The sequence below is a fragment of the Dulcicalothrix desertica PCC 7102 genome, from assembly GCF_003991905.1.
In the GTDB taxonomy this organism is placed as follows: Bacteria; Cyanobacteriota; Cyanobacteriia; order Cyanobacteriales; family Nostocaceae; genus Dulcicalothrix; species Dulcicalothrix desertica.
This window is the reverse complement of sequence record NZ_RSCL01000030.1, coordinates 1-57,671: the sequence shown is the minus strand read 5'-3', so window position 1 is coordinate 57,671 and position 57,671 is coordinate 1. Positions and strand designations below refer to the sequence as shown.

The following is a 57,671-nucleotide window of genomic DNA, read 5'->3' as shown; positions in this document are numbered from 1 at the left end:
GAAAATAACGTCAAATTAATGATTGCTTATCGCTTACATTTTGACAAAGCAAATTTACAGGCTATAGAAACGATTAAATCAGGCAAAATTGGTGAACCCCGCATATTTAATTCAGTATTTTCCCAGCAAGTTGCTGAAGATAACGTTCGGATGGAAGATATTTCCATAGGTGGTGGCACCGTATATGATATGGGTGTTTACTGTATTAACGCAGTACGTTATTTGTTTCAGGACGAACCGACCGAAATTATTGCCGTCAGTGCTAACAACGGAGAAAAGCGGTTTGAAAAAATAGAGGAAATGACAAGTGTAATAATGCGCTTCCCTGGAGAGCGACTCGCAACATTTACATCGAGTTTCGGCGCCGCATCAGTATCAAGTTACCAAGTAGTAGGAACAAAAGGTGATTTACGGATGGACTCTGCTTACTCTTATCAAGGAGAACTCAAGCAGCAAATTACTATTAATCAAGAAACACAAGAAGAATCATTCTCAGCGGGCGATCAATTTGCAGCGGAAATTATTTACTTCTCTGATTGTGTATTAAATAATAAAGAACCCGAACCATCAGGAGAAGAAGGACTTGCCGATGTTCGCATCATTCGCGCTATCTATGAATCTGCCCAAACAGGTAAACCAGTAAAACTAGGTACATTTAAACGACAGCTTAGACCAGGCGCCGAGCAAATTATCGAGCGTCCAGCAAACGAGCAACAACCAGAATTAGTTCACGCCGCTGACCCTTCGGGTAAATCGTAGAGACGTGATTAATCACGTCTCTACCCGCGTCTCTACAATAGTGGTCAGGCAGGATGCCTGACCCACATATTACATCATCAAGTTAACTAGTACCCAGTAGCCAACAAGCACGGAAACTACACCTACCCACAATTTAGCTTTATCCATAAGTCAATATCAAAGGTGAATTTTACAGATTGAGTACAAAGAATTCAGACGAGATAATTTGAAATGAATCAGTTTGTTAAATCTTTCTGTAATTTTGATTACTATTTTCAACTGTCAAACTGCACTTAAGGTAATATTCACTGTTTGTGACTCGAAAACGTTGATTAAGTATCGGATGTGTCATACGGAACGGAGCGAAGTATCTTTAACGCTGCCCGAAAAACTACTTCGAGCAAAACGCCTCATGTCCTGCGTACTGTTGACATTTTATACATAAATTCGATAAAAACATTTTCATAATCATCCAATAAACTATCAGTAATTACAACGCAAAAGCAAGCAGTGTGAGATTTTTACTGATTCATGACAACATACAGCTTTCTTTAAAAACTTAATAAACGAGTATAGTATTACTCTCATAGAGTAAATGCTAATTATACGTTTACCAGCTTGTTTATATAGCTGTACTAAATGCTTACTATTATTGTAGCAATTATAGTAGTACTAAAACTCTTACGCATGGTAGTTGTCAGTTTTAAAAAGCTTTATCTAAAACTGAACAATACTTAAAGTGCCTGGTTTAAGCAGTCTTTATAGTAGCTATCTAAAGGTATATTCCGATAAAAATATTTCTTGTGGTAGTATAACTTCAATACTTCGGGTAGATAAGGTTTTGATTTTCAAACCCTTAAAGTTCTTATCAGAATCTCGAATGCACTTTTAAATTTCAGCTAAATTTCAGCTAAATTCAGCTAAATCGGCTAAACGTTTATTAACACAATTAAGACTATCACAGGCGCCTTCAACAAGCGCAAGTGTGTCTAAATCACATTTAAGGAGAAAAAAATGCGGATTGCTCAAGTTGCTCCATTATGGGAAAGAGTACCACCACCAGGTTACGGTGGCACTGAGTTAGTGGTGGGGTTGCTGACAGATGAATTGGTTCGACGCGGACATGAAGTAACGCTTTTCGCTTCGGGAGACTCGCTAACTTTAGCAAAGCTCGAATCAGTTCATCCCCGCGCTTTGCGGTTGGACTCAAACGTTAAAGAGTACGGCATTTATGAAATGCTGCAACTTAATTGGGTCTACGAAAGGGCTTCGGAGTTCGATGTTATTCATTCTCATGTCGGCTTTAGCTCCTTACCTTTCGTTAATTTAGTTTCAACGCCCACAGTTCACACACTGCACGGTATTTTTACGCCTGACAATGAAAAGATGTTCAAGCACGCCAAGCGTCAGCCGTATATCAGCATTTCAGATTCACAACGTGAACCAAGATTAGATTTGAATTGTGTTGCAACAGTTTATAACGGTATAGATGTTGCTAGCCATAAATTTTTCCCTCAACCATCTGAACAACCTTATTTAGCCTTTGTTGGTCGTATATCTCCAGAAAAAGGCCCACACCACGCTATAGAAATTGCCAAGCGTTCTGGATGGACTTTAAAAATGGCTGGTAAAGTTGATGTGGTAGACGTTGAATACTTTGAACGCGAAATTAAGCCCCGTATAGATGGTGAGCAAATTCAGTATTTAGGTGAAGCTAACCACATTCAAAAGAATGAACTTATGGGACGTGCGGCAGCAACCCTGTTCCCAATAACTTGGCGTGAACCTTTTGGTTTAGTAATGGTTGAGTCAATGGCTGCTGGTACACCAGTTATTGCAATGAAGATGGGTTCCACACCTGAAGTTATCGCGCATGGTAAGACTGGTTTTGTCTGTGAAAGCGTTGATGAATGTGTCGAAGCTATTGACAAAGCTGTTGCTCTTGACCGCAACATTTGCCGTGACTATGTTTGGCAAAACTTTAGCGCTCAAAAAATGGCTGATGGTTATGAAGCTGTGTACCGTCAAGTTATTGCCGAGCGTTTAGGAAAGACAAATGGACACTTTAAAGGTTCAGTTGTTGCTGCTTCGAGCATGAATTAAGAAGAAGGTGGATAAGTTCAATCCACCTTTTTTGTTAGTTTCGTTATCAAGCTTATGCCTCTGCATACCCTTGCAGATTCTCTGGTTCAAAGGAGCGTAGAGTCCGGGTTGCCGTATTAATTAATTCTTGTGTCCCTCGAACTATCACAAGATATTTGCCTGCATCTAGGCGGTTCCGATAGGGTAAAGCGTCCCCACTACCCACTGTTAAGCCAACTCCACCACCTACGAAGTACGCACCCAAGGCGCCGGATAATGCTCCTAATACTCCTCCAAAAATATGATTACCAAGATGACCAATGGGAAGTATTTCAATACCCGTTAAAACATTAAAGGCATAACCAGCAACATAGCCAAAGGGAATTAGCCATAACGACAAACGTTTGAAACCTTTTTTAGCTTGCTGTTCAGGATTAATTAACCCAAACTCATCAGCACTTTTGTAGCCTTTTCCTAAAATATCAATTTGATTTGTAGGCAAACCTTCTTTTTCAAGTGCAGTATATGCAGCTTCCGCTTGTATTCTGTCTGGTAATACTGCAACAAGATAGTTCATATAATTATTACCTCTAACTACACTAAAATAAGTTTTATCTAAAAATTTAAACTCGTGCGCCTAAGCAAACCTCATTCTTGAGAAAGATTTGTATTATTAGTACAATGGCGCCATAAATATACACAATTAGATGTAGAGACTAAACATGTAACGTCTCTACAATGTGCAAATTTTATGAATCATGCGCTGATTGCGATATTATAATCATGTAAATTTCCCAACACATTAGCCGCTGGTATTTATGGAGAAAGACCAGGTATTATTAAATGACTGGCACGTTATCGCGCACGCTCAAGAATTAAAACCTGGCGCCGTTCTGCCAAAACGCTTACTAGGAGAAGATATTGTTGTTTGGCATGATGGTACGTCTATTCACGCATGGCAAGATTATTGTCCACATCGAGGAGCTAAACTTTCATTAGGATGGGTTAATAATAATACTTTAATTTGCCCGTATCATGGTTTGGTATTTAATACAGAAGGTAAGTGTATAAAGGTTCCAGGGACTCCAGAAACAACGGCGCCTATCAGACTTTGCATTAAAACATACCAAGTAAAAGAACGTTATAGTTTAGTTTGGGTTTGTCTTGGAACTCCTCAACATGATATTCCTGATTTACCAGAGTGGGATGACGCAGATTATTCTAAATTTGTTTGTAATCCTCAATGGTTTAAAACAAGTTCGCTGCGTGTAATTGAAAATTTCTTTGACCCCGCACATATACCGTTCGTACATTCAGGGACTTTTTCTAATTCAAATTTACCAGAAGTTGAGCTAGGAGAAGCTATAGAACATTCTGATAAACTTATCTTTAAGTTTGGGTTATGGGAATTAGATATTGAAACAGGAAAATCAGAACTTAGCAAAACTTTTTCTAACTACGAGTTTTATATATTCCGTCCCTTGTTGGCATATTACAAGCGTGGGAATCCTGAAGTTAACATGACGAGTTTATTTGCCGTTACACCTGTTTCGGAGCAAGAGTGTATTGCATGGTCAGTAACAGCATTCAAAGGCGTGCATAATGTGACAAATGAACAATGGTGCTCTACAGAGGCAAAAATTATGTCTGAAGACCGCACGATTATTGAGTCACAAAGACCATCTCACCTTCCTCTTGATTTACAAGCAGAGGTAAATCTTCCAACTGACCGTTACTCGATGCTTTACCGTAAGTGGTTAAAAAAACAAGGCGTGACTTTTGGCTGTATTTAAAGTTACCTTTAAGATTTAATCTCGAATCTATTTATTAACTTATTTTAAGCTAATTAACTATCCGTTACATCCGTTATATCCGTTGCCAGTTTTACGCTACAATCAACTACGAATATTTAACTACCAAACGTTAGGTAAGTTTACATTGACTGAGGCGCCACTCTCTAAGCAATCAACTATTTGTAACGGACGTTCGCGCGTGATTGATGCGGCAGAGCGATTGTTTCGTGCGCGCGGGTATAGTAATGTAACAATGCGAGATATTGCTTCATATGCGGGAATTCGGCAAGCTTCACTGTACTATCATTTTGAGAGTAAGGAGCATTTATATGTAGCTGTTACTGAGCTTGAGTTTGAGCATCATCATAAAGGTTTACAAAATGCAATAGAACAACAAGATAATTTACGCGTACAGCTAAATTGTGCGGCAAACTGGTTTCTCTCTCAACCACCTGTGCATCTCTTGAGTATGTTGCACACCGATATGCCATGTTTAAGTGAAGAAAATCTTAAGAAGTTATCGGCGAGTTCTCGTAGATGTATATTTATCCCTGTACAGCAAATGTTTGAAGTAGCACAGCAAAAAGGAGAAATTCGTTGTTGTCGTGCAAATGTACTGGCTGGGTTTTTCTTATCGGTAATGGAAAGTATTCCAATGGTGATACCTGGTTCAGGAGTTGAAGCAAAACAAGTCATAGTTAATGAAATGATAGATGTTTTGTTAGATGGACTGACTCCGAAATAATTTTTTTCGCCTTTACCTACCGATTGATAGGTAGATTATATTTGTTGAAATAAGTACAATACACCGGGCGTTGCATAATAATTAATCTATGACTACACTTTCAAATTTGCCAGAAACTCCTATTTCTCGTCGAAATTTATTAAAATTATTTGGTGTTGGTACTGTTGCCTCTGTGATGGGATATTCACGCTTTGTTAAACCCAAACCAACGGTATTTCAAAAAGATAATCTTTTGTTACCATTGACTTTAACTCAACCTAAGACTGCTGTGGTAGTTGGTGGAGGTTTAGCTGGTTTAGCTTGTGCTTACGAATTGAGTCAAAGGGGATTTGCGGTAACTTTACTAGAAAAATCTCCGCAGTTTGGAGGTAAAATTGCTAGTTGGCAGGTTAATGTCGGCGCCGATAAGTTTAGAATGGAACATGGTTTTCATGGGTTTTTTCCGCAGTATTATAATTTAAATAGTTTAGTTAAAGATTTAAACGCTACAGAAAACTTTCAATCGTTAAATTTTTATTCGCTTGTTTACCGCGAACACTATAAACCAGAGGTATTTCGTCCTAGCAGTTCAGCTTTTCCGTGGAATATTGTTGATTTGGCAATTGCTTCACCAAATCGCTTGCAGTGGGGAATAAATTTAACAAAAATTAAACATTTACAGGTGTTTCAAGCAATAGGTGGATTTGAGCGTGAAAAGAATTATCAACGTTTTGATAGTATTTCGGTTGCTGATTGGGTAGCAAAAGATTTTCCTCAAGGTTTGTATGACTTATACTTTTTACCTTTTGCCAAGTCAAGTTTGAATGCACCTGATTTAATGAGTGTGGGAGAATTAATGCAGTTCTTCCACTTTTATTTTTTTGGCAACCCCGAAGGTTTAGCTTTTAATGGTACTAAAGATGATATGGGTACTAGTTTAGTGCAACCAATTGTTGATGCAATAAAAAGTAAAGGTGGTCAAGTTGTTACGAATGCAATTGTTAGTCAAATTCAAGCCGAAAATAACAGCGTCAACTCACTCACGTATCAAGTGGGTAGCGGCGCCAGTGATGTACCATTTACTGTAAAGCGTAATCCTATTGTTGCCGATAATAGCACTCTTGAATATTTTGGCGCCGCAGACGAAGTGTTCGCAGTGGCAGAAAATAGTCAAGAAGCTATCTCGCTAACTTGTACTCACCAAGGGTGTACCGTAAAAATGGCAGACGATGGTAAATTTCACTGTCCTTGTCATGGTGCAGTATTTGCAGCAGATGGCAAGGTCTTGAAAGGACCAGCAGAAAGAGATTTAGCCAAGTTTGATATTATTGGGCGCCCAAAGATTGGTTACAGTGACGAGTTACAATTAGTTGCAATTAAACCAGAATCTGTGAAACCAGAGACGGTCGTAGCAGATTACTATATATTTGCCACTGATGTACCTGGGGTGCAACAGCTATTCAAGCGTTTAGATGGAGACGTTAATCAAAAAGCACGTGAGCAAATCGAAAAGTTGAGCATCGCAGACCCCTTTGCAGTATGTCGCTTTTGGTTCGACCGTGACTTTGCTTGGGAACAAAGCAATTTTACATCACTATCTGGTTACGCACTCACAGACAGCATTACTTTATATCACCGTATCCAGCAGCAATTTATCGACTGGTCGCAACGTACAGGTGGTAGTGTCGTTGAGTTACATGCTTATTGCTATAAAGAGAAAGAGTTTCCGACTCAATCCGCACTGCTCGCAACTTTTGAGCAGGAACTGTATGATATTGTTCCTGAACTCAAGCAAGCTAATATCCTGCACCGTGAACTAGTCAACCAAAAAAACTTTTCTGGATATCCACCTAATAGTTACGCAGAACGTCCCGAAACTCGCAGTAATATTAATAACTTAATTTATGCAGGCGATTGGGTTAAAATGCCTTTTCCGTGCGGGTTAATGGAGCGTGCTGTCAGTAGTGGCTTGTTAGCAGCAAACGAAATTTTACACTCAGAAGGGCTACAAAGACGTGAAATACTATCGGTAAATCCAGAGGGTTTATTAGAAATTTAATAGTTTTATCGCTTAATTTTAAGAAAGATTGGAATATTATGTTGACATCAAAACCGTTCTATTAAATCGACTAAAGTCGATATTACAATAATGGCACTTCAAATTAGTGACATTTTATATATTCTCTTGATTCCATTAGCTCTCTGGTTGATTTTCAACTTGGCAGTGGGGAGAACACAAGCTGGTCGGTCACTGCTAACAATTCCCAATCGTGGGAGATATATCGGTCAAGTATTAGCTTTCCTTGCTGGAATACTGTTTGTAGTGTCAGCAGCAATATCGATTCGCTCATTCATTACAGATAACAGCACTTCTGAAGGAATAGCTGGTGTCTCTCGACTCATTTTTGGTATTTACATGTTGTTAAATGGGTTTACATATCAACCCTCACTCATGGAAAATGGCATTTGGCTGGGGGATGGGGTGTTTATTAGGTGGGAAAAAATTCTATTCTATGAATGGAATGTAAATCCTTCGGAACCAGATGTTGATGTATTAGCTATAAGAAGTTCGAGTCGTTTGGCTAAAAGGGTCTCTAATTTGATAGTCAAGTCTTTACAGCGACAACCTGTTGATGATTTGTTACGGCAGTATGTTCCTACTATTAATGGTTAAATGGCATGACTACATCACTTCCTAAACTGCCTTTACCATCTCCGCTTGTCGGCGCCGAAGTTGGTTCGTTTACAGAGTATACTGTTACGCAACGAATGCCTGCTATTGCTCGTCGCGTTATAGCTGAAAATTCTTTTACTAGTACAGTTAATGATAGTTTAGAACAACTTGCTAGTGCTTTACCAACTGGGTATATACAATCTTTGGTAGATGACACAGGCACCGATTTTACCAGATGGAATGAATACCTTCAATCTTTTCTTGGGCAACGTTGGGTTGATATTCCCTGGTTTTTTGCTGAAACTTATTTTTATCGTTTGATTTTAAATATCACTGGTTATTTTGCTCCTGGTGAGTCGCAAGGTGTTGACCCGTTCGCACTCCAAAAACGTCAAGGTTTAGAAACTGGTTTTGATGCTATTACTACACTATGTCATCAAGTTAATAGCTGGTTAGATAATTCTGAATCAGAAGAAGCATTATTAGGTTTATTATATTTTGCTTTATGGGGTAATCGCGTTGATTTAAGTTTGTGGTCTGCATTTGAAACCGACCGCACTCAATTTGATATTCAGACTCAGCAAGCACATATATTAGTCAACGATGCAGCTTCGGTAGTTGATTTAATTAACAAGAACCAGCAAGGACGTTTTGATGTAGTTGTTGATAATGCTGGGTTTGAGTTGGTTTGCGATTTATGTTTGGTTGATTTTTTACTCGGTAGCGGTTTAGCCAAACAAATTAAGTTACATCTCAAACCACATCCCACTTTTGTCTCAGATGCCATGATTCTAGATGTACATCAAACAATTGAATTTTTTGCTAAATCAAATAATTGGGATGTAACATTTTTAGCAAACCGTCTACAAGAATACTTGGAATTAGGAAAACTAGTTTTAAGCAGCGATTACTTTTGGACATCTCCATTAGCCTTTTGGGAAATGCCCGATGTAATTAGAAATGATTTAGCTGCTAGTAACTTGACAATTATTAAAGGTGACGCAAATTACCGTCGATTACTCGGTGATAGACACTGGGACTACACCACCAACATCAACGATATTATCTCTTATTTCCCGGCGCCATTACTTGCACTACGCACTCTAAAATCTGAAGTTGCCGCAGGAATAAAATCAGAAATCATCGAAAAAGTGGCGCCAAGCGATACAAATTGGCTAACCAACGGTCAATGGGGTGTAATTCAACTAGTCCAAAATTAACATCATAAATAAAAATAACTCTTGCAAGTCTTGTAAATATTGTGGGATGGGCATCCTTGCCCGTCCCTTTTATTTTCACAAGGCGGGCAAGGATGCCCGCTCCACAAGAGTGTGTAGCTAATGAGTATCATTCTTTACGTAAAAAACGAAAGATTTGATGCCTCAACAAAACTTCATATGTAAAAAATAGACAATAACTCTTACGACAAAGTTGTTAAAATTTGTTAAGAATAGTGACAGGAATGTCAAAATTAGGAAAACCTTTTTATGGTAGATGCAGTCGATAACCAGCCACCATTAGACCAAACGCTATTTATAGCAGGGGAAACTCCGGCGCCAAAATGTTCTCACGTTGTAATAGTTGGAGGTGGTTTTGGGGGGTTGTACGCAGCGAAAGCGTTAAGTCGTGTGAATAATGTTCAAGTTACACTGATTGATAAGCGGAATTTTCACCTTTTTCAACCACTGTTGTATCAGGTTGCCACTGGTACGGTATCACCTGCGGATATTTCCTCACCGCTACGTGCAGTATTGAATAAGAGTAAAAATACTAAGGTGTTACTCGGAGAAGTTACGAGTATTGACCCACAGGGACAAAAAGTCTTTATGGGTGATGATGTAATAAGTTATGATTCGTTGATTTTAGCGACGGGTGCAAAACATTCTTATTTTGGTAAAGATGAATGGGAAGAACACGCACCTGGTTTAAAGACGGTTGAAGATGCAATTCAAATGCGGCGCCGTATATTTAGTGCATTTGAAGCAGCAGAGAAAGAAACAGACGCACAAGCTAGACGTGCTTTACTAACGTTTGTGGTTGTTGGTGGTGGTCCGACTGGGGTGGAATTAGCAGGCGCCATCGCAGAAATTGCTTACCATACAATGAAAGAAGACTTCCGCAATATTGATACATCGGAAGCACAAATAATTCTTTTAGAAGGTTTAGACAGAGTTTTACCACCTTTTGCACCAGAGTTATCACAAAAAGCTGCTGCTTCATTAAAGCAGTTAGGTGTAACTGTACGCACAAGTACTATGGTGACAAATATAGAAAATAATATAGTCACAATTAAAAGTGGTGATAACGTTGAGCAAATTCCTGCACAAACAGTATTATGGGCAGCAGGTGTAAAAGCGTCACCATTGGGTAAAACCCTTGCGGAAGCTACATCAGTTGAATGCGACCGTGCAGGACGTGTTGTTGTAGAATCAGACTTTAGTGTTAAAGGTTATCCAAATATATTTGTAATTGGTGACTTAGCTAATTACTCACATCAAAATGGTAAACCCTTACCAGGAGTGGCGCCAGTTGCCATGCAAGCAGGTGAGTATGTAGCATCAGTTATTAAAACACGACTCAAAGGAAAAACTCCGGCGCCGTTTAAGTATAAAGACCACGGTAGTTTAGCAGTGATTGGACGCAATCGCGCGGTTGTCGATTTAGGCTTTACGAAACTTACAGGTTTTGTTGCTTGGGCATTCTGGCTATTTGTGCATGTTTATTTCTTGATTGAATTTAATAACAAGTTAGTCGTCATGGTGCAGTGGGGATGGAATTACATCACCCGCAACCGAGGTGCAAGACTAATTACAGGTAGCGAAATGGTGGCAACACCTGTTAAACAAAGTTCAGACGATTACTCAATAGTTAATAGTCCTTCGCCTGTCAACGTGTAGTAAAAATAACATTTGTTATTAAATAAACCCTCGTAGAGACGTTACATGTAACGTCTCTACATACGTTAATTGTTTTTTTAAAATCTAAAGGTAGTACGCACGGTTCCAACGTAGATGGAATCGTTGTTGCTGTTATGTTCTGGGTTTGTAATCATTAATACACCAAAGGTGACTCCAAGATTTTTAGACGCTTGCAATCTATAAAAAGCTTCTAAATGTAGCGAGGTATCAGAGTCTTGATATTTACTGTTGCCAACTGTAAAATCATTACTTGTTACTTTCGGTGGTTGACCAATTGTAAAGCCAGCCAAGCTACCTTCAGAACCGAAATCAGGCAACGCGAGAGTAAATGCCCAGTTGAAGATATTAGCTGTAGGGCTATTTTCTAAGTCGGTTGCTGTCGCTTGTGTGTATCCAACCCAACCTCCAACGGTAATATTAGGGTTGAGTTTTATAGTTGATTGAAATCCAAAAGAGTTTGCAACGATGGCTTCACTTTCATCATCAAATGGGTCATTTGCACGCTCGCTTCCAGTCCCGGTATTAACGTTATTGTAAGAGTATATATAAGTTAAACCAAATTCGATATCTTGTGCTGGTTCTAATGTTAATTGCGCGATGGCGCCATAATCTGCTTTATTAAATCCAACGTCTGGGTCATCTACATCACTGGCAATAAAACCCACTTCAAACTCAAAAGCATCACTAATTTCATAACTTAACCCTAAACCAGCACCTCCTCCTTGACGATAAATAGGGTTTCGTTGACCAAAACGAGAAATGGCGCCTCTCGAACTTCCACTAATATAAGTGTTGAGAGGGTCGGTAAAGTCTGCCAGATCACCACCAACAACAGGTATGAGAACTCTTAAATCTTTGCTAATTAGAAAAGAATAATCTAAACCACTAACACGAACTTGGTGATTGTCGCTTCCTTGAAAAGCCAAACGAGCCATATCAGTTCCAGTAACTCTATCAAGTCTAGGAAGATTACTACTTTGCAAGCGAACTCTTAGGTTATCTTTACCTGTAAAACTGGTGTTAAAGTTGAGACGAACACGCGAACCTAAAGTAATATTATTATCGTTATCATTTTTTTTATCCTCAACACCAATGACGGCAAATAATACCTCTCCAGTCAATTTAGTTGTAGTGGAAAATTGATTGAGTTCTCCTGGTGAGCGTTGTTCTAAAAGCTCTACTCTTCTTTCTAAATTATCGAGTTCTGTTGCAAATTCGGTTTGTAAGCGTTGCAAAAGTTTTAAGTTTTCTTGCGTTATGTTTTGAGAATTCAGTGCAATTTGCTTATTTATAGAGTCAATTGCAGCACTTATTAGCGCAGCAAATTCGTAGCGAGTTAATGAACGATTTCCATCAAACTTTTTGTCAGCAGATAGTCCATAGCGGTCTAATAATGATTGTAGAGCAGTATAAACCCAGTCTGTAGGATGTATATCTGATAACTCAGAAACCGAAGTAATTTCGTTCTCGCAACTTAGCTCACATTTTGCATCATTTTCAACAGAAGTAACGAGATTGAATTTTTGGGCAAAAGAGGTTTTACCTTGTTTAGTATCCGAAAAACTCAATTCATAAGAGGGATGTAACGTAGGAGCTTTAGGTTCTAATTTTTCTATATCAGGTTGAAGTTGCATTTGACTCAATGACTGCTCAGGTATATTTTTAGCAAAATGCACCTTAATAGCATAAACTTGACTAAAAGGAAAAAGAGAATTAAGTAAAATTACTAAACTTACCTTTAAACCCCGAAAAGATTTTACCATCCTACTCACTTATACGAACAAGTAGTATTTTTAAGTCTAAGGGTAATATTAGTCAAGCTTTTCCTGATAATTTACAGTAAAATTTTAGTGATTAATAATTGATGTAATTAATATAACAGATATTTGGATTGTTTTTGAATATGCCTTAGGGACTTCCAAAAATTTAATTCTCCATCTTGTGGGGTGGGCATCCTTGCCCGCCTTCTTTAAATAAACGGGCAGGATGCCCATTCCACAAGAAGATATTGGAGATTTTTTTATTTGGAAGTCCCTTATAAGAAAATCTCTGTGCAAAGACGCGATTAATCACGTCTTTATCTGTGCCACTGTGGTAAAATTAGTAACTTCTTTCCACCACAGAGACGCAGAGAACACAGAGATAGCAGATTGAAGAGTTAAACTTTGGATAATTCTTTTGTCGGCGCCTGTTGATTTACAATTTGAGGAAGTTGAATTTTGCGTTGGGGTAGTCTAGCTGCGTAGCGGTCGGTGAGATAGCGGTTGATTTTTCTGTCAAGCTTTTTGAGGAACCTTTTTAAGGGTTTATTTTCTTGCCCGAAGCTGACTTTACGTACAAAGGGTTTGATAATTGTTGAGATGCGTCTAACACCTAATTTTTTGTACTTGGTTTTAAAATAACCATCCTCGCATAAATTCCATTTTTCACGGATGCGTTCTAAACTTGCCAAAGTCCAAGCATCGCTCCAACGCAACATATAGAAATGTAAATCTGTCCATTCTAGAGGTGGTCCTGGTACGTAGGTAACTAAACTAGCTGGCTCAAAATAGACTTTACCTCCTGAAGCAGCGACATTCATGCAAAAATCAAGGTGTTCTTTGGTATTGAGCATCGCTTCATCAAGATAGCCAATGCGCTCAAATATATCAGTGCGAACTAGGGTACAGTGAAACTCTGATAATTCTGTTTCGGTGCGCTGAAGTTGGGGAAGTAATTCTACTGCATTATGACCTTGTTTGTACATTTTTTCCCGTAGATGGCGCCGACCTTTAACGTCAATAACTACATGACTTTCTCCACCAGCAAAGTGTACTCTTTGGTGGATAGGTTTGTTTTCGCACATTAGAGGTCCAACAACAGTAGCTTCAGTTTCTTCTGCACAGTCTACTAAAGCTTTTAACCAACCTGGAGAAACCACAACATCGTTATCAACGAAGACTAAGTATTTAGTATCAACATGACTTAAACCGATGTTACGTGCATGGTTGGGAGAAAGGTAGTAATCTGTACGAATGAGTTTGAAGTTTTTTTCTTGTGCTTTTGTTTCGAGATAGCGACGAACTTTAGCAGGTGAGTTTCCATCAACGTAAATTAATTTGAATGGAAAATCTGTATGTTCGTAAATACTTTCTAATGATTCTTGTGTACAGCTAAAACGTTCGCGAGGTACGACAACTAGTGTAACAATTGGTTCTGTCATTTTATTATATACTCCATTATAATTGTTTTACAATTGTGGAACAGGCATCCTGCCTGTTTATTTATTTATTAGCTAAAACCAAAGGTCTTACAGTCAAATTTCCAGTCAACTCACCATTCAACATTTGTTGGTAAATTTCAACTAATTCATCATTTAGCTTGGTCATGTCATAATTTGCTTCAACACGCGCGCGACCTGCTCTACCCATTTTTGCCCAATCTTCTGAATGTTCGATAAGATAAATTAATTTTTCTGCAATAGCGTCTGCGTCATGCTCTGGTACTAAAAATCCAGAAATTCCATCTTCTACTAATTCGGGAATACCACCATGTAATGTACTAATTACAGGTAAACCCATTGCCATTGCTTCTTTGAGAGTATTAACTGGTGCGTCTTGATTTCCGTCTTTACCAGTTACACTAGGAGCAACAAATATATGACATTTATCGAGTATTTCAACAATTTCTTTTTGCTGTTTCCATCCTAGCAGCTTAACGATATGGCTAACATTGAGTTCTGCACTTAAGGCTTCAAACTTTTCTCTGAGTGTACCATCACCAATTACATTATATTCTAAACATGGGTAAGTTGTCGCTACTTTCGCAATAGCTCTAATTACATATTCAATACCCTTTTTTTCTACAAGGCGCCCTGTAGTAGCAATTCTAATAACTCCATCATTAGGAAAGTGACGCTCTTTAAAGAAAAACTTACTGGTATCAATTCCTGAACCATGAACATGAATCATATTGGCATCGCAACCTAGCGCAACTGCTTTATTTTTGAAAAAGTCACAGTTAGCTAAGAAAAAATCTGTTTCTTGGAATAATTCCTTATAAACTTTATCACCCCATTTCGGTAGGAACTTACTAATGTCTGAACCGCGAAATGTTGAAATTAATTTGCCTTCAATTAAACCAAGTTGCCGAAACCACACACCAAACACACCCAAGGTACTAAATTGACAGTGGATAATGTCGTATGATTTCTTTTCCAAAAAAGGTATTGCTCGGTAGAGCATTTTTAATGATTTCGCTTGACTAACATATCGAGAAGTATTGAGTAATTGCAGACAAACTGAAGGATTTTTATGAAAGTTGACTAGCAGTAGACCTAAGCCTTTAATCCAACGCCATAGTTCATTTTCAGGTCGAGTTGGTGCGTAAATTGTACGCTCTAGCAGATTATATTGCTCTACTAATGGATGTACTTTTGATGTGTCTTCAGGTGGTCCATCGAGTGAGTAGATATCAACTTCGTGTCCACGCTCTATTGTACCTGCAATTTGGTTTAAAATAAATGGTTCTGATAGCACAGGAAAGTGTGCAACAAAGAATGCTACTTTCATAATTATTTTAGTTTAAACACGAATGAACTCTTGTGTATTTTGTGCCTGCACTTGCTCAGGTAAGTTAGAAGTTAGCATTTGCTGATAAATTGCGACTAATTCATCATTGAGCTTATTCATGTCGTATTTTTCTTCAACGCGCGCGCGTCCTGAAGCACCCATGTTTTCCCAGCGTTCGGGATGTTCTATTAAATAAACTAATTTTTTGGCAATAGCCGAAGCATCACGTTCTGGTACTAAAAATCCAGAGATATCATCTTGAACTAATTCGGGAATACCACCATGTATGGTGCTAATTACTGGTAAACCCATTGCCATTGCTTCTTTGAGAGTATTAACTGGTGCATCTTGATTTCCATCAGCAGCAGTAACACTGGGAGCAATAAAAATATGAGAATTATCAAGAATTTCGACAATTTCTTTTTGCTGTTTCCATCCTAATAATTTGACGATATGTCCAACATTCAATTCATTAATTAGCTGTTCAAATTGTTGTTTTAATTCACCATCTCCAATTATATTATATTCAATATTTGGGTGTGATGCTGCGATTTTTGCAATAGCACGAATAGCATACTCGATACCTTTCTTTTCTACCAGGCGCCCTGTAGTGGCAATTTTAATTTTACCATTAACAGGTTTAGGACGAGGCTTGAAGGAGAATTTAGTGCAATCTAGTCCTGAACCGTGAACTACAAGTCTTTTTGCGTCACAACCTAAATTAATCGCACGGTTGCCAAAAAATTCACAGTTGGCAAGAAAAAATTCGCCTTCTTTAAAAAGTTGGTCATAAACATTGGCGCCGTTTTCTTGAACATATTTACTAATATCGATACCACGGAACGTAGTAATTAACTTACCTTTAATTATACCAGCATCGCGGTAAGCAAGAGCAATAGGCGCCAAAGTTCCAAATTGACAATGAATAATGTCATACGAACCATCTTGAAGTAGTGATACAGTTCGATACAAAGTTTTTAAATTTGCGACTTCATCACCATATTTACTAGAATCCAAAAGCTGCAAAGTTTTGAAAGAACCTTTATGGATATTTTTTAAAAACAAACCCACACCCTTTAAGAAACGTACATACCAGTTTTCAGGAACAATAGGAGGAAAATAAGTACGCTCAAGTAATTTATATTCTTCAACAACAGGATGAACTTTACCAGTATAGTTTTTTGGTAAACCATTCACAGGATGAATATGAACATCATGCCCACGTTGAATTAAACCTATAATCTGATTAAGAATAAAAGCTTCTGACAATACTGGAAAACGCCAAACTATAAATGCTATTTTCATCTTATTCTCCTCAATAATTACTCATTAATCAAAAACTGAAATAACTCTTTTCTTGTCTTGTCTTGTCTTGTCTTGTGGAGCGGGCATCCCTGCCCGCCCTATAAACATCACCCAAATTCATCCCCTGTACAATCGGTGGATGATGCTCCCCAGGATATTGAATACTACAAAGAGTTCCTTTTTCCACTTGCAACCGCTCTACTTGATTTAAATCCATACCAAGAGCTTGACCAATTAAGTTTTTGATAATTTCTTCTTTTGCGACAATTAAACCAGTCACTAAATTATTTGAATTTGCAGTAATTTGATTAATAATTCCTGTTTGCCAAACTTCTGGCAACTCATCTTCAAACACTTCTGAATATACTGTTTCTGAATGATGTTGAATGACTTTTTGTACTATGGTGTGCGAATCATCAACTATACTACTTAAACAAAACCGGATTTTAACTGAGTTAAGTTGTTCTGCTAAACTATTGATTTGTTCAGCACTGGCACCCGAAGGTATAAGCAGAAGACGTAAACCTTTACCACCTTCTTGAGGTTTAGGAAGATATTCCCCAACATGGGAAGCCAAATTCATTATCTCCAGGCGCCCTGATTCTAAAGTACCATCAGGAAAATTCAATACGCTAATACCGCAGTTTGATTGTTGAATACAGTGGTAGCGGTCGGGAGTAATGCCAAGGGCTGTACTAATTAAAGCACGATTTGTACCACCATGAACTACTAGTAAAATAGTCTCACCAACGTGACGTAGTAGTACTTGGCGCCAAAATTTATGTACTCGGTCGTAAAGGTCTAATGCAGGGTGTATATAAGTATTTTGATTAGGAATCTCCATACGAAATTCATGGGGAAACTGTTTCCAAGTGCGATATTCTTGAGGAAAGTTTTCTTTCACATATTCAAACGCTTTTCCTTGCCAAGCGGGTAAATCTGTTTCTCGTAATAATTCGCTTGCACAAATGCTTTCAGGATTCAATGAAGGCGCCATTACCCCTAAAATTTCTTTAGCAGTTTGTTGTGCGCGCTGCAAAGAACTGGTGTAAATTGCATCAAATTTTAACCCTTGGAGGAAATTTCCAGTTTTATGAGCATCGCTGTATCCAAGTTCAGTTAATACAGATTCGTCACTACAACCTTGATATAATCCCAGAGAATTATAAGTGCTTTGCCCGTGACGCACTAAAATAACACGGGTTGCTTTGCATTCCTTAAGCTTCAAGTGCATAAGTATCCCCTTTAGTAATAATAGTTTGCATACGGTATAGAGTTGCGTAACGACTACCCAAACGCATAAGCTCTCTATGAGTACCTTGCTCTAAAACACGTTCACCCTCTATATACAGAATAATATCTGCATTTTCTACCGCTCTCAGGTCATGAGAAATAACAAATGTCGTTCGACCTTCGGTAAGTTTTGCGAGTGCTGCGTTAACAGTACGCTCACTAGCATTATCTAAACCTGTGGTTGGTTCATCTAAAATAATAATTGGCGCCTGACGAATTGCAGCACGAGCAATTGCGACACGTTGCCTTTGTCCCCCCGAAAGTGTACCACCCCGTTCGCTTAAAATTGTGTCGTAACCTTGGGGTAGTTTCATTATAAAGTCGTGGGCATTAGCTAGACGCGCTGCTTTTTCTACTTCTTTTTCGGTGGCGCCAAGTCTACCATGAGCTATATTTTCTTTAACACTTGCAGCAAATAATACGCTGTCTTGTAAAACCACGCTAATTTGTTGTCGTAGAGAATCTATTGTATATTCTCTAATATCTTGACCATCAATTAAAATTCGACCCGCTTCGGGGTCATATAAACGTAGAATAAGACTAAGTAAAGTTGATTTGCCGCTTCCAGATGGTCCGACTACTGCGACTTGTTGCCCTGGTTGAACAACAAAGCTGACATCTTGTAATATTTCTGTACCTGTATCGTAGCCGAAAGAAACGTTTTCAAATCGTACTGTACCAAAGAAGGGATGTGCTTTTTTGGCACTAGGGTTATCGCGTACATTCGGCTCATAGTCCAAAAGTTCTACTACCCGTTCTCCAGAAGCTGTTGCTTTCGCTATTTGTCCGACTTGGTTGGAGAGTTTCCGCATCGGTTCAAAGGCATTTCTGAGGTAGGTCATAAATACCAGCAGTTCCCCAGGACTAAGTTCTTTATGCAAAACTACATGGGAACCGCGCCATAATACTATAGCTATAATAATTGCCATCAAAATCTGGACAATTCTTTCTAGCGCTGCTGATAATCTTAAAGATTCGATAGCTTCGTCTAGACTTTTTTGGTTTTGCTGTGAAAAAATGCCGTGTAGCATTTCTTGGAGAGATAGAACTTGCACTACCTTAATGGCGCCTATTGTCTCACCAGTTGTAGCAGCTAAAACACCTTCGGAGTCACGATGTTGTTTTGCAAATTTGCGAATGCGACTAATCATGTTTTTTGTCAACAAGGTTAGTATCGGAAAAATGGTCATTGCTACTAACGCTAATTCCCAGTTAAGAAAAAACATGATTACTAGCATCCCCAGCAGAGATAGAACGTTAGTAATTAAAGGTAAAGCTGTTTTAACAGTGACAGTCCGCATTTTTTCAATATCAGATGTGACGCGGGTAATTAAGTCACCACTTTTAGACTTTTGGTGGAAAGAGAGGGAGAGACTTTGTAAGTGGTTGAATAGATTACCACGTACCTCTGATAACACTCTAATTACAGCTAAGGACATTCCGTAAGTACTTAGGTATGCAGCCATGCTACCCACTCCAGTTATAACTACAATTGATATTGCTGATAAAGTGAGCAATGCAATTGGACTAAGACCGAAGTGATTTGCAGTGTTTGCGGTGTTGTTATGAGCAGGTATAAGAATATAGTCAAAGACATATTTTAAGGGCCAAGGCTCCAATAAACGTAAACCAGTTTCAAGTAATAGTGCGAAGAAAGAGCCAATAATTAAAAGTCTTTCTTTACGGATATATGGGGAAAATTTCCGCAAAATCCTTGTGATTCCTGGTATAACTCCTTTTAAATCTTTTTCTTTGGAGCGCTTACTCATTAACTATCTCTCCCTTGTGTTTATTTGCTAATTGATCCCCCCTAACCCCCCCTTAATAAGGGGGGGAACTGGAGTTAAGATTTACATTGAGTAAGAGGTATATTATTACTCTCAAAGCCCCCCTTATTAAGGGGGGTTGGGGGGATTTTATCAAGATACTCTTTCAAAAAATTATTCGTATTTTCGGCGCCACTCATATCAAAAACTGGTTTATCCTCGGTGTTAGCAGCTTTTTTACTGAGACATTCAAGAATTTTCTCGGCTAGATAAAATGGTTTTAAATTGTCAGGATGAATAAAATCAACGAGACCCATTTGTTCTAGCTTAATAGTCCGCACTAATTGTTCTTTATCTTGATTTTCGTGACCAATTGGAACAACTATCGCGCGCACTCCTGTACTAAGAAGGTTCATAGTAGTATTATACCCACTTAAGCTAATAGATATATCAGCTGTTTTCATGTAGGCAAGTAGCTCTGAAGTATATCTTTCTATATGAATATTATCTATATTAGAAGCAGCTTGTTTTAATTTTTCTACTTTCTCTTCTGGCATGAAAGGTCCAGTAAATATTTTGACTACATGAGGCATTCCTTTGTCAAAAATCGAACTAGCTTCCACAACAGTCTCTAGAAGCTCATGTCCAATTCTACCACCGCCGACGCTAACTAATATTTTTGTTTTTTTGGAATTACTGGCGCCCCAAAGTTTGTTAATATCAATATCGTTATCGTTGAAAGTAGGCGCCTGTGTAACAAACCCAGTATGTACAATGTCGCTTTTTATATCCTGATGTCTAGAGAAGCTTTCTGTAAATGTTTGGAAATTTGAGTCAGAGTGGAACAGTAATAAATCAAAGAAACGGTTCATTAAATAACAAATTATTTCCTCTTCTTCTACATCACTTTCTTTGCCAATCACATCACGTAAACTACTAGCTATTTTAGTATTAGGACTTGTAGATTTTATATGCTCAACAAAAGGAAGTAATTCAAACAAAAGCTTGTGTCTACCAAAAGGAAAAAATTCAGTAATTAAACAATCTGGTTGAATTCTATCAAATTCAGAAATGAGAAGATTTTTTCTAAACTCTTTAACTTCCTCAACACTTAAAGAACTATCACCAACTGTAAATTGACCATTTTCTAACCACAGCGCAGGTAATCTAATAATTTCCACTTCGGGTGGCATTTCAAATCCTTCAATAACAGGGCCACCATTGATAAAATAAACTTTAAAATCTTTAACTAAACTGCGTACAATTTCTGTGCTTCTAACTAAATGCCCCATACCACTTAGGTATTGGCAGTAAAACATAATTTTTTTCATGAATAATTTTTCCTTAGTTATTAATTAATGGCTAACAACTAGAGATGGTGCAGAATATTCTTGGTATATTTTTGTGAGTTGACGGTTGTAAACTGATTGAGACATTAACATTAAAATTTGGTCACTAACGCGCGGTAAACCGTTCATATCTAACTGATAATCTGAACTTTTCTCAGTTTGTAACTGACTTAAAATAGTATCAAGTAAAATTTGAGAGTCAATATTATCTGGGTGAACTACTTTAAATAAACCCAGATTTGCCATTTTTTCGGCTCTAATTGATTGTTCTTGAGATGGCTTACTGCGCGGTATAATTACAGCAGGTTTACGAGCAGATAAAATTTCACAAACTGTATTGTAACCTGCCATTGATACAATTGCGTCTGCTGCTTGCATGTAGCTCATTAAATCATCTGTAAATTCCCCTATTTGCACTCTTGGATTATTTTCTGCTGCCTGAAATACGAGTTGCTTTTGGTCAGCAGGCATTTCCGGTCCACAAATTATTAAACTTTTAATGCTATTTTGTTCTGGTAGCAGTGCTAAAGCTGATAGATATGAGTCAACTAATTGATAACCGTCTTCACCACCACCTGGAGTTACCAAAATCAAACTTTCTTCTTTAGATACATCTAATTGCTTTCTAATGAAGCTTGGATGTACGAAACCTGGTTGACGACCGATGTAACCACAATAGCGAGTTTTTTGAGTAATAATTGGTGAAAATTGATATTCTTTAGCTACATCAAAAACATCTGGTGTTCCAACAACAAGTATTTGATGGTAGAACCTTTCTATCGTTTCTTGATAGTGGTGTTTTTGCCACTCGCTTATAGTTTTTTCAGGAGAATCAAGAATATCTCGTAATAGTAGAACAAGTTTGGTATCTGGAAGTTTCTCTTCAAAATATTTTAGAGTACTAGTTAATTCGTTCTTTAACCCGTAAGGCTTTTTGTCTACTAAAAATAAATGTGGTCTAAAGTTAATTGCTGCTGATAAGATTAACTCGGAACGGAGTTTAACTGTTTCCTCAACACCCATACCTAAATACTTAACAGCAACTTCACCTGTTTCACCTCTGTTTAGACAAGGAAGTTTAATGTAATCTAAACCTTTGGGTAAGCGAAAACCTTGAAGCATGGGTGAACCCGACAGCAACAAAATCGAAAGTTCTGGAATTTCACTTAGCAGGTGTTCACAAATTGCTAACATTCGACGGATATTGCCAAGTCCGTATGCGTCGTGGGAGTAGACCAGCAGTCGCATAATTTTTTCCTTTGTTTTGATTTTGTATTTATTCTGTGTTTTACTTATATACAGTTTGTCTGATGCGGATGAGTTCTTTATGAAGTTTTTATGAGAAACTTCTCACGAAAGTAGTAAAAATGCCAAAATAAAAAACAAAACATGTAGTGAGAATAATTCTATTTATCTAAGGGCACTTCTTTAGTAGAATCTTGGGGCAAGACAATCGTAAAAGTAGACCCTGTTCCTAATATACTTTTGAGATATATTTTACCGCCATGAGCTTGAGCGATAGCCCTAACGATAGATAGCCCTAGACCAGCACCTTCCGAACGTCTGCGACTGTTTGATGCGCGCGCAAATCTTTCAAATATTCGTTTTTGGTCGTCAGTTGCAATTCCTTCTCCTGTATCCTGTACCCAAAAACGTACTTTGCCTTTAGATACACCCGAACCAATCGAAATAGTATCACTTTCCTTAGTATGCTGTGTAGCGTTTTGTGCCAAATTCATAACAGCTTGTGTTAATCTTTGGCGGTCTACAACCATTGTACCAGTAGCGGATGTATCAAATTGCCAATTCCTAACTGCTAAAGCTTTGGCTTTAGTAAAAAGTTCCTCAGTTAAAGTGGCAATATTCACCACCTCTAACTTCAAAAAATCAGGACGTTCCGTCTTTGCTAGTAAAATCAAATCATCAACGAATCGAGATATGCGGTCAAGCTCATCTATAACTATCGCTAAAGTCTCCCTTTGTTCTTCTGGGTCATCTCCCATAAGTTCCAAGTGTCCACGAATAATAGTAATGGGAGTACGGAGTTCGTGACCTGCATCATTCAAAAAATCGCGCTGAGTACTAAACGCGACTTCTAACCTATCCATCATCGCGTTGAATGTAGTCGTGAGTTGGGCAATCTCACCACTCCCTTGCACGGTAATGCGTTTAGTTAACTCGGATTCGTTAATTTCTTGGGCTGTTTTTACTAATAGACGTAATGGAGATAATATTTTACCCGATATCAACCATGTTAAAAGTAATACAAATAGCAGTACGAATATTGTAACCTCGACTACAATTTGTATAGCATCTAAAGCTTCTTGGCGTTCACCCGCAGTCGTATGTGCGACTACAAATACACCCATGATTTCGTTGTTGATTCTAATGGGTTCGGCTATATAGAGAACGCTGTCGATATTTTCATCATCAAAGTCCTCTTCCTCTTGAGACGGTTTTGTTAACTTTTCCCAACGTTGCATTAACGGAGAATCAAAATCCATAACATCAGGTAATCCTCGCGGATTTGACTTGTAAAAATCACCATTAAGAATGGCGATGTAAAAAACATCATCATCCGGTAGTTCATCCGTCAAATGAATCTCCACGACCCTAGTTAGTCTTTAATATTTTTTGGCGCCTCCCAATTAATAACATCATTTCTACGGCTCAATCGCTCTCTATCATCGTCATCTGCGCTTTTCAAACCAAGTACGACGATACTTTTAAACTCCTCCATTTCTTCAACTAACTCACCCTGCACGCGTGCCTGAACTTGTGCAAACAAGCGCTGACGAATCAGTGGTAGCGTGACTGAAACAAAAAAACCGAGTAATATTAAGTACCATATCAAAATCCGAGTACGCGCTTCGCCGAAAAATATGAACCACCGATTGAGATTCATGAATGGAATATTTACAGTAAATTTATCAAATATTAGTATCTTTTTATTCACAACTAAACAGGATGTTATTAATTTGCCTCAGTTGTTACAGTATATTTACGTATTTTTTTTGTCAATAGATTTATTATTACAATAATACAAATACATATGTAGGGACACGGCATTGCCGCATCCCTAACAAAAATTAATTATTTCTGTATAGACGATAGAAACGCGGTAGAGACGCGATTAATCGCGTCTCTACAGACAGAAGAGTTTGAAATGCACTTTAGTAAGTAGCCACTAATTCGGCGCCAACAGATGGTGTTGATGTAATATCTTTGTGTGTAGGACGACCAATACCTATATATTGGAAACCTGAAGCAGTTAAAACTTCTGGGTCTAGGAAATTGCGTCCATCAATGATGATTTTGCTTATCATTTTCTCACCGAGTTTGGCGTAATCTAATTTACGGAATGATTGCCACTCGGTAATAAGTACTAATGCATCACAGCCATCAGCAAGTTGAACTGCGTCGCTTTCAACTTTTACGTCAGAAAGACCATGTGCCATCCCAGTTTGAGCAATTATTGGGTCGTATGCTTTAACTTTGGCGCCTAATCGATTCAACTGTTCGATTAAAATCAAAGCGGGTGCATCACGCATATCATCGGTGTCTGGTTTGAAAGTTAAACCTAATAACCCGATGGTTTTACCTTTGAGTATTTTCAAAACTTGTTGTAATTTTTCTAACGCAATCAACTTTTGACGTTCGTTGACAGCTACCGCTTTTCTCAATAACTGAGCATCATAACCATAGTCAACAGCGGTATGAATTAATGCAGAAACATCTTTGGGAAAGCACGAACCACCCCAACCAATACCAGCTTGGAGGAATTTTTTACCAATACGTGAGTCTAAACCAATACCTTGAGCGACTTGAGTAACATCGGCACCTACTCGGTCGCAAATATTCGCAACTTCGTTAATAAAGCTAATTTTCGTCGCTAAAAATGCATTCGCTGCGTATTTAATCATTTCTGCGGATGAAATATCTGTTTCGACCACAGGAACAGGAAGCAAAAATGGATCTTCTGCAAACCTACGTGCAATGATTGGGGCATAAAGTTTTCGCATCATCGCAATTGCTTTTGTACTGTTGCTACCCAAAACAATTCGGTCGGGGTTAAAGGTATCAAAGACAGCAGACCCTTCACGTAAAAACTCTGGGTTGCTAACTACGTCAAATCCAGCAATTGTTTGTTGACGTTCGGCAACTCCATCTAACACAATTCTTTTTACCCAGTCACCTGAACCAATTGGTACTGTTGATTTATTGACAATTACTTTGTAACCACCGTTGAGATGCGAACCAATACCGCGCGCTACTGCTTCAACATATCGTGTATCGCTTTCACCTGTGGGTAATGCAGGAGTGCCAACTGCAATAAATAAAATTTCACCATGCGCGACACCGGCGCCTAAGTCTGTAGTAAATTCTAAGTTTCCGGCTTGCATCGCCGCTTGCATAATTTCTGCCAATCCAGGCTCAAATATAGGAGATTGACCAGATTGCATGAGGGCAACTTTATCAGCGTTGTTGTCAATACAAATAACATGATGCCCAATATGTGCCAAACATGCCCCTGTAACTAAACCAACGTATCCTGTGCCTATAACGCAAACACGCATCACGGTAATCCTCCCAATTATTTTGCACGTCAGAGACACTTACTAGGTGTCTTCTTGCTTATGCACATAATCGCTGTTACGGATGAGTTCTTTATGAAATTTTTATGAGAACCTTCTCATGAAGATTATTTAAAATAACAAGCAACTAAGTAACATGTATAAAATATCACTAATTTAGTCCTCGTATAAATCAGGAGCAGGATTACCTTTTTCATCAAAATATAATTCTTCTTCAATTTCACCGTCGGTAATATCTACTTCGTAAAATATTCCTTTAGGAGTAATTTCAATTTCGTATTTTGTAATCACAAAGTTAGGACGTTGTTTTTTGATTTTTTGTAACACAGCTTCAGGAAATTCTTTCTCTGATACATAATATTCGGTTTCTAGCCATTCACCATTAGCTGAAAATTCTGCTTCGTATTTAATATTATTTTGAATAAAAACTGCTTCATAGCCATAATAATGTTTTTGCCAAGTCCGAGATATGTCAGGAGAATACTTGGTGTTGAAGGCTTTTTCTACAACTGTTGGTACTAGAATTTGCTTTCGCGAATTTTCGAGGTTGCTACAAGCATTAAAAAGTACAAATAGCAGCGCACTAATTGCCCAAACAAAAATTACTTTTTCTAACATGGCTACTTAAAGGCGCTAATTCGTTCTATTAAGGGGTGCTTTTAAGGGTAGCACTATAGTGAACGTGGCGCCTGTACCAAGTTGGCTTTCAAGGATGATTTTTCCGCCGTGAGCTTCTGCAATAGCTTGAACTATCGATAACCCTAAACCAGCACCTTCAGAACGACGACGACTATTAGCAGCGCGCGCGAAACGTTCAAATATTCTTTGTTGGTCAGAAAGTGAAATACCTTCTCCACTATCGCGCACCCAAAATTTGATTTCACCTTTACTAATAGCTGACCCAATAGCAATGGTATCTGTATTTTTGGTATGTTGCGTCGCATTTTGTGCCAAATTCATTATGGCTTGAGTCAAACGCTGACGGTCAGCAACAATTCGACATGAACAAACACTTTCTAGTAACCAGTTACGTTCAGCCAAAGCTTTGGCTTTAATAAATAACCCTTCTGTTAAAGTTTGGACACAAACTGTTTCTAACTGTAAAAAATCTGGTCGCTCTGCCTTTGCTAGCAAAACCAAATCATTCACAAATCGACTCATTCTGTCGAGTTCATCCATTACTATCACTAAAGTTTCTTCGATTTCCTCTGGGTTGTCATTATCCATCAACTCTAAATGACCACTAATGATAGTAATAGGAGTTCGCAATTCATGCCCAGCATCGTTAATAAAATTTATTTGACTGATAAAAGCAGCTTGCAACCTATCCATCATTTCGTTAAAAGTTGTTGCAAGTTCCGCTAGTTCTCCTTCTCCCTTGACAGCAATACGCTGATTTAAATCGGATTCTCCAATTTTACGGGCAGTTTTGGAAAGCGCGCGCAAAGGAGCAAGAATTTTTCCAGAGGCAAACCAAGCTAGCACTAACGCAACAAATAGAGTGAATGAACTGACTGTAATTACCACCGATACAGCTTCCAGTACTTCCGCACGTTCTCCAGCAGTAGTGTGAGCAACTACAAATACACCCATGATTATGCCATTAATTTTTACTGGCTTCGCTGAGTAAATTATGTCACCAACATCACTATATTCCGTTTGTATTTCTCCTCTTTGTGGTTGAGTTAGTAGTGCCCAACGTCGGATTATTCTTGAATCTCTATCAAGTATTGCAGGTCTAGCTCTAGGGCTAGATTTATAAAATTTTCCATCTGTTAGCACAATCAAAAATGTATCGTCTTGGGGAAGTTGATTTCCTAAATATGCATCAAAAAATTCTTTTAACTCTGTTTTATAAGATGGAAATTTAGCAAGACGTTGGTCTGATTCTCGAAGTAACTGAGCAGCCTCTTTAATCTCTTCTGAGATTATATCATTATTAGTAGCTGTGCTTTGTTCAGAGATTAATTCCTTAAATATCGCTATTTTTTCTTCAAGATCTTCATGCACACGCACATTTACGCGCGCGTACAAAGCTTGACGAAATGCTGGTATAGAAGCTGCAAATATAAAGCTAATTATTACAACATACCATAGAAGAATACGAGTACGTGCTGCCCAAAAAAAGCCTTTGCCATTTTCTAAGCGATTGATGACCTCTAATTTTTGTACGCTCAAATTTTTAGACATCAAACCTCAAACTCTAAAATTAATAATTTTTAATTTAGCTTTATAATTTATTTTTTTAAATAAGACTTCACTTTTTCTATTAAATCACCAAACCTAAATGGTTTAGTTACATATTCATTGGCGCCTAAACTCAGCGCAATATCACGATTACATTCATCATTAATTGCAGTTACAATAATGATTGGTAACTTTTCTCCTTTACTACGAAGTTCTTTTAATACAGCCCAACCATCTTTAACTGGTAGACCTAAATCAAGCAATAGCAACTCAAAATCTTCATCTACAGCCATTTTTAATGCCTCTTCTCCATCGGGAGCAACTGCGGTTACAAATCCATTTTTCTTAAACCCTTTTTGCATCAAAGCAGCCAAACGTTCTTCATCTTCAGCGATTAATATACGGTTCATAGTTATAAATTATGATTTTAATTCAAAAATCGTACTCGATCTCCTCCATATTACCAATAGGTGTAAACAAAATTCATTTATGCAATTTTTATCCAAAATTACAAATTTTTTTTACCTGATTTATTTTTGCGGCTTTATACAGGATTCAGAATGTAAACAATTATCATTGAAACAATAATATCTGTACAACGAAAAATATAAGCCTAAACACCAATATCCTACAGGTGAATGAATATGTCATGAAAACCTGATGAGAAAATTCTCATGTTCGTAAACGATAACCCATTCCTCGCACAGTTTCAATTAAGTTGCCGCCAAGTTTTTTTCGTAAATAGCCGACATAGACATCGACAATATTAGAACCTGGGTCATAGTCGTAACCCCACACCCTATCTAACAATTGCTCGCGACTTAATACTTGTCCGGGATGACGGAAGAAGGTTTCAGCTAGGGTAAATTCGCGTGCGGGTAGTTCAATTGTTTCTTCGCCCACTTTTAGTTTACGTGTGCGTAAGTCTAAAACGATGTTTCCGAGCTTAATGACTGTACTTTCTGTAGCTTGTTTGCTAGAGTTACTACGTAGCCTTGCCTTAACACGAGCTAGCAATTCTTCAAATCGAAAAGGTTTGGTCATGTAATCATCGGCGCCTGCTTCAAAACCTGCAACTTTATCCTGAATGTCATCACGGGCAGTTAAAATAATCACTGGGACATTTTCACCTTGTCCGCGTAAATCTTCTAAAATCTCCAAGCCATCTTTGCCTGGAAGTCCTAAATCTAGAATCAATAAGTCAAAAATACTACTATTAGCCATATCAGCAGCAGATTTGGCATCAACTGCCACAGATGTGGTAAAACCATGAGAACGCAAACCTTTTTCAATAAAAGCGGCAATGCGGGGTTCATCTTCAGCGATGAGAATTCGATTCATTGATGCATTCCTCTTCGTAATGGTTTCAAAAACAAAGCAATCACAACAGTAAAGGTAATTTCTATTTTACTTTTTAGAAATATTTTATACTAAAAATATTTTTCCACTTTAGAGATTGAATTAAAACTCTTGGAAATTGCTAGATCAAGAAGAATCCTATCATCTTTCTACGTATACTATGTAGCATTTGTGCCAGATGGGTAACTGTCCACGTTAGTATATAGCGCTCTTAACGCATAATTACATATTCCGTGCTATTATTAAACCAGAGAGAATTATTTTCGGCTACGTGACTAAGCTATAGAGATGCTAGGACAGATTGCCATAGAAGCCTTCCCGGATATAAAATCTCTAAACCTATAAGGTTCGAGAGGTGCGATATGCCAGTTGGTGTAGTAAATTTATTGCATAAGGTTGGCTCAAACAGTTGCCATTGCTTAGGTAAGAAGGTTTTATAATTCGTGCTGTTCGAGAAATTTTGCTTTAATCCCTATAGTTGTTTCGTAAGGAAGTAAGCTCGTTTTGTCGCTTTAGAAAGCAAAATCGAAAGTTTTAAAATATCAGAATAAAAGCAATCAAAAATTCAATAATCAAATAATTTGAGAGATTTTTATGTCAGTTTATGTGAGCAATTTATCTTCTGAAGTTAAAGAATTAGAGCTTAAGCAAATATTCTCACAATACGGCTCTGTAAGGAGAGTGCGATTACCGATCGATAAAAAAACAGGTGAGAAGAGAGGATTTGCTTTTATCGATATGGAAACAGATGCTGAGGAGGCAGTTGCAATTAAGGCACTCTTAGGCGCCGAGTGGATGGGTCGTACTCTCAAAGTGAATAAAGCTATTACTAAGGTACAAGTAAGTCCACTGTGGTGCAATTTGTAATGCTTTAATGCAGTTCGCGCATCATTATTTAAACTAAATGTTCTTGTATGAATTATTTTTGTGGTTTATTTCTTAATAATTCTTACGCCCGTGTCTTTGTGGTTCATTCATTGTAGAGACGTGATTAATCACGTCTCTACGTGTGAATAATGTGAAAATTATGTCACTGCACAGCCTATAAGCCTATGCTACAAGATTAATACAAAGGCACTGGCATAGGTTGCGAGGGATTTTGAGGTTTATCTATTGAAACTATTACTGGTTCTGAGATTTTGTAGCGAAATGTTAAACAATGTTGCGAATAAGTCAAATATTGTAGCTTCGTAGAGAAATCGAGCGAAAGTACATGATAGGATGCTTTCGATGATATAAAAAAGTATGGGAGAAGACCTTTGGCACTACGGGTTGCTGTTGTTGGCTCAGGTCCAGCTGGTTCATCTGCTGCCGAAATCTTGGCAAAAGCTGGTATCGAAACTTATTTGTTTGAGCGGAAACTAGATAATGCGAAGCCCTGCGGAGGCGCCATCCCCTTATGCATGGTTAGCGAGTTTGATTTACCTAGTAACATCATTGACCGTCAAGTACGGAAAATGAAAATGATTTCGCCCTCTAACCGCGAGGTCGATATCAATCTTATAAAAGAAGATGAGTATATAGGTATGTGCCGTCGCGAGGTGCTAGATGGCTACCTTCGTGACCGTGCAGCGAAACTTGGCGCCAATTTAATTAATGCGACAGTTCATAAATTAGATATTCCCACAAATAATACAGACCCTTATACCATTCATTATGTAGACCATACTGAAGGCGGGGCACAGGGTATCGCCAAAACCCTGAAAGTCGATATGATAATTGGGGCAGATGGCGCCAACTCTCGCATCGCTAAAGAAATCGATGCAGGAGATTATAACTATGCCATAGCTTTCCAAGAGCGCATTCGCATTCCAGATAGCAAAATGGCGTATTACGAAGATTTAGCGGAAATGTACGTTGGTGACGATGTTTCCACTGACTTCTATGCTTGGGTATTCCCCAAATACGACCACGTTGCTGTTGGTACTGGCACGATGCACATTAATAAAGCCAGCATTAAACAACTTCAAGCTGGTATTCGTGCGCGCGCTGCAAGAAAGCTCGAAGGCGGTAAAATTATTAAAGTCGAAGCACACCCAATTCCCGAACATCCCCGTCCACGTCGAGTTGTCGGTCGGGTTGCATTAGTTGGTGATGCTGCCGGTTATGTTACCAAGTCATCGGGTGAAGGTATTTACTTTGCCGCAAAATCTGGACGGATGTGCGCTGAAACTATTGTTGAATTATCCAATAACGGCGCCACTATTCCAACTGAAGCTGACTTAAAAGTCTACATCAAACGCTGGGATAGAAAGTACGGATTAACTTACAAAGTACTCGACATTCTACAAAACGTTTTCTACCGTTCCGATGCAACTCGCGAAGCTTTTGTAGAAATGTGTGCTGACCTTGATGTACAAAGACTGACATTTGACAGCTACTTGTACAAAACAGTAGTACCGGCAAACCCCATTACTCAGCTGAAGATAACCGCTAAGACCATCGGTAGCTTACTTCGGGGTAATGCTCTCGCACCATAGTCATCAATAGCGATTTTTATTGCAGCTAATACCACAAAACATTTCGCAGTGGCGCCAAGCACGTTTATATAACGCGGTGGCATCACTGCGAATAATTTTATTTATATTTGTTCAACTCAGTATTTTTGGTTATAGCTCGTTTATTAATTTATTAATATTTGTATAATCATTTTCGCAATTCGTTATAAAGTAATTAAGTAAGTATTAATACAGCATGTTTTCATACAAACACATCGAAATAATTCTAAGATACTTATAGTATTTGTTATATATTTAGACGTATATGGACGAATAAACGATTCGATTTGTTTCATTGATAAGGATTGACGAAGTTCCCATAAAGATTTCATGAAAAGGGCACTTTCGTATTGGCAATGCATCAGTATATTTACTACTTTAAATTAGTTATTCAAAAGAGAAAAACTCTTAGATTGCAATTAATGCGTTCCTAACAATGAAACTAAGTTCGCTTATTAATAACGCTTTGTCTGTGGTTGCAATTTCTACCATTGCCGCATTTGGTATCTGTAGTCAAGCAAAAGCTGTTGTATTTTCTGGTAATTCTAGCGGTTTATGGGGAAAACCCAACCCAGGCACTAATTCTGACGCACACTATACAGGTGTTGGTACTAGCGAGTTCACTTGGGGGTTGGCACTCAAGAATGATTCCAGGTTTGGTACTAAAGCCAACAGTCTAACTTTTCAAGGTACGAAGTTTAACAGTAATTTTAATTCTTTATTTAAAATAGGCGACTTAACTTATTTCAATGGTACGGTGCCTTTAGATACAAGTGTTGAGAAAGTTCCTTTAAAATTACAAGTTGCGTTCGAGAGTGCAATTGTACTTAAAGAGAGCTTTAACTTTGACTTTAATTTAATGAATGTACTTAATGACCCTAATAAGCCTATAGATAGTATCGATAATGCGGATTATGTGTTTATTAGACCATCATTTGCTAGCCGCAGTTTCAAATATGACGGCGCCAGTTATACTTTAGATTTGACTGGATTTAGTCAAAATGGGGGTTTGACGAGTGTACCTGAATTCCGTGTAGTTGAAGGCGCCACGACAACAGCAGAAATTTACGGCAGGATAACTTACGTTCCACCTGCCGAAAAAGTACCCGAACCGGGAATAATTATTGCTTTGTCATCACTAGGAGTTTACATGCTCGCTCGTAAAAACCGTACTTGAGCGTCATCTTCATTATCAGTAGATTTACGCTTGTATTTTATTCTACTCCTGTTGCGGATACGTTCTCACCTGCTGGAGCAGTGCTAGGCATTTCTAAACAATAACCCGCACCGTAAACCGTTTTGATGTAACGGGGATGACGGGGGTCTGGCTCAAGTTTAGTTCGTAAGTGACGGATATGGACACGAATCGTTTCGATATCATCATCAGGGTCGTAACCCCAAACCTCCCGAAGAATTTCGCTAGGAGAAACAGTTTGACCGTGGCGTTGTAGTAAGCAATGGAGCAACTCAAACTCTAGATGAGTAAGTTTAACTGTTTCACCAAACCAAATCGCCTCGAAGCGTTCCGGGACTAGGGTCAAAGGTCCATAATTAAGAATTTCGCTGTGTTTTGCGGCTTGAGGTATGCGGTCAGTACGTCGCAGCAGCGCTCGAACTCGTGCCAGCATTTCCTCGACTTCAAACGGTTTAGTCAGATAGTCATCGGCGCCAGCGTTGAACCCCTCGACTTTATCTTGGGTTTGGCTTAAAGCTGTGAGCATTAGTACCGGAATTTCAGAAGTACGTTCATCCCGACGCAACCGCTGACAAACAGTAAAACCATCGACTCTCGGCAGCATCAAGTCGAGCATAATTAAATCCGGCTGTAGCTGGAGAGCTAAAGCTTGACCCTTAATGCCGTCTTCAGCTTGACTGACATCGTAGCCAGCCATTTCTAAATTGACGGCAACGAGTTCTGAAATTGCGGGGTCGTCATCGATGACAAGAATCCTTGGCATTAGGTAGTCTTATTACTTGTTATTAAGGATAAATAAGAATCTTTGAGTGGTGCAAAGATTGCTGTATTGATTATAAAAAAGTTTTTAAATCTTACATAAAGATTAAGATGAAATATTTGTAAATCTTGGCTAAAATTAAAAATCTTGTATATCATGCGTTATCCTGCATATAATCCGTCATGGTTTTTACACAACGGTTTCCTTATGAGTCTATACGTCGGCGTATCGATAATGCCGAACTGGGAAAATTTCGTTGTAGATGCTGAACCCCCTTTCCAGCAACATATCTTTACAGGCGCCCAAGGCGTACCTTTGTTTGGTTTATACGCAATTCCTCCTAAACCGCGCGGCACTATAGTGGCTACTTATGGAATAACAGGGAGACTTGAAAACCAAAATTATCTACAAATTTTAGCTCGTAAGGCATACGCATGTTCTTATGCAGTCGTTATATTTGATTGGCGCGCGCATGGTAAGTCAATGGAATTATCGCCGACTTTAACTTCAGACGGGTTATACGAGGGTGAGGATTTTGTCAGGATAGCAGAGCAAGCAGCAGGTTTAGGATGTCCTAGCAAGTTTTGGTTTGTTGGATTTTCGCTAGGAGGACAACTTGCGCTGTGGGGTGGGAAAGTGGCGCCGGAAATATTGGGTGAAAATACGAATTGCATCAGGGATTCAGATATCGGGGGTGTAGTAGCAGTTTGTCCGTCCTTAGACTCAAACCGCTCATTGAATTATTTAATAAAACATCCTACAGGGAGATACATAGAAAAAGGTATAACGATGCGGTTGAAAGAGTTAGCTCAGGAACTGCACAAATTGCATCCAGCAGCTATAGATGAAGAAGCCATAAAAAGAATTGATAGTATTTGGGCATTTGATAACGAGTTAGTCATTGAGAAACTGGGTTTTCCTTCAGTCGAAGCATACTACGATGCAACTAGTGGTTTACACGTACTACCTGACCTTCGTAAACCAACATTAATTATTTATGCCGAAGATGACCCATTTTTCGACCCAACATTAGTAGAAAATTTGAAAATTGCCTGCGCGCAAAATCCAGTAATTGATTTATTACTCACCCGTCATGGTGGTCATGTTTTTTACTTCAACAGCAAAAAAGGTCAGGAGCAAGCAGGAGACCCTGACCGTTGGTGGGCGTGGAATCGAGTTCTACAATGGATTGAGGGTAATGAGTAAAAAGTAATACCTCCTAATTTCTTATATAGGAAAGCTTTGCTTTATGTAGGATTTTATCATTAAATTATCCTACAATACAGATATCTTTTAAATACCTAACCTGCCTGTTTGTGAGCAGATGTTTACTTGCCTAACAATTCTGAGAGTTGACTATGAACCTGCCTAAGAGAATCGTTCTCTTCTCTTAGGCTCTCAATTCCCCCACCAGTCTAGACTTTTCCATTCCTACAAACTTTTCGACAGCTTCTAGGCGCCGAAGTATCTCAGTATTATCAATTTTCTCAGATTCATCAATATAGCTATCGACAAATTGCATAAGAACATCAGTGATTGTCGTGCCGTTTTTTTCGAGCTTGGCAACAAACTTTTGCTTTTTCTCAGGTTCTATCAAGAACTGTAGAAACGTTCTTTTTGATTTTTTTCCAGATTCCATAAGGCTTTGGCTCAATTACTCCTATCCACAGCATAGCGATTCTGAGTTGTCGTGACAATTATCTTGATTAAGTCTTGATTTTATCGCGATAATGTCTTTATATTTATAGGATAGTTAAGAAAAATTCCGACTTTAATAGCCATGACCACCCCATACGCAAAAGCAGGAGGCTTGTGAAACCAACTACTGTTGCAGCATTACAAGAGGCTTACGACCGATTGCAGGACTTAGCATCATTTCTTTATAACGAGGCGCAAAAAGCCTTAGATAATAGGGATTATATAGACGCTAGTCTATTAGAAGCCAGAGCGGGCAAAATATATGAAGAGATTGAATCAATTGACGTTATCTTAATCGAGATGGAGGAAAGATGAAAACAGCGGAACAGCTAGAAGCTCGGATTCAAGAGCTTGGTAAGCAAATGGCTGATTATAGTCGTCAAGCAGTTGAGATTCGAGGGCAAGATCGGCAGCAAAGTCGTTTGTTAATGCGACAAGCTTATGAAGCTAGCAAGCATTGCCAGGTTTTAATAGCTGAGTTACTGCGAAACCAGTAGTGATAAGCGGCGAAAAACAATAAAAAAGGTGGGTAATTCCACCTTTGTATTTAACATGAATGTAGAGACGCGATAAATCGCGTCTCTACCGGAATGCGTGTTTTTACTTGTTTTGTTCAAAATGCATGTGGATGGTTTTCGCTTTTTCACCGTTTTTAGCGACTGCAGTCATTACATAGTCGATTAATTCTTCGGTGAAAGGTATACGCAGGTGGAAAGTTCCATCGGGCTTAAGTTTGACAGATTGACCACCTATTGTTACTGATGAACCTGGTTCGGTTGCACCGTGAATAATTAATTCAGCATCAGCTTCAAACCAAAATTCTTGATGAGGACGACTAAATACGCGCACTATATGTGACTTTGCAATTGACAACCACTGATTGTCTGAAGTCAGGTAGCCAATTTCTGCCATGTAGTCACGGTCACTACCTGGTATTGCTACGAAGCGGTCATCAATTGTTTCCTCACATTCGTATTGCTGTACTAGTTGAGGTGCTTGATAACTTAAATCGGTATCTGTAGTATCGTACAACCTTAATGCTAGTTGCGCGGCGCCTCCTTGGTTTTTAAGTTGTCTGTCTTGTTCCTCTATGTTCCAAGCTACATATGCCCATTTTGGTGTACGTGCGGTAAAGGTTATTTGACTCGTTGTACTTGGTAAGTTGATTGGTGCTGTAGGAGTTGTATCAGCAACAGGTGGTTGAGATACTACGTTTACGTCTGTTTTGTTGCCGTGATTATAGCCTGCGATAGCTGCGCCAACTCCAGCAATTGCTGCACCACCAGCTACAACACCTGGATTAATATTGAATTCTGGTATCGAGGATGGTTGAGTATTTTCTACTTCCACAGTTTCAGCTTGAGTTGTTTCTGCATCGCTGTCGCTAGGCGCCCACCATTGACGATTATCAATATCACCCGTCAAAATTACATCACTGTTATCTGTACTATCTGTACTATCTGTACTATCTATAGTATCTGTAGTATCTGTCACACCAGTAATGGTGGTATCAAATTGTTGTGTGTCATTGCTTGCATTATCAGTATCAACTACCTCAGCTACGTTGAATTCTGCTTCATTGCTTGGTTCAAAAGAACCACTTTCAGGTGTTGCTACATCTTCAACTTCTATTGAGGGTTCAGTCACACTTGGTTGTTCCAATGTTGGTTGAGGTATTTCAGGAACATCAACATCGATTAATGGTACGAAATTTTGTTCGTCGCTATCAACTACTATTTCGTTTGTTTGGTCGGCAGGTTCGTTGTTATTATCAACTGCTGCGTTTGTAGCTGCAATATTTTCAAGCCAGCTTGAACTACTTTCAGGTGTTGCTACATCTTCAACTTCTATCGAGGGTTCAGTCACACTTGGTTGTTCTAATATTGGTTGAGGTACTTCTGGAACATCAACATTAACTGGTGGTACTAAATCTTGTTCGTCACTATCAACTACTATTTCGTTTGTTTGGTCGGCAGGTTCATTATTATTATTACCGTTAGCAAATCTCGACCACAATCCGGCGCCTGATAAAACTGCACCACTAGCCAATGCTGCACCACCAGCGATAGTATTTTGCGATGCGTCCCGAATACTGTCTAACCAATTTGAGCCAGTTTGTTGTGTTTCCTGGGAATCGTTTTGTGATACGTCAGGTTCTTCTTGGATAATTTCAGGAGTTTGTATCGATGTGGCAGTTGGTTCTATAGATATAGTCTCAATTATTTCAGAAGTATCTACAGTACTTTCTAATACCTCTGGTTCTGAAGAATCTATTTGTAAAGTGGTTTCTACAGGTTGAGTTGGTGGTATTTCTGTTGTTTGTGCCAACATCAAGTCAGTTTCTGACTCTTGATTATCATTATTATGCTGTTCACGGTTTGCAAATTGTGACCACAATCCGGCGCCTGCGGCTGCTGCACCTCCTGCTACGGCGCCTCCCGCAAGGGCACCAGCACCTGCTTGCGAAATATTGTCAAGCCAATTTGAACCAGTTTGTGTAGGTTCTTCCTCTGTATCTTCCCATACATCAGGCAATGGCTGTTCGTTTTGCGGTAAACTTGATAAGTCTACATTTAATACAGTTAATTCAGGTTCTGTACTTACAACATTTGTTGTTTCTACAGGTTCACCTACTGCTACGGCACTACCTGCTGCGTTTAAATTATCTAACCAATTTGAGTTACCCTGAGTTAATTCTCTATCAGCGTTAGGAAGTTCAACATCAATAACAGCTTCTCTTAATGGCGCCTCGACTGATGCTGTTGACTCTAAATCGACTTGTGGTAGGTTAGATTCTGAATGTGTTTGCATCACAACTGCGGCAGGTTCTCTATCTACAGAAACTTCACTATTGCCATTTGCTTGGGTTTGATGAACATCAATATTTTCTGAAGGTTCTTCAACATTACCATTTGCCAAGCGAGGCCATAATCCAATACCCGTTGCTCCAGCACTTGCTAATGCGACACCACCTAATGCGGCGCCAGCTGCTAAATTAGTTGCTGTATTATTTGTACTATCAACTAAATTAGTTGGCTGTTTTGCAAACGAGTTAGTAGGTTGTGGTAAGTTAACGCTATTGTCTAGGGCGCCTGTTATTGGTAATGTAGAAGCTCCTTCGAGTGCCTCAGAGCGTTTATTGCCTTTGCCTAACAACCACCATAAAATACCAGCACCAAGTGCAGCAATTGGAAGCAGTAACCACCAAGGAAAACTACCAGTTTGGTTATTTCCAGTAGTTGCTTGTAGATTATTACCTGAAGCTACACTAGCTGGGTCACTCGAAGTCGAAGTTGTGCCACTTCCTTGTAAAGCTGCACCCGTTGCATCGGTAGTTGCTGTTTCTGTATTTGCTTGGGTTGTAGCTTCGACTAAAGGAGTTACAGTCGCATTTGGTGTTGCGGTTGTTGCAGTTACTCCAGATGCTACACTTTGTGCTACAGCCGCAGCTTCTGCGGTTCTTGCTGCTTCTATAGCTTGTGTGCCAGGTTCGGCACCAGCAAAACCAAGAAAACCAGCGACACCAGGGCTGGGATTTTTTTGGTATGCGTAAACTAAAGGTTGTGAGAATGGATATCTTGGGTCATCAGGTAAAGTTTGGTGTAACCTAAGTACACGTAAACCAGGAACCTTCGAGACTTGATTGGCAATTACATAACCAATTCCATCATTCCCTAATTGCTTGACCAACTCTGCGGTATCATCGGCACTGAGTTGGGTGGCATTTGCACCTGTAGCGAATTTTGCAGCTTTAAATGCAGGATAGTTGCGAAGTGCTTCACGAGTATCGCTTGATGTGGGACGGTCGATAAATCGAATTTTTCCCTTGCTGCCACCAACTTGCGACCAGTCGGTAATTTCTCCCCGGAACATTCTCGCAAACTGTTGATTGGTAATGTTGCCTTTGAAAGGATTATTTTCACCAACAACAATTGCTATTTTCTCGCGTCGTAAGCGTTTTTGCTCTAAACCTTGTGCTTCTTCTGCGGGGGTTAATCCACGACCAATAGCTGCTAAATCGGTTTTGCCATCAATTACAGATTTTAGCGCTGCATCGGTTCCCGACGTTGCAAGTTCGACCTTGGCGCCTGAAAACTTCTGTTCAAAACTTTGCTTAAGGCTTTCGTTAATTCGAGCCATGCTACTTGAACCATCTACCCTGACTACAGTATTGTTGGCAATACTTGTGGGTAAAGGGAACTCAGGTTCTTTGGTTTCTTCGGTTTGAGCTACCGCGAATTGAGACACAAACAAAGTTGCCGCTATCGGGGTTCCGGCGAGTGCCAGCAACAAAGTTAAACAGACTATAGGACTATACTTTTTTTGTTTTTGCCACATATGCCGCTTATCATGGTAAAGGTTATAGAAAGCAGGGCAGTTATAATCGCGCTCTGACATGTGCGCTCAGAATGAGACGCGCTAATTATACATCGTTATTATCTTGCTCTTAAGTTCCAGTAGATACTTATGCCAGCCGATACTTCGTCTTAACTTTACCTCTTTTTAAAGAGATATAAATGTTGTGTTTATCTTTTTTTACTTATTGAATAAATCTAGCTTTGTCAAGGTTTTCAAGCACATATACCCAATATTATTAATAAAATTAAATAAAAATTTCGATTTTATTTTTATGTATACATATATATACATATAACCATTAAGCTGTGTCAATGCCTACGATTTTTCTTGGGAGATGGCGCCAACAATTCCTTTCACAGCTTGTAAATAATCGGCAGGCGCCAGCAAAATTTGTAAACCACGTTTTCCAGCCGAAACAGAAATAATATCAAAAATTTCAATTAACTCCAGAAACGAATACTGGATAATCTTTTTTACAAGCCAACGCTGTTACACCACCTCTAATATACCCTGTCAAAGGCTGCACTTCCTTGAGGGAAACTGTTTCCACTTTTCGGTTAAGTGAGAGAGGCGCCAGTGCTTTGAGGTCAAGCTGAGTATTACCCGAAATAACAGCTAAAATGATTCCTGTACGGTCACCTCTTACCACTAAAGTTTTAAATACCTGTTCGGGTGGTAATCCGATTTTTTGAGCAGCAGTTTCCGCAGATAAATCTTCGATATCAACTTCGTATTCTCGCAACTCGTAAGGTATATTCATACCATCGAGAACACGTACTGCGTTGGTCTTCATATCTAATGAATATTCACAACTTTTGATGAGTTCTTTTGACTACATCGTTCTTGCAATGCTTTATCAATTAATTTCGCGACTAGCCAAGAAACCGAGCGTTCCTCAACTTTTGCCCATTCCTCTAACTCTTTTTTCAATTCTGGAGGTACATAGGCTACCACTCGCTCTAAATCTGTTTTTCCGCCCATGTTATAGATTTATAGTTTAATATATTGTTTTCTCAAGTATACAACTTACGTGCCAGCTTGTGTTATGCTGTGCCATGCTGTGCTAGCTTAGAATAGTATCATAAGAATAAATGTAATTTTATGAATAATCAAAATGTACTATCAACGATTGGCACACAGCAAACTCAAAGCCATCAAGGATTAGTATTACTATCTGCTAGAGAATTAGAAAAAATGCGCCGCGTAGGCAAGCTAGCAGCAAATTTACTTAACCACCTAGAACCAATGGTGCAACCAGGCGTTAGTACAAAGGAATTAAATGACGAAGCAGAGCGCTGGACACAAGAAAACGGCGCCAAGAGCGCACCACTTGGATATGCACCTCCAGGACATCCTCCTTTTCCAGGTTCAATTTGCACGAGTGTAAATGAAGTAATTTGTCACGGAATTCCTAGCGCAAAACATATATTAAAAGATGGGGACATTATTAATATAGATGTAACACTAATTTTAGATGGCTATCACGGTGATACATCAAGAACATTTTTAGTAGGCAACCCATCACCAACCGCACGGAAACTGGTGGAAGTTACAAGAGAGTCAATGATGCTGGGTATATCAGAAGTAAAACCCGGCGCCAGAGTAGGAGATATAGGCGCCGCAATTCAAGAATATGCCGAAGCAAATGGATACTCAGTAGTACGAGAAATGGTAGGACACGGTATAGGTAGAAAATTTCATACAGAACCACAAATTCCCCACTTTGGCAGACGAGGTACAGGTCTAAAACTACGTCCGGGAATGGTATTTACAATTGAACCAATGCTCAATCAAGGAAAATGTGATATTAAATTTCTACCCGACCGTTGGACAGTAATTACCAAAGATAGAAAACTCTCCGCACAGTGGGAGCATACAGTAGCTGTCACAGAAGATGGAGTAGAAATTTTAACCCTTCCTTAGATATTTAATAATAATCAAAATGGTTGGTAGAGACGCGATTGAATCGCGTCTCTACATGGTCTGAAATGACGATTTATCTACTGTTGCGAATCCAAACGGTTAAGAATACGTCGGTTTTCGTTTTGTAGCTCAAGAACTTGAGATTGTATACTGCGTGTGTCTTGACGAAGTTCTACTATATCCTGCCGCATGTTTCTAATCTCAGAAACAATTACCATAAAGTTTTCTTGATGTTGGTTTGCTGTGCTAATAAGAGAGCTTACTGCATTAGCAATATCCGTAGTTCTTTGTCTTAATTCAGCATTTACAACAACTTGGTTATCAAGCTGCTGCGACACCCTTTCCAAAGTTGCTTCTATCCGGTCTAATCTATCTGGCTGTGATTGGCTCATTTTTCTCACCTTACTTACAAGATAACTAAGATTGACTTAACCTAAACTCCAGTACCTTTAAAAGGCATGGTACGTTAACTTGAGAATCAACCGTGAATTAAGCCATAATGTAACTAGCCTTTTAACAGGTTGACGCTGAACGTTGTGTTTCTTTTCGCCGAGAGTCAGCAACGTTCATTGTTCTTTATGTTAAAACCGTTCAGCATATTCGTCAATACATTAGCGGTAAATATGAATCTTAAACAGCTAAGAGAAAGGCACAAGCTTAGAACAGTAGACGTTGCTAGTGTTGTAGGAGTTGGTGAGTCAACTGTTCGCAACTGGGAAAAAGGCAGAACTATTCCAACTCTTAGTGTCTACCAAACGGAAAAACTCTTAAGCTTGTACAAGTGCAGCTTTGAGGAGTTTAAAGTGGCTGTGGATGAGTCACAAAAGTTAGCGCTCGTGTAGACTAGCTAGCTAGTACTCAACCCACACCGTTACAAGTAATACATTCTAAAAAACCAGACTGTTTCTGTCTGATAATTCCTAGTTCGCACATTTGTTTAGTTTACATGTATTACTAAAAATCAGAAAATATAATTATTAATATCGTAATGGCGCCCTAAAACAAAGGAAAATTCCCCTAAATCTTTCCATAATTCATAATTTATATAACAAACTGTTCAGGATTTGTAAAAACATATAAATGTAGAGACTGGATATACTCAGTCTCTACCCGCATTTAATTTTGAATAAAGAATAACTGCTAGCTAGCTATTGACATGATTTTTGATTTCTTCTAGCTTTTGTAAGTCTCGCTGAACATCAATATTATCAACTTTAATATCTCTTATAGAACGGCGTAAACGTTGCTGTTGCAAAAATCGCACTTCCTGCTCAAGTTGCTGCTGACCCTCCCGAAAAAATTCTCTAGAACTGAAAGGGTAAAGACCTGGTGTAATTCGCTGAATTTGAGAAGGAGTAAGATTACCTATATTCGGCGCCGTTTGAGCAATAGCATTAGATTGAGCTAGCAACGATGAAAATCCTGCAATTGCAAGTACACGAACAATTTTCATTATTTATACCTCCTATTTAATAATACGTTCCAAAAAATTATAATTTTATTAATCAACCTTTAGAGAGATATACTATTTAATTCACCCGGTCGGGTGAGTGTATTACTATAATTAGCACGTAAACGTGATGAAGTAAGTTGAAAAATAAGTTATTAAATTAAATTGATAAATATTTGATGTACATGTAGAGACGTAACATGTTACGCCTCTACAGATGATTTTATTGACTGTGGAGTTGCCACTGGTTTATATGATTAATTATGATGAGTTATTTAAGTAAATATTTTTGTCTGTATTCTTATTATGTCATTTTCTGCAAAACTAGACCAATCTATACTAACGGCTCGCGCGGTGGCAGCATCAATAAGTGTTGCCTCTAGCCACGGTATTGATGTTGATGACCCTGATGTACTTGCTTCGGCGTATTCGGTGCGAGTGCATCTGCGACCTGCGCCAATTGTTGCACGAGTTAGTACAATTTCTCCTATACTGCGTTCGCCAATAGACTCATGGCTGACACGTGAAATTAAAGTCGCCCAATTTCTAGCTTCGGTCGGCGCCCCAGTGGTTGCACCCAGTGACCTTTTACCAGCCAAGCCGTATTATTGTGATGGAGTGACAATGACCTTTTGGCATTACGTTCAACCTATCGCTAATATTGTGCCAGATGCTGCAATGGTTGGAGGAATGCTTGCTGAATTGCACACTGCTCTACGTAAATATCCCGATGATTTACCGCTTTTAGTGGCGCCATTAAACGATATTCCACGTGGACTTCTTCGGCTTGAGCAGATTGGCAGTATTATATCTCAAAGTGACTTAACACTTTTACAAGAAACTTACAATCATCTGCAACCTCAGTTATCAAATCCAACTGCATTGCTACAGCCACTACACGGAGATGCTCACGCTTTAAATTTAATTCCTACTGCAAAAGGGTGGGTATGGAACGATTTTGAAGACACCTGCATGGGGCCTATTGCCTGGGATTGGATGAATCTTAACGAAAAGGGGAGGGTAGCTTATGGAAATGCCCCTGACCCTGAGATAGTGGAAATATATAGTCAGGTGCGGAAACTTCATGCAATCGTCTGGGTATATGCTATGCTGCCAGAGTTTTCTGACTGGGTTGAATCTGCCAATACCCTACTTAATGAATTGAAAAATAGAATGAAAAAAAATTAACTACAAACATGCCACGCACACAAACAGAAAATGAACGCATTCGACGCGCGACTACCGAGCAAATTCTGAAGGCAACAATGAATATGTTCATCGAAAAAGGCTACCACTCAACAATATATTGGTTGTTATGAATACAGCCGCAGCAAACGAGACTCCAGCCGAACAAATAAAGTATATTGCTCTTGGCGCCCTCGAAGATGTGCGGCGCCAGCCTGAAGTGTTTAGATTTTACCTTAACCTGTTCACTCAACCAAAACTTGACCCCGTTGTTGCCAAATACAGTAAAATGTTAATGGATGAACAAGCTCGCCAATTTGAAGTTCAGACAGAAATGTTTAAGAAGCTTGGTGTAAAAAACCCACGAAAGCGTTCACTTTATTTTTCCTCGACGCTTCAAGGCATAATGTTAATGTTTTCAACTTATCCTGATAATTTTCCACTCGAAGAAGTTAAAGCTCAGATAATTGAGGAGTTTTGCTGTTTATGAGTGAGATTCAAATTGGAAGTGTCATAAAACTAATTCGCGGAGCGTTTAAAGATTTTGAAGGTGTAGTATCAGATTTTACTAACAAAGGTATCGTAGTTGATTTAGATATATTTGCACGTAATAATTCACTAACTACCAGTAGAACAATAGTATTTTTCCCCTATTTTCCACAACTTTAGCGCAACGAGTAGAAATACAATACCAGCCATTGGAGAAAGGTAACAAAACCATAAAGGTACTAATATATCTTTTCCTAGCACTGCAACTAAAGGAAAATAGCTCACACAACCAAGGGGTATCACAAAAGTAAAGAACTGCTGAAACCATTTGTTATAAATTCCTAGAGGATATTGAGCCGTTTCCACACCTCCATAAGTAAGAACGTTCATAATTTCCAGAGACTCAATAGTCCAAAATGTTAGTGTTGCCTGTATAATTACAATACCTAGAAACAATGCAACTGAGCCAATAAATGAGGCGCCTAAAAGCCATATTATTTGTAAATTTAATTTGACATTAAGAGTTGTAAGCGACCATACCATAACGACAAATCCTTGGAAAAATCGACCAATTCGCTTCAAAGTAAATTCTGTACCTAAAAGTTGAAGTACAGTGCTGCGAGGACGAAGCAGCAAACGGTCAAAATCACCATTTTTTATAAATCGCCACATTGAGTCAAACCCTCGTCCTAAAGCATCGGCAGTGGCAAAAGATATGTTAATTACTCCGTAAAATAAAGCAACTTCGGGTAATTGCCATGTTCCAATACTATTAAAACGAGCAAAAAGTGCCCAAATGCCAAAGAAATCTATTACAGTTATTAGTAGATGTCCAACAAGTTGAAGTAAGAAAGACGCTTTGTACTGCAGTTGTGATTTAAATGATATAGAAATATATCGTCCGTATAGATAAAAATTATTCATAGTCATCCCCCTTGAATTACCAGCTTTTTTACACCACGGTTGACCAAAAGGCGCCCAAGCAAAATAAAAACAAAAATCCAAAAAGCTTGATGTAGCAATACACTAGGTAGCGAATTAAATGGAAGATTACCAGTAAAAAGACGAAAAGGTTTATCAACTAGTCCAGAAAAGGGAAGTGCATTGAGTAAAGGTTTTAGCCATTCAGGGAAAAGTGGCAGAGGAATAATCATCCCAGAAAAAACAATAATAAGAGGGGGAAGGAAATTATTAACTCCATCGCCGGAAATTGTCCACATCATTGATACTGTGAAAAGCATTGTTAATGCAGATGAAAGAAGAATGGCGCCAATAAAAGAGATTACAAAAGCAATGAAAGAAGCAAACGATGGTGAGAATGTAAGCGACCACTGCCCAATTCCAACAAGGGGAAATACAAATGCTGTTATACATAGTAGAGGAACAGCACGGAGAATAATAGGCGCCGTGCGAAGTGCCAGTGCGCGAGTTAGCCAGAAATTGTAAAGGTCTGTGGGTCGAAGTAAGTCGTATCCTACGGCGCCAGTACGTATTAACTCTTGAATGTCTTTATCACCACCCCAAGGAACTACTGCAAATAAAAATGCTTGTCCTAACCATATGTATCCTATAGTTTCACGAAGAGTTATCGGTTGAGCAGAAGTTGCATGTGTAAAGAATGCTTCTAAGACCATGACTTTTACAAAACCCCAAAAAAACTGAGTTGCTACTCCTGCTAGAGCAGCTGTGCGGTATTGAAGTAGGAGTGCAAACCTAGCAATAAACAGTGACCAGTAAGCGTTCATCCCATCCCTCGTTTAAAACAGAAACCGGGTTTCTTATTGATAGATTGTAATGCAAACAAGATTTCGCGTAGAAACCCGGTTTCTTAAGATTCTCCATTTGCGTATAGTTCTGCAACTATTTCTTCTATTGGTGGATTTTCGACAAAAAGGTCTTCTACTTCGTGCTTTGAGGTAACATGAGCAATTAGAGATGCAGCAGATATTTTTAATGGGTCGAAGGCAAGTGTTACAGTGCGACCTTCTTTTGAGATAATGCTAACTCCTTGTTCCTGAAAGAAGAAATCATCGTTTGCTAGATGTATTTTTAAATAACGACGTGAGGAAACTTGAGAACGAAGTTTTGCTAAGGAACCATCACAAAGAATTTCACCTCCACCTATAATAATTACCCGTTCGCATAGTGCTTCGATATCATCCATGTCGTGGGTGGTGAGGATGGTAGTTACTTGATGCGCTTTATTAAGAGTTTTGATAAATTTTCTCACAGCAAGCTTTGAAACTGCATCAAGTCCAATAGTGGGTTCATCAAGAAAAAGAATATCAGGTTTGTGAAGCATTGCTGCGGCAAAGTCACACCGCATCCTTTGACCAAGACTTAATTGTCTTACCGGAGTATTAAGAAAACTTTCAAGCGCTAACAAATCTATCATTTCATCGCGCGTCTTTTTATATTCTACATCTGGAACGCGGTAAATATCTCGAAGCAAATCGAAAGACTCTATTACTGGCAAGTCCCACCATAACTGCGTTCGCTGCCCAAACACAACTCCAATACGACCAACATGTTTAATTCTATCTTTCCAAGGAGTTCGACCGCCAATTCTACATTTTCCACTGGTAGGTACTAAAATACCACTGAGAATTTTAATTGTAGTTGATTTTCCGGCGCCATTTGGACCAATGTAACCAACAAGTTCCCCTTGCTCAAGCGAAAAGGAAACACCCTTCAATGCATAAACTTCCCTAGTTTGACGTTGCACCAACCCTCGTATTGAACCAAAAACTCCAGAGGTGCGCTCAGATACGAAGAAGCTTTTTTTGAGGTCTTCGACCAAAATGTGAGACATAAAGTTAATTTTTGTTGGGTTCCGCGCTCGCTACACCCAACCTACATATATATATTACACGCCGAGTTTATTGCTCAAAAGGATTCAACAATTGTAAGCCTTCAATCCATTGAAAGTCTTTAATGTTTCGCGTTACTAGCTTTAAATTATGCATCAATGCAGTCCCCGCAATTATGGCATCCCCTAAGCTCATACGTCGTATCTGGCGCAGCACGACTGCTTGGTTCAGGACGGGTTGGGAAATAGGGATAACCAGCGATACTGAGAAAAATTCTTCAAGAAACTGTTTTTCTATATCGGTCAGGCGATGGTAACCCAATGTTTCTACGTAGCTTAAAGATGAAACTGCAGGCTCGTGTTCGCTAATAAACTCACGTAACCAAGCATTCTCAGTTTGAGCGGCATAAATAATAATATTACTGTCTAAAAGCATCATTCATTCCGACCTGGAAGTTCCCGATCTTGCCGCACTTCAGAAAGCCAAACTACTGGGTCAATTCCTGCAAAAGCTTGTGCTTGCGCTAGCTTCTCCAAGGCTGCTGCCATCCTTTGCCCACGCCCCTTTGTCTTAAGACTTGGCTCTTCTTCCAAAATTGTGACTAACACTTGCACCGGGCTATCGTCTCTCAAATTGCCCCGCACTTCTTCTCCCCATTCCAACGAGTCGCCCCTTAAGGTTGCTCTAAAAGTCTGTAGCATAACTTTGCCGTACTGTTGCTTCTTTAAATTTATTATAACTGTACTAAATCTGGAACGCTATTAGTATTAATTTTAGAATAATCGCTTGGTGCGACTAATACTTCTTGTCTTATTTGTTGGGTTTCCGCGCTAAGGTTGCCAACTTACGTTATACGTCGAGTTCCTAATATTGCTAATGCGACACCCACAAGTATAACTACTGCGCTTACTAATTCTAAGGGTTTAGGGACTTCTTTAAATATTAGATATCCAAGTAGACTGGCGCCTATTGGTTCAAACAATAGTACAAGTGTTACTATAATTGGTGACATAACACGTGTGGCCCAGTTAAAGCTTGTGTGTCCGATTAATTGCGGAATCAGTGCCATTAATGCGATGTAAAAATACACAAGGCTAGGATAATTAATATAGCTGGCGCCAACAAAAAAGGGTACAGGTAAAAGTACTAAAGCTGAAGTTGTATAAGCGACTGTGATATATTTACTTATACTTAATCCTCGTCGTTGTGATTCTCTGCCTAGTAGTAGGTAAAAACTCGCTGCCCATGATGCGACTAAAGCTAAAAAGTTACCTAACAATGGTTGACTAGATGTATCTATACTTGAACTACTTAAACTAATCGTAATTCCCCCAGCAAGCGCAATGCCAATGCCTAATAAAGTGAGGAAAGTTGGTTTTTCTTTCAACCACAGCCAAGTTATAAATGTTACCCAAATAGGATTAGTAGTAACTAACGTAGTAGAAGCAGTAATAGAAGTATAAGTTAATGACGTAATCCAAGTCGCAAAATGTAAAGCTAGACAAAACCCGGCGCCTACTGCATAGTAAAAAGCAGTATAATTAAAATTTGCCTGTTGCTGTAATTCCTGTGATTTACGCGGTGTCAAACTTGTAAGCAGCAAAATTAGCGATGCAAGACTCAAGCGAGAAGCAGCTATTACCAAGCTAAACCCGACGTTGTACACGGACGCAGACTCAAATGCTAGTCGGATAAATATAGCAGAAGTAGAGACAGCAAGTACACCAAGAGTTAATACTAAAGCAACCTTCATTCGTTGAACCATATTTTACCATCGCGCTGCTGTATAATTTTAGCTTAAGTGGAATAAATATATTACTAAACATACGAAACACTATGAAGAGTCCATTTCAGCAATTCGTACTCTACCTTGTTGATTCTCCCTTGAAAAAACTTATTTGGAAAAGATGGTACAACCTACTTGCATCAAATGTGGCAAACAATAAAATAACTTTTATGAATTATGGGTATGTGAATTTAGAGCAGGAAATTAAGCTATTATTGAGTGATTATGAACAGGAAGAGCTTTATAGCGCTCAACTTTATCATCATGTTGCAAATGCTATTCCACTAAATGGATTAGATGTTCTGGAAGTTGGATGTGGACGTGGTGGTGGTTCTTCATATATTGCACGCTACTTACATCCCAAAACAATGACAGGAGTTGATTTTTCTGAACGTAATATTAAATTTTGTCAAAAAAATCATGTTATTCCACAGCTAAATTTTTGTATAGGGGATGCAGAATCATTAGAGTTTGCGGACTCCTCATTTGATGCTGTTGTCAACGTTGAATCATCACATTGCTATGCTTCGATTGAAAATTTCTTTTCTGGAGTTTATAAAGTTCTTCGTCCCAATGGTCACTTTTTGTTCGCTGACTTTCGTTCAAAAGACGAAATTGATAATATAAAAGGTTTGTTACAATCATCTGGTTTTAAAATTTTAAAATCAGAGCTAATTACGGATAATGTTGTTAAAGCAATGGATTTAGATAACGGGAGAAAATTAACATTAATTAAGCAAAATGCTCCCAAGTATTTACAAAAACTATTAAGTTGGTTTGCTGGATGTCAAGAAAGTCCTATTTATAAAGCACTCAAAAATCGAGATGTTGAATACTTTTGCTATGTTTTACAAAAGTAACATCCTAACTGGCATTCCTCACTGCCAACTGCCGCAGACTGTTACCCTTGTTGAGAAGGTGCAAGATGTGAGATACGGCGCCCTTATTTATGGAACTGGGCAAGATGCATTCGATACACAGTGGATTGAATTGAGGTTTTTTAACAACCACCACAACTGCACTTGTAGGAGTGGCACCAACATCAACATCCACAGAAAATCTTTCTCAACCCACCTCAACAACTCAAACACAATTCATTAAAGCACAAGAATGAGTAAAAGGTGTGGGTTGGCGAACCCACATGACTTTTCAGTTAAAAGACGCCTGAACAAAGAACAGCGGATATGTGGGCAGATAACAATACTGCTCGGTTAACTGATAGAGACGCGAAATTTATCTTCGGTACACTCCGTGAACGCGTCTCTACATTGTCGGAAATTATGGGTAATCAACCGGACATAATATCAAGCATGAAAGAAGCTGGTAGAACTTTCACCTACATTTTTTCTTAGTTCAATAGTTCTTAAGTACAATCTCTTGATAAAATAGTAACATAGAAATAAGTCTATAGTTACACTTGGTTGGTGAACGCAAATAAACAACAGTGCAAATAGCACCAAGCATGTGTTAAGTAAATTGAAGCTAATAAGAGCATATTAAAGCTTTATTGAGCAATACAAAGTAAAGGTAAAAGGACTGGCACCGTGTTACCGTTAGAAAATGAGAATTGTCTCATCAAATTTTCATATATTTCTCATAAATTAAAGTATATATTAATACTCATGTTGAGCAGACGCTCAATAACGCCTAGTTTTAAATAATACTAAGCGCTTAGTTGTGTAACCCCTATTTCTGGAGAATTAATATGGCGACAATAGTTGGTAACGATAGTGACAATCGCTTAAGAGGAACATCTACTGCAGATACAATTCGTGGAAGAGATGGAAATGACATTCTTGAAGGACTTGGAGGCATTGACACTCTTTTAGGTGGTAAAGGTGATGATTCTCTTTTTGGTGGTGCGGGTGCTGATATATTGTCTGGTGATGGAGAAACATCTGCAACGAGCCAACCTGAGAAGGGAAGTGACATTCTTGTAGGTGGTTCTGCTTCAGACATCTTATATGCCTGGGGAGACGATATTTTGGTGGGAGGAGGTTCCAACCAATATAATGCTCAGTTGCTTACTGACTTACAAAATGACCCCTTCGCTACTGTTATTACAAGAGATAAGCAAGCAGATACTTTCGTTGCTGTCAACAAAGATGGGGTTGGCTATTCCTTGACTATTGCTGATTATGAAGTTGGTATAGACAAGATTGACCTAAGTGACTTTGGAGTTTCGGGTGTTGCTGACTTTGCTGACATCCAAGACAAAGGAAATTACTTTGAGGCCAAGACTTTTGAGGTTAGTGGTGCAGAACTTGTACTACGAATTAATGTTGACCCAGCATCTTTAACTTACATCGCTTAATGTAAACTTTGTAGAGACCGTGAATTTCCGGTCTCTACATCTGCGTATTTTTAAGGTTGCCGTGTTTGATAGTACCAAAATGCTGTTGAGGAAAAAACTATGAATGCACCCACCATACAAATCGGAGAGACAACTATTCATGCACTAGAGTTACCGAAGTTGTTAAATCGCTATCAGATTATGCCACAGGTTTGGCGTGGTGTTGTAATCGACCAAGCGATTGCTGATATTCCTTGTACAGAGTCGGAATGTGCGCTTGCAATTCAAGAGTTTGAACGACGTTATCATATTGCATCGGTGGAAGCAAAAGAAGCTTGGTTGCAAAATCATGGTATGAGTTTGGAGGAGATGGAAGAGTTAGCGATTCGCAATTGGAAAATATATCAATTTAAAAAAGAAAATTTTAGCCATAAGGTTGATTCTTATTTTTTTAAAGTTAAAGCAAATTATGACAGAGCAGTTTATTCGTTGATTCGTTTAAAAGACAGTGGATTAGCTTTTGAAATTTATTTTAGACTTCAAGGTTCGGAACAGTCATTTGCTGAATTAGCGCGCGAATTTTCTGAAGGTCTTGAGGCTTATACTGATGGTGTAATAGGTCCTGTGACATTGGCACAAACTCATCCACATCTAGCAAGAATATTAACCGCTAGTAAACCCGGTCAACTTTGGGCGCCTAATCAGATCGAAGGTTATTTTGTTATTGTTCGCTTGGAACAATTTTTACCTGCACGGTTGGATGATATAATGCAACGCAAATTGCTTGATGAATTATTCGATATGTGGGTTAATGAGCAAGTTAGAAGTACTTATAAAAGCAATTAAAAGCAATTTTAATTTAGTGAAAGGATTATAGTAATGACTTCCGGCATAATAATGTCTACACAAGCTGATAGTATCTTAGAGTTTCTTGCTGGCATTTCACCTTTTGATCGCCTGCCAAAAAACGTATTAATAACATTAGCCACGCAAGTAGAGTTATTACGCTATCGCATTGGACAGGTAATATCAAATCGGGAGGTCATGCCAGAATATGTGAGCATTGTTTATCAAGGTCAAGCACGTCTTTTAGGTTATGACCCACGCAATCAGAAAGCTAACACTCTAAAATTGCTTACTTCGGGAGAAATGTTTGGTTGGGTTAGTTATCTGCGAGAGATACCTTGCGAAACAGTCATTGCTTCCACAGAAGTTATTTGTTTAAATATAGATAGTCAATATTTTAACAATTTAGTTGAGCAGAATTCAGTTTTGTTTAATGAACTAAATAGTTCCGCTGCATTAATCGAAGTGTATGATTTATTAGGAGAGGAATTAAGTAGGCAAGCAGATGCAGAAACAGATTTAGTAAAACTAGCTCAAAATCTGATTGAAAATAATCAACTAAAAATTAAAACAGGACACAAATTTTCTGCTCAAAAATTAAATTCAGAATATTTATGGTTAGTTAGCAGTAGCTCACAGAAAGAATTTGTGATTGCAAGTCGTTTTGAATGTAGGGATACAACATCAAAAATTTCTACTAGAGGAAATTTACGCTTGTTAGGTGTACGTCATGATGCGATAAATATGATTTCTAAATTTACTTCATCAGCATCAACATCTATAGATGTAACCAATGTTCCTGACGCACCGGATGTTAATCACTCAGCATTGCAACCTTTAGAGGATGAAAATAATCCCCAAAATTATCCTTATGTAAAAGGTAGAGGTAAAGAAGAAGCTACTTTAGCTTGTTTCCAAATGTTGAGTAAGTTTTTTAATATCCCTTTCCGTCGGGATATGTTAAAGAAAATTATCGCAAAGCAAATGGGCAGTTTTTCGCTACAATTTTGCGCTGCGGTTGCGGAATTGATGGGTTTAACGACTCAAATGGTGAAGGTTCCGGCAACTGCGGTAGGTAAACTCCAACCTCCGGTGATGATTGCTTATCAAGATAGTTTTGCAATTATTTATAAAAGTAATGTAAATGAATTAGTCATCGCAATTCCAGAAATCGGTGTAGTACGTCGCAAAATTCTTGATTTTATCGATACTTGGGGAAGTGAAGGAACTGTTTTACTACTACAACCAACCAAAAATACTCCCCAATCTCACTTTAGCTTGCGATGGTTTATACCCGCACTCCAACGCTATCGCAAAGTTTTAATCGAAGTTCTAATTGCTTCGATGGTAGTACAAATATTTGGGCTAGTCAACCCTCTAGCAACGCAAGTAATTATTGATAAAGTAATTGTTGGAAATAGCCCCGATAGTTTAGAAGTATTTGGAATATTCTTGCTTGTTGTTGCGGTTGTTGAAGCTGTATTAACTGCAATCCGCACGCAATTATTTGTAGATACTACCAATCGAATCGATTTATCTCTAGGTACGGAGGTTATTAATCATTTACTGCGGTTGCCATTATCTTACTTTGAACGTCGTCCGGTAGGGGAATTAGCAACTAGGGTACACGAACTAGAAAATATTCGCTCTTTTTTAACAGGTACAGCTTTGACTGTTGTAATGGATGCAATATTTTCTATCATTTACATCTTAGTGATGTTGATGTACAGTCCAATATTAACAGTTGTTGCATTAGCTACTGTACCGCTGTTTGCTTTACTTAACTTGATGGTATCACCAATTATTCGCAGACAGTTAAATAATAAAGCTGAATGTAATAGCGATACCCATTCTTATCTTGTGGAAATTATGGGAGGTATGCAAACAGTCAAAGCGCAAAACTTGGAAATGCGAGCGCGTTGGAAATGGCAAGAGAAATATGCACGCTATATTAGCGCTGGATTTAAAATTATCTCAACACAAACTACAGCAAGCTCTATCAGTAGTTTTTTAAATAAATTCTCAAATTTATTAGTCTTGTGGGTTGGAGCTTTTTTGGTACTCAAACAACAATTAACTTTAGGACAATTAATTGCCTTTCGGATTTTGGGAGGATATGTCACGACTCCCCTATTACGTTTAGTTCAACTATGGCAAAATTTTCAAGAAACGGCATTGTCTTTACAGCGACTCAGCGATATTTTAGATACACCTCAAGAAACTCAAAGTGATGCTCAAAATATATTAATGCCTACGATTGTAGGTAATGTTCGCTACGATAATCTTTCCTTTGGCTTTAAACATGGAGGTACTTTACAATTATGTAATATTAACCTCAAAATACCTCCAGGTTCTTTCGTTGGAATAGTTGGACAAAGTGGCTCGGGTAAGAGTACCTTATTGAAATTACTACCTCGACTTTATGAACCCCAAGCTGGACAAATCTCTATAGATGGTTACGACATTAGCAAGGTGGAATTGTATTCTTTACGAAGTCAAATTGGTGTGGTTCTCCAAGACACCCTATTATTTGAGGGTACTATTCGCGATAACATAGCTCTTGCCTATCCTGATGCCAGTGATGATGAAATTATTGCAGCAGCAAAAGTTGCATTTGCTCATGATTTTATTATGAACTTACCTCAAGGCTACAATACCAAAGTCGGGGAACGTGGTTCGAGTTTATCTGGTGGACAGAGACAGAGAGTTGCAATCGCACGAACGGTACTACAAAATCCACAGATTTTGATATTAGATGAAGCAACCAGTGCATTAGACTATAATGCAGAAGCCCAAGTTTGTCGCAATTTAGCCGAAGCTTTTAAAGATAAAACAGTATTTTTTATTACTCATCGTCTGACAACGATACGTAACGCGGACATGATTTTAATGATGGATGCTGGTGTAATTGTCGAGCAAGGTACGCACTATGATTTAATGTCTCAGCAAGGTTATTACTACTGTCTTTATAAACAGCAAGACGCACAACTTTAAAATAATTTATGGCTATCCAAACCAAATTTGACAAACCTATATTATTAGAACAATCTCCTATTTGGTCGCGATTAATTGCTTGGAGTATATTTGGAATTACAGTTTTTACAATTGTCTGGGCTTCGGTTTTTCAAATCGAGGAATCAGTTCCCGCTGCTGGTAAACTAGAACCGAAAAGCACCGTACAAGAAGTTCAAGCACCTGTTGGTGGTGTGGTTAAAGAAATTCATGTAAAAGAAGGCAAAGTTGTTCAAAAAGGTGAGATACTAATTAGTTTAGAGCAAACCTCTTCTCAAGCACAATTGCTTGCTCTCAAGCAAACTCGTCGCGCACTTTTACAACAAAGAAACGCTCTTCAACAAGAAACTAATTTTTATCGGATTAGCTTGCAAGAATCGTCTTATTCGTCAGGTGTAATTCAAAACAATACCCAGTTCACCATCAAACCAGAATTAGCTTTTTTAATGAAAAGTCGAGCTACCTATGTCAGCGAAAATGAATTATATCGCAGTCAATTAAATGGTGAAAATTTAGTGAATTTAACATCCGAACAAAAATTACGACTACAAAATCGACAAATTGATTTATCTTCTCGGATAGAAGATGCTAAATTAACAACAGGACAAGTAAAACAAGAACTCTTACAAATACAAGCACAGCTAAGTAGTGCAAAAGAACTGTTGACAATCAATCAAGGTATTTTAAATAGATTTAAACCTTTGGCAAAAATTGGGGCAATTTCCCAAATTCAATATTTAAAACAGCAGCAGGACGTTAGCACAAAACTGGCTGAAGTTACTCGCTTAACTAAAGAAGAACAAAAACTCCAGTTAGAACTAACTCGAACGAACCAAAAATTACGCGGTACGGTAGCAGCATCACAAGAGGATTTGCTATTACGAATTACTAATAATGAGAAAAATATCGCTGAAATCGATACTCAAGTATCCAAAGTAATTTTAGAGAATCAAAAACGTATCTATGAGTTGAATAGTCAAATTAGCGAGATAGATAGTAAACTAATTCAAACTCAAGAAACTTTAAAATATCAAAAAATTATTGCCCCAATATCAGGCTCAATTTTTGAGCTAAAAGCAAAATCTCCTGGGTTTGTTGCAAATTCTAGCGAACCAATCTTAAAAATTGTTCCAAAAGATAACTTAATTGCCAAAGTCTATATTACCAACCGAGATATTGGTTTTATTCGTAATGGTAAAAAAGTAGATGTGAGAATAGATTCGTTTCCCTTTCAAGAATATGGTGATGTTAAAGGCGAATTAATTGAGATAGGTTCTGATGCTTTACCTCCAGACCAACTATATCCTTACTGGCGGTTTCCTGCAAAAGTTAGCTTAGATAGACAAGCTTTATTAATTCATAACCGCCAAGTTATGTTGCAGTCAGGAATGTCAATTAACGCTAATATTAAATTACGAAAAAGAAGCGTGATAAGTATTTTTACAGATTTTATTTTTAAAAAAGCAGAAAGCTTAAAATTTGTACGTTGATGTACATGTTGAAAGGGCTGGCAGTGCCCACCCTACTAATGAATAAGCTTTTCATGTAAGAAAATTAATGCGTGCGACCATAGGCGCCAGAAGAATAGCAGCATATTGTTAGTTGTATGGAGTTTGTTTATCATATTTATCTCTTGCCGCTTCTACTTCATCAAAATTTTGATTTGACCAATCACATAATGATTTGAGTACCCCATTTAAGCTTTCTCCCAGTGGCGTTAAAGAATACTCTACTATTAGTGGAACCACTGGATACACTTTTCTGTTTACCAACCCATTGCGTTCTAAATCTCGCAAGCTTTTCGTTAGCATTCGCTGAGAAATATTACCGATTTCGCGTTGTAATTCCCCGTAGCGTTTCGTCCCATTTGAGAGTACGTACAAAACTGCCACAACCCATTTATCGGCAACCAATTCCAGCGTTTGTCGTAAGAAAGGATGGTTATCTAGAACGTTTAAACCCACATTCCGCACTTCAATTTGAAGTACAAAAGATTACAACCAAGAAAAAAGCAAAAATTCAGGATGACGAAGA

Annotated in this window: 56 protein-coding genes (1 of these 56 running past the window's edge); 26 read left to right on the top strand and 30 right to left on the bottom strand. The window is 38.5% G+C overall.

What is annotated here, in order from left to right; translation table 11 throughout:
• Together DSM106972_RS41910 and DSM106972_RS41905 are read left to right on the top strand one after the other, a co-directional pair.
• Nucleotides 1-759: the 3' portion of a Gfo/Idh/MocA family protein gene (locus DSM106972_RS41910; protein ID WP_127086259.1), read on the top strand. Its footprint begins 372 nt before the window's first position; 759 of the gene's 1,131 nt are visible here — the last part of the coding sequence; its start codon lies beyond the left edge, outside the window; it ends in the stop codon at nucleotides 757-759.
• A 993-nt stretch (nucleotides 760-1,752) separates the two neighbouring features.
• The gene (locus tag DSM106972_RS41905) at nucleotides 1,753-2,841 is read left to right on the top strand and encodes a glycosyltransferase family 4 protein (RefSeq protein WP_127086258.1); all 1,089 of its coding nucleotides are present in this window, start codon (nucleotides 1,753-1,755) and stop codon (nucleotides 2,839-2,841) included.
• A gap of 52 nt (nucleotides 2,842-2,893) precedes the next feature.
• Here DSM106972_RS41905 and DSM106972_RS41900 read toward each other — a convergent pair whose 3' ends face one another.
• On the bottom strand, nucleotides 2,894-3,397 hold the full coding sequence (locus DSM106972_RS41900) for a hypothetical protein (RefSeq protein ID WP_127086257.1): 504 nt from the start codon (nucleotides 3,395-3,397) through the stop codon (nucleotides 2,894-2,896).
• 241 nt (nucleotides 3,398-3,638) lie between these two features.
• Here DSM106972_RS41900 and DSM106972_RS54290 point away from each other — a divergent pair, with 241 nt between their 5' ends.
• From DSM106972_RS54290 to DSM106972_RS41870, 6 genes are all read left to right on the top strand, one after another.
• Nucleotides 3,639-4,613: an aromatic ring-hydroxylating dioxygenase subunit alpha gene (locus DSM106972_RS54290; RefSeq protein WP_127086256.1), complete on the top strand. Its 975-nt coding sequence runs from the start codon at nucleotides 3,639-3,641 to the stop codon at nucleotides 4,611-4,613.
• Between the two features lie 82 nt (nucleotides 4,614-4,695).
• The gene (locus tag DSM106972_RS41890; RefSeq protein WP_233787112.1) at nucleotides 4,696-5,358 is read left to right on the top strand and encodes a TetR/AcrR family transcriptional regulator; all 663 of its coding nucleotides are present in this window, start codon (nucleotides 4,696-4,698) and stop codon (nucleotides 5,356-5,358) included.
• 88 nt (nucleotides 5,359-5,446) lie between these two features.
• Complete coding sequence (locus DSM106972_RS41885; RefSeq protein ID WP_127086255.1) at nucleotides 5,447-7,396, top strand: FAD-dependent oxidoreductase; 1,950 nt, start codon at nucleotides 5,447-5,449, stop codon at nucleotides 7,394-7,396.
• Nucleotides 7,397-7,486: 90 nt separating this feature from the next.
• On the top strand, nucleotides 7,487-8,011 hold the full coding sequence (locus DSM106972_RS41880; RefSeq protein ID WP_127086254.1) for a DUF5673 domain-containing protein: 525 nt from the start codon (nucleotides 7,487-7,489) through the stop codon (nucleotides 8,009-8,011).
• 5 nt (nucleotides 8,012-8,016) lie between these two features.
• Nucleotides 8,017-9,231, top strand: a complete 1,215-nt coding sequence (locus tag DSM106972_RS41875; protein WP_127086253.1) for a damage-control phosphatase ARMT1 family protein — start codon at nucleotides 8,017-8,019, stop codon at nucleotides 9,229-9,231.
• Nucleotides 9,232-9,498: 267 nt separating this feature from the next.
• On the top strand, nucleotides 9,499-10,908 hold the full coding sequence (locus DSM106972_RS41870; RefSeq protein WP_233787111.1) for an NAD(P)/FAD-dependent oxidoreductase: 1,410 nt from the start codon (nucleotides 9,499-9,501) through the stop codon (nucleotides 10,906-10,908).
• Between the two features lie 77 nt (nucleotides 10,909-10,985).
• Here DSM106972_RS41870 and DSM106972_RS41865 read toward each other — a convergent pair whose 3' ends face one another.
• The 15 genes from DSM106972_RS41865 to DSM106972_RS41795 form a co-directional block, all read right to left on the bottom strand.
• Nucleotides 10,986-12,692 carry an iron uptake porin gene (locus tag DSM106972_RS41865; RefSeq protein WP_127086252.1) on the bottom strand — a complete coding sequence of 569 codons (1,707 nt, stop codon included), beginning with the start codon at nucleotides 12,690-12,692 and terminating at the stop codon, nucleotides 10,986-10,988.
• 395 nt (nucleotides 12,693-13,087) lie between these two features.
• A complete protein-coding gene (locus DSM106972_RS41860) occupies nucleotides 13,088-14,131 on the bottom strand; it encodes a glycosyltransferase family 2 protein (protein WP_127086251.1) in 1,044 nt (347 codons plus the stop codon).
• A gap of 61 nt (nucleotides 14,132-14,192) precedes the next feature.
• A complete protein-coding gene (locus DSM106972_RS41855) occupies nucleotides 14,193-15,479 on the bottom strand; it encodes a glycosyltransferase (RefSeq protein ID WP_127086250.1) in 1,287 nt (428 codons plus the stop codon).
• 12 nt (nucleotides 15,480-15,491) lie between these two features.
• Entirely contained in the window at nucleotides 15,492-16,784 is a 1,293-nt protein-coding gene (locus DSM106972_RS41850; protein ID WP_127086249.1) for a glycosyltransferase, read from the bottom strand.
• A gap of 28 nt (nucleotides 16,785-16,812) precedes the next feature.
• Nucleotides 16,813-18,018, bottom strand: a complete 1,206-nt coding sequence (locus DSM106972_RS41845; protein WP_127086248.1) for a histidine phosphatase family protein — start codon at nucleotides 18,016-18,018, stop codon at nucleotides 16,813-16,815.
• The gene (locus tag DSM106972_RS41840) at nucleotides 18,002-19,846 is read right to left on the bottom strand and encodes an ABC transporter ATP-binding protein (protein ID WP_127086247.1); all 1,845 of its coding nucleotides are present in this window, start codon (nucleotides 19,844-19,846) and stop codon (nucleotides 18,002-18,004) included. The genes DSM106972_RS41845 and DSM106972_RS41840 overlap by 17 nt, the downstream gene beginning before the upstream one ends.
• 74 nt (nucleotides 19,847-19,920) lie before the next feature.
• Nucleotides 19,921-21,174 carry a glycosyltransferase family protein gene (locus DSM106972_RS41835; RefSeq protein ID WP_127086246.1) on the bottom strand — a complete coding sequence of 418 codons (1,254 nt, stop codon included), beginning with the start codon at nucleotides 21,172-21,174 and terminating at the stop codon, nucleotides 19,921-19,923.
• 24 nt (nucleotides 21,175-21,198) lie between these two features.
• Nucleotides 21,199-22,440 (bottom strand): glycosyltransferase family protein, encoded by a 1,242-nt coding sequence (locus DSM106972_RS41830; protein ID WP_170213646.1) that lies wholly within the window; start codon nucleotides 22,438-22,440, stop codon nucleotides 21,199-21,201.
• Between the two features lie 158 nt (nucleotides 22,441-22,598).
• Nucleotides 22,599-23,789, bottom strand: a complete 1,191-nt coding sequence (locus DSM106972_RS41825) for a sensor histidine kinase (protein WP_233787110.1) — start codon at nucleotides 23,787-23,789, stop codon at nucleotides 22,599-22,601.
• 20 nt (nucleotides 23,790-23,809) lie between these two features.
• The gene (locus DSM106972_RS41820) at nucleotides 23,810-24,148 is read right to left on the bottom strand and encodes a hypothetical protein (protein WP_127086244.1); all 339 of its coding nucleotides are present in this window, start codon (nucleotides 24,146-24,148) and stop codon (nucleotides 23,810-23,812) included.
• Nucleotides 24,149-24,365: 217 nt separating this feature from the next.
• Nucleotides 24,366-25,769, bottom strand: coding sequence for a UDP-glucose dehydrogenase family protein (locus tag DSM106972_RS41815; RefSeq protein WP_127086243.1), 1,404 nt, complete (start codon nucleotides 25,767-25,769; stop codon nucleotides 24,366-24,368).
• Between the two features lie 174 nt (nucleotides 25,770-25,943).
• On the bottom strand, nucleotides 25,944-26,405 hold the full coding sequence (locus DSM106972_RS41810) for a PepSY-like domain-containing protein (RefSeq protein WP_127086242.1): 462 nt from the start codon (nucleotides 26,403-26,405) through the stop codon (nucleotides 25,944-25,946).
• Nucleotides 26,406-26,420: 15 nt separating this feature from the next.
• Complete coding sequence (locus DSM106972_RS41805; protein WP_127086241.1) at nucleotides 26,421-27,977, bottom strand: sensor histidine kinase; 1,557 nt, start codon at nucleotides 27,975-27,977, stop codon at nucleotides 26,421-26,423.
• A 47-nt stretch (nucleotides 27,978-28,024) separates the two neighbouring features.
• Nucleotides 28,025-28,384: a response regulator transcription factor gene (locus tag DSM106972_RS41800; RefSeq protein ID WP_127086240.1), complete on the bottom strand. Its 360-nt coding sequence runs from the start codon at nucleotides 28,382-28,384 to the stop codon at nucleotides 28,025-28,027.
• A gap of 262 nt (nucleotides 28,385-28,646) precedes the next feature.
• Entirely contained in the window at nucleotides 28,647-29,315 is a 669-nt protein-coding gene (locus DSM106972_RS41795) for a response regulator transcription factor (protein ID WP_127086239.1), read from the bottom strand.
• Between the two features lie 612 nt (nucleotides 29,316-29,927).
• On the opposite strand from DSM106972_RS41795, the gene DSM106972_RS41790 reads away from it, so the two are divergent.
• From DSM106972_RS41790 to DSM106972_RS41780, 3 genes are all read left to right on the top strand, one after another.
• Nucleotides 29,928-30,200, top strand: coding sequence for an RNA recognition motif domain-containing protein (locus DSM106972_RS41790; RefSeq protein WP_127086238.1), 273 nt, complete (start codon nucleotides 29,928-29,930; stop codon nucleotides 30,198-30,200).
• A 392-nt stretch (nucleotides 30,201-30,592) separates the two neighbouring features.
• Complete coding sequence (gene chlP, locus DSM106972_RS41785) at nucleotides 30,593-31,813, top strand: geranylgeranyl reductase (RefSeq protein WP_073623545.1); 1,221 nt, start codon at nucleotides 30,593-30,595, stop codon at nucleotides 31,811-31,813.
• A 454-nt stretch (nucleotides 31,814-32,267) separates the two neighbouring features.
• A complete protein-coding gene (locus DSM106972_RS41780) occupies nucleotides 32,268-33,008 on the top strand; it encodes a choice-of-anchor K domain-containing protein (protein ID WP_127086237.1) in 741 nt (246 codons plus the stop codon).
• Between the two features lie 37 nt (nucleotides 33,009-33,045).
• On the opposite strand, the gene rpaA is transcribed toward DSM106972_RS41780, so the two are convergent.
• The gene (rpaA, locus tag DSM106972_RS41775) at nucleotides 33,046-33,789 is read right to left on the bottom strand and encodes a two component system response regulator RpaA (RefSeq protein WP_019491053.1); all 744 of its coding nucleotides are present in this window, start codon (nucleotides 33,787-33,789) and stop codon (nucleotides 33,046-33,048) included.
• Between the two features lie 153 nt (nucleotides 33,790-33,942).
• Between rpaA and DSM106972_RS41770 the strand changes: the two genes are divergently transcribed.
• The gene (locus DSM106972_RS41770) at nucleotides 33,943-34,992 is read left to right on the top strand and encodes a YheT family hydrolase (RefSeq protein ID WP_170213645.1); all 1,050 of its coding nucleotides are present in this window, start codon (nucleotides 33,943-33,945) and stop codon (nucleotides 34,990-34,992) included.
• Nucleotides 34,993-35,176: 184 nt separating this feature from the next.
• On the opposite strand, the gene DSM106972_RS41765 is transcribed toward DSM106972_RS41770, so the two are convergent.
• Nucleotides 35,177-35,425 carry a plasmid partition protein ParG gene (locus DSM106972_RS41765; protein ID WP_127086236.1) on the bottom strand — a complete coding sequence of 83 codons (249 nt, stop codon included), beginning with the start codon at nucleotides 35,423-35,425 and terminating at the stop codon, nucleotides 35,177-35,179.
• A gap of 173 nt (nucleotides 35,426-35,598) precedes the next feature.
• Between DSM106972_RS41765 and DSM106972_RS41760 the strand changes: the two genes are divergently transcribed.
• Nucleotides 35,599-35,799 (top strand): hypothetical protein, encoded by a 201-nt coding sequence (locus DSM106972_RS41760; RefSeq protein WP_127086235.1) that lies wholly within the window; start codon nucleotides 35,599-35,601, stop codon nucleotides 35,797-35,799.
• Complete coding sequence (locus tag DSM106972_RS41755; RefSeq protein ID WP_127086234.1) at nucleotides 35,796-35,981, top strand: hypothetical protein; 186 nt, start codon at nucleotides 35,796-35,798, stop codon at nucleotides 35,979-35,981. Before DSM106972_RS41760 ends, DSM106972_RS41755 begins: the two co-directional genes overlap by 4 nt.
• A 103-nt stretch (nucleotides 35,982-36,084) precedes the next feature.
• Here DSM106972_RS41755 and DSM106972_RS41750 read toward each other — a convergent pair whose 3' ends face one another.
• The 3 genes from DSM106972_RS41750 to DSM106972_RS41740 form a co-directional block, all read right to left on the bottom strand.
• On the bottom strand, nucleotides 36,085-39,822 hold the full coding sequence (locus DSM106972_RS41750) for a substrate-binding domain-containing protein (RefSeq protein ID WP_158632964.1): 3,738 nt from the start codon (nucleotides 39,820-39,822) through the stop codon (nucleotides 36,085-36,087).
• A 457-nt stretch (nucleotides 39,823-40,279) separates the two neighbouring features.
• The gene (locus tag DSM106972_RS41745; protein WP_233787109.1) at nucleotides 40,280-40,636 is read right to left on the bottom strand and encodes a YbaK/EbsC family protein; all 357 of its coding nucleotides are present in this window, start codon (nucleotides 40,634-40,636) and stop codon (nucleotides 40,280-40,282) included.
• A gap of 2 nt (nucleotides 40,637-40,638) precedes the next feature.
• Nucleotides 40,639-40,824, bottom strand: coding sequence for a ribbon-helix-helix domain-containing protein (locus tag DSM106972_RS41740; protein ID WP_073623540.1), 186 nt, complete (start codon nucleotides 40,822-40,824; stop codon nucleotides 40,639-40,641).
• Nucleotides 40,825-40,944: 120 nt separating this feature from the next.
• Here DSM106972_RS41740 and map point away from each other — a divergent pair, with 120 nt between their 5' ends.
• On the top strand, nucleotides 40,945-41,766 hold the full coding sequence (gene map, locus DSM106972_RS41735; RefSeq protein WP_127086232.1) for a type I methionyl aminopeptidase: 822 nt from the start codon (nucleotides 40,945-40,947) through the stop codon (nucleotides 41,764-41,766).
• A 77-nt stretch (nucleotides 41,767-41,843) separates the two neighbouring features.
• On the opposite strand, the gene DSM106972_RS41730 is transcribed toward map, so the two are convergent.
• Nucleotides 41,844-42,158 (bottom strand): hypothetical protein, encoded by a 315-nt coding sequence (locus DSM106972_RS41730; protein WP_127086231.1) that lies wholly within the window; start codon nucleotides 42,156-42,158, stop codon nucleotides 41,844-41,846.
• A gap of 231 nt (nucleotides 42,159-42,389) precedes the next feature.
• Here DSM106972_RS41730 and DSM106972_RS41725 point away from each other — a divergent pair, with 231 nt between their 5' ends.
• Nucleotides 42,390-42,608: a helix-turn-helix transcriptional regulator gene (locus DSM106972_RS41725; protein ID WP_127086230.1), complete on the top strand. Its 219-nt coding sequence runs from the start codon at nucleotides 42,390-42,392 to the stop codon at nucleotides 42,606-42,608.
• A gap of 302 nt (nucleotides 42,609-42,910) precedes the next feature.
• Here the strand turns inward: DSM106972_RS41725 and DSM106972_RS41720 are convergent, their stop codons facing one another.
• On the bottom strand, nucleotides 42,911-43,219 hold the full coding sequence (locus tag DSM106972_RS41720; protein WP_127086229.1) for a hypothetical protein: 309 nt from the start codon (nucleotides 43,217-43,219) through the stop codon (nucleotides 42,911-42,913).
• A 303-nt stretch (nucleotides 43,220-43,522) separates the two neighbouring features.
• Here DSM106972_RS41720 and DSM106972_RS41715 point away from each other — a divergent pair, with 303 nt between their 5' ends.
• Genes DSM106972_RS41715 through DSM106972_RS41710 form a run of 3 tightly spaced genes read left to right on the top strand, consistent with a single transcriptional unit; the run spans nucleotide 43,523 to nucleotide 44,891 of the window.
• Nucleotides 43,523-44,404, top strand: coding sequence for a phosphotransferase (locus DSM106972_RS41715; protein WP_127086228.1), 882 nt, complete (start codon nucleotides 43,523-43,525; stop codon nucleotides 44,402-44,404).
• 8 nt (nucleotides 44,405-44,412) lie between these two features.
• Nucleotides 44,413-44,535 carry a hypothetical protein gene (locus DSM106972_RS55170; RefSeq protein WP_267901217.1) on the top strand — a complete coding sequence of 41 codons (123 nt, stop codon included), beginning with the start codon at nucleotides 44,413-44,415 and terminating at the stop codon, nucleotides 44,533-44,535.
• Nucleotides 44,532-44,891: a hypothetical protein gene (locus tag DSM106972_RS41710; RefSeq protein ID WP_233787108.1), complete on the top strand. Its 360-nt coding sequence runs from the start codon at nucleotides 44,532-44,534 to the stop codon at nucleotides 44,889-44,891. Before DSM106972_RS55170 ends, DSM106972_RS41710 begins: the two co-directional genes overlap by 4 nt.
• Nucleotides 44,892-45,019: 128 nt before the next feature.
• Here the strand turns inward: DSM106972_RS41710 and DSM106972_RS41705 are convergent, their stop codons facing one another.
• The 6 genes from DSM106972_RS41705 to DSM106972_RS41680 all read right to left on the bottom strand — a co-directional run bounded on the left by DSM106972_RS41705 (nucleotide 45,020) and on the right by DSM106972_RS41680 (nucleotide 49,465).
• Nucleotides 45,020-45,814, bottom strand: coding sequence for an ABC transporter permease (locus DSM106972_RS41705; protein ID WP_127086227.1), 795 nt, complete (start codon nucleotides 45,812-45,814; stop codon nucleotides 45,020-45,022).
• Between the two features lie 2 nt (nucleotides 45,815-45,816).
• Nucleotides 45,817-46,635, bottom strand: a complete 819-nt coding sequence (locus DSM106972_RS41700; protein ID WP_127086226.1) for an ABC transporter permease — start codon at nucleotides 46,633-46,635, stop codon at nucleotides 45,817-45,819.
• 83 nt (nucleotides 46,636-46,718) lie between these two features.
• A complete protein-coding gene (locus DSM106972_RS41695; RefSeq protein WP_127086225.1) occupies nucleotides 46,719-47,702 on the bottom strand; it encodes an ABC transporter ATP-binding protein in 984 nt (327 codons plus the stop codon).
• A 67-nt stretch (nucleotides 47,703-47,769) separates the two neighbouring features.
• Nucleotides 47,770-48,138, bottom strand: a complete 369-nt coding sequence (locus tag DSM106972_RS41690; protein ID WP_233787107.1) for a type II toxin-antitoxin system VapC family toxin — start codon at nucleotides 48,136-48,138, stop codon at nucleotides 47,770-47,772.
• A complete protein-coding gene (locus DSM106972_RS41685) occupies nucleotides 48,135-48,401 on the bottom strand; it encodes a hypothetical protein (RefSeq protein ID WP_127086224.1) in 267 nt (88 codons plus the stop codon). Before DSM106972_RS41685 ends, DSM106972_RS41690 begins: the two co-directional genes overlap by 4 nt.
• Nucleotides 48,402-48,544: 143 nt before the next feature.
• Nucleotides 48,545-49,465 carry a DMT family transporter gene (locus tag DSM106972_RS41680; protein ID WP_127086223.1) on the bottom strand — a complete coding sequence of 307 codons (921 nt, stop codon included), beginning with the start codon at nucleotides 49,463-49,465 and terminating at the stop codon, nucleotides 48,545-48,547.
• 71 nt (nucleotides 49,466-49,536) lie between these two features.
• Between DSM106972_RS41680 and DSM106972_RS41675 the strand changes: the two genes are divergently transcribed.
• The 7 genes from DSM106972_RS41675 to DSM106972_RS41650 all read left to right on the top strand — a co-directional run bounded on the left by DSM106972_RS41675 (nucleotide 49,537) and on the right by DSM106972_RS41650 (nucleotide 57,127).
• Nucleotides 49,537-50,346, top strand: coding sequence for a class I SAM-dependent methyltransferase (locus DSM106972_RS41675; protein WP_127086222.1), 810 nt, complete (start codon nucleotides 49,537-49,539; stop codon nucleotides 50,344-50,346).
• Entirely contained in the window at nucleotides 50,330-50,587 is a 258-nt protein-coding gene (locus tag DSM106972_RS54285) for a hypothetical protein (protein WP_148129271.1), read from the top strand. Before DSM106972_RS41675 ends, DSM106972_RS54285 begins: the two co-directional genes overlap by 17 nt.
• A gap of 83 nt (nucleotides 50,588-50,670) precedes the next feature.
• Nucleotides 50,671-50,838 carry a hypothetical protein gene (locus DSM106972_RS54280; protein WP_233787960.1) on the top strand — a complete coding sequence of 56 codons (168 nt, stop codon included), beginning with the start codon at nucleotides 50,671-50,673 and terminating at the stop codon, nucleotides 50,836-50,838.
• Nucleotides 50,839-51,191: 353 nt separating this feature from the next.
• Nucleotides 51,192-51,800 carry a calcium-binding protein gene (locus DSM106972_RS41665; RefSeq protein WP_127086220.1) on the top strand — a complete coding sequence of 203 codons (609 nt, stop codon included), beginning with the start codon at nucleotides 51,192-51,194 and terminating at the stop codon, nucleotides 51,798-51,800.
• A gap of 99 nt (nucleotides 51,801-51,899) precedes the next feature.
• Nucleotides 51,900-52,625, top strand: coding sequence for a peptidylprolyl isomerase (locus DSM106972_RS41660; protein ID WP_127086219.1), 726 nt, complete (start codon nucleotides 51,900-51,902; stop codon nucleotides 52,623-52,625).
• Between the two features lie 33 nt (nucleotides 52,626-52,658).
• Nucleotides 52,659-55,619 carry a peptidase domain-containing ABC transporter gene (locus DSM106972_RS41655; protein ID WP_233787106.1) on the top strand — a complete coding sequence of 987 codons (2,961 nt, stop codon included), beginning with the start codon at nucleotides 52,659-52,661 and terminating at the stop codon, nucleotides 55,617-55,619.
• An 8-nt stretch (nucleotides 55,620-55,627) separates the two neighbouring features.
• Nucleotides 55,628-57,127, top strand: a complete 1,500-nt coding sequence (locus DSM106972_RS41650) for a beta-barrel domain-containing protein (protein WP_127086218.1) — start codon at nucleotides 55,628-55,630, stop codon at nucleotides 57,125-57,127.
• Nucleotides 57,128-57,235: 108 nt separating this feature from the next.
• Here DSM106972_RS41650 and DSM106972_RS41645 read toward each other — a convergent pair whose 3' ends face one another.
• Nucleotides 57,236-57,601, bottom strand: coding sequence for a winged helix-turn-helix transcriptional regulator (locus DSM106972_RS41645; protein WP_233787105.1), 366 nt, complete (start codon nucleotides 57,599-57,601; stop codon nucleotides 57,236-57,238).
• Nucleotides 57,602-57,671 lie beyond the last annotated feature (70 nt).

Coding starts and splice junctions, on each gene's coding strand:
- DSM106972_RS41685 (WP_127086224.1), bottom strand. CDS start 48,401: ATGCTACAGACTTTTAGAGCAACCTTAAGGGGCGACTCGTTGGAATGG.
- DSM106972_RS41700 (WP_127086226.1), bottom strand. CDS start 46,635: ATGAACGCTTACTGGTCACTGTTTATTGCTAGGTTTGCACTCCTACTT.
- DSM106972_RS41710 (WP_233787108.1), top strand. CDS start 44,532: ATGAATACAGCCGCAGCAAACGAGACTCCAGCCGAACAAATAAAGTAT.
- DSM106972_RS41860 (WP_127086251.1), bottom strand. CDS start 14,131: ATGACAGAACCAATTGTTACACTAGTTGTCGTACCTCGCGAACGTTTT.
- DSM106972_RS41740 (WP_073623540.1), bottom strand. CDS start 40,824: ATGGGCGGAAAAACAGATTTAGAGCGAGTGGTAGCCTATGTACCTCCA.
- DSM106972_RS55170 (WP_267901217.1), top strand. CDS start 44,413: ATGCCACGCACACAAACAGAAAATGAACGCATTCGACGCGCGACTACC.
- DSM106972_RS41805 (WP_127086241.1), bottom strand. CDS start 27,977: ATGTCTAAAAATTTGAGCGTACAAAAATTAGAGGTCATCAATCGCTTA.
- DSM106972_RS41705 (WP_127086227.1), bottom strand. CDS start 45,814: ATGAATAATTTTTATCTATACGGACGATATATTTCTATATCATTTAAA.
- DSM106972_RS41880 (WP_127086254.1), top strand. CDS start 7,487: ATGGCACTTCAAATTAGTGACATTTTATATATTCTCTTGATTCCATTA.
- DSM106972_RS41720 (WP_127086229.1), bottom strand. CDS start 43,219: ATGAAAATTGTTCGTGTACTTGCAATTGCAGGATTTTCATCGTTGCTA.
- DSM106972_RS41875 (WP_127086253.1), top strand. CDS start 8,017: ATGACTACATCACTTCCTAAACTGCCTTTACCATCTCCGCTTGTCGGC.
- DSM106972_RS41810 (WP_127086242.1), bottom strand. CDS start 26,405: ATGTTAGAAAAAGTAATTTTTGTTTGGGCAATTAGTGCGCTGCTATTT.
- DSM106972_RS54290 (WP_127086256.1), top strand. CDS start 3,639: ATGGAGAAAGACCAGGTATTATTAAATGACTGGCACGTTATCGCGCAC.
- DSM106972_RS41870 (WP_233787111.1), top strand. CDS start 9,499: ATGGTAGATGCAGTCGATAACCAGCCACCATTAGACCAAACGCTATTT.
- DSM106972_RS41655 (WP_233787106.1), top strand. CDS start 52,659: ATGACTTCCGGCATAATAATGTCTACACAAGCTGATAGTATCTTAGAG.
- DSM106972_RS41680 (WP_127086223.1), bottom strand. CDS start 49,465: ATGGTTCAACGAATGAAGGTTGCTTTAGTATTAACTCTTGGTGTACTT.
- DSM106972_RS54280 (WP_233787960.1), top strand. CDS start 50,671: ATGTGGGCAGATAACAATACTGCTCGGTTAACTGATAGAGACGCGAAA.
- DSM106972_RS41770 (WP_170213645.1), top strand. CDS start 33,943: ATGCGTTATCCTGCATATAATCCGTCATGGTTTTTACACAACGGTTTC.
- DSM106972_RS41800 (WP_127086240.1), bottom strand. CDS start 28,384: ATGAACCGTATATTAATCGCTGAAGATGAAGAACGTTTGGCTGCTTTG.
- DSM106972_RS41790 (WP_127086238.1), top strand. CDS start 29,928: ATGTCAGTTTATGTGAGCAATTTATCTTCTGAAGTTAAAGAATTAGAG.
- DSM106972_RS54285 (WP_148129271.1), top strand. CDS start 50,330: ATGTTTTACAAAAGTAACATCCTAACTGGCATTCCTCACTGCCAACTG.
- DSM106972_RS41730 (WP_127086231.1), bottom strand. CDS start 42,158: ATGAGCCAATCACAGCCAGATAGATTAGACCGGATAGAAGCAACTTTG.
- DSM106972_RS41690 (WP_233787107.1), bottom strand. CDS start 48,138: ATGATGCTTTTAGACAGTAATATTATTATTTATGCCGCTCAAACTGAG.
- DSM106972_RS41900 (WP_127086257.1), bottom strand. CDS start 3,397: ATGAACTATCTTGTTGCAGTATTACCAGACAGAATACAAGCGGAAGCT.
- DSM106972_RS41865 (WP_127086252.1), bottom strand. CDS start 12,692: ATGGTAAAATCTTTTCGGGGTTTAAAGGTAAGTTTAGTAATTTTACTT.
- DSM106972_RS41835 (WP_127086246.1), bottom strand. CDS start 21,174: ATGAAAAAAATTATGTTTTACTGCCAATACCTAAGTGGTATGGGGCAT.
- DSM106972_RS41845 (WP_127086248.1), bottom strand. CDS start 18,018: ATGCACTTGAAGCTTAAGGAATGCAAAGCAACCCGTGTTATTTTAGTG.
- DSM106972_RS41750 (WP_158632964.1), bottom strand. CDS start 39,822: ATGTGGCAAAAACAAAAAAAGTATAGTCCTATAGTCTGTTTAACTTTG.
- DSM106972_RS41905 (WP_127086258.1), top strand. CDS start 1,753: ATGCGGATTGCTCAAGTTGCTCCATTATGGGAAAGAGTACCACCACCA.
- DSM106972_RS41795 (WP_127086239.1), bottom strand. CDS start 29,315: ATGAATCGAATTCTCATCGCTGAAGATGAACCCCGCATTGCCGCTTTT.
- DSM106972_RS41780 (WP_127086237.1), top strand. CDS start 32,268: ATGAAACTAAGTTCGCTTATTAATAACGCTTTGTCTGTGGTTGCAATT.
- DSM106972_RS41840 (WP_127086247.1), bottom strand. CDS start 19,846: ATGAGTAAGCGCTCCAAAGAAAAAGATTTAAAAGGAGTTATACCAGGA.
- DSM106972_RS41695 (WP_127086225.1), bottom strand. CDS start 47,702: ATGTCTCACATTTTGGTCGAAGACCTCAAAAAAAGCTTCTTCGTATCT.
- DSM106972_RS41830 (WP_170213646.1), bottom strand. CDS start 22,440: ATGCGACTGCTGGTCTACTCCCACGACGCATACGGACTTGGCAATATC.
- DSM106972_RS41855 (WP_127086250.1), bottom strand. CDS start 15,479: ATGAAAGTAGCATTCTTTGTTGCACACTTTCCTGTGCTATCAGAACCA.
- DSM106972_RS41850 (WP_127086249.1), bottom strand. CDS start 16,784: ATGAAAATAGCATTTATAGTTTGGCGTTTTCCAGTATTGTCAGAAGCT.
- DSM106972_RS41665 (WP_127086220.1), top strand. CDS start 51,192: ATGGCGACAATAGTTGGTAACGATAGTGACAATCGCTTAAGAGGAACA.
- DSM106972_RS41660 (WP_127086219.1), top strand. CDS start 51,900: ATGAATGCACCCACCATACAAATCGGAGAGACAACTATTCATGCACTA.
- DSM106972_RS41885 (WP_127086255.1), top strand. CDS start 5,447: ATGACTACACTTTCAAATTTGCCAGAAACTCCTATTTCTCGTCGAAAT.
- DSM106972_RS41675 (WP_127086222.1), top strand. CDS start 49,537: ATGAAGAGTCCATTTCAGCAATTCGTACTCTACCTTGTTGATTCTCCC.
- DSM106972_RS41725 (WP_127086230.1), top strand. CDS start 42,390: ATGAATCTTAAACAGCTAAGAGAAAGGCACAAGCTTAGAACAGTAGAC.
- DSM106972_RS41745 (WP_233787109.1), bottom strand. CDS start 40,636: ATGAAGACCAACGCAGTACGTGTTCTCGATGGTATGAATATACCTTAC.
- DSM106972_RS41650 (WP_127086218.1), top strand. CDS start 55,628: ATGGCTATCCAAACCAAATTTGACAAACCTATATTATTAGAACAATCT.
- rpaA (WP_019491053.1), bottom strand. CDS start 33,789: ATGCCAAGGATTCTTGTCATCGATGACGACCCCGCAATTTCAGAACTC.
- DSM106972_RS41755 (WP_127086234.1), top strand. CDS start 35,796: ATGAAAACAGCGGAACAGCTAGAAGCTCGGATTCAAGAGCTTGGTAAG.
- map (WP_127086232.1), top strand. CDS start 40,945: ATGAATAATCAAAATGTACTATCAACGATTGGCACACAGCAAACTCAA.
- DSM106972_RS41815 (WP_127086243.1), bottom strand. CDS start 25,769: ATGCGTGTTTGCGTTATAGGCACAGGATACGTTGGTTTAGTTACAGGG.
- DSM106972_RS41715 (WP_127086228.1), top strand. CDS start 43,523: ATGTCATTTTCTGCAAAACTAGACCAATCTATACTAACGGCTCGCGCG.
- DSM106972_RS41765 (WP_127086236.1), bottom strand. CDS start 35,425: ATGGAATCTGGAAAAAAATCAAAAAGAACGTTTCTACAGTTCTTGATA.